Origin of the sequence: Sneathiella sp. P13V-1 (genome assembly GCF_015143595.1) — a bacterium.
In the GTDB taxonomy this organism is placed as follows: Bacteria; Pseudomonadota; Alphaproteobacteria; order Sneathiellales; family Sneathiellaceae; genus Sneathiella.
The window spans coordinates 115343-171318 of record NZ_WYEU01000001.1; the positions used below are offsets into that span (position 1 = coordinate 115343).

Sequence of the window (55976 nt, forward strand, 5' to 3'; positions counted from 1 at the left end):
GCCAATAATCATCACCAAACTGCTGGCAGAGTTTCAGAACATTTTCCCTGATCTGCTCCTGCTCCGGCGTAAGTACTACACTCATTTATCCCTCCCTGTGCGGAAAGGGCGCCCCACCGGGGCGCCTCAAATTAAACGCCGATTGTGTAACCACCATTTACAGAAAGATGCTGACCCGTGATGTAACTGGAAGCCTCAGACAACAGGAAACAAACAGGTTGGGAAACTTCGTCAGGATTGGAGAAACGCTTCATTGGAACTTGCGCCATAACGCCGTCACGGAACTTGTCAGATCGAATAGTTTCCGTCATCTCTGTTTCGACCACACCGAAACAAATTGAATTCACACGAATTTGACGCTGCGCCCATTCACGTGCAGAACTCATTGTCAGTCCCATGACACCGGATTTTGCGGCACCATAGTTTATCTGACCAATTGTCCCGCGGCGCCCTGCATCAGATGAAATATTGACGATAGATGCTGGGCCCGTATCTCCATCGGCATTGCGCTCCCACATGTGACGACCTACGGCCTGCAAGCAGTAGAAAACACCAGACAAATTGACATCGATAACTTCCTGCCACGTTTTGACAGGCATTTTGACCGCCATGGCTGCACGAACGATACCTGCGTTATTCACCAGACCATGAATGACTGAGTTTTTGGAAACAGCATTGTCCACCATAGTTTGCACAAATGCAGGATCGGCAACGGAACCAACATGCATTTCTGCCTTGTCAGACCCAATCTCGTCAACAAGTTGCTCAAGCTTCTCACCTTGCATATCTACCATGATGGCGCGACCACCAAGGTCAGCAATCAGCCGTGAAACCCCCTCACCAATACCCTGCGCCGCACCTGTAACGATGATATTATGTCCACTAAGATCCATTGGATTTTTCATTTTTTCCCCTTCGCGTTTTATTATTTACCGTTATCGGCGATTTTTCGTATATGCGAAACTAATTCGCTTATTAAAATTTACAAATAAAAAAAGATCAAGCCTTTTCACACGACAGGACAAAATCATTGGTTAGAAACACTTTATTTAGGTTCTGCATCTACCGTATATTCGAATTAACCATTGGAACTGGTTAGGAGTGGCTCAAACTTGGGTATTATGTGTTGATGTCAGATAAAGCCGCTGAAAATCAAAATAACGGATTGCAGATCGACTCTTCAACCCGCGCCATTTTGGATGCCAGTCCTATTGGCGTGACCATTATTGATCGCAACACAACTGAATTGCTTTTTGCAAACCCGGTTGTCCAGCAACATTATTCCAAAAACAATTTTGACGAACTTTCTGAAATTGACCCGTCGAAAACATGGGTAGATCACGATCAGTTCGACTTTATAGTGGACTGTCTGAAAAACGCGTCCTCTTTCACCAACCTCGAGGCGGAACGGGTTCTCCCGGATGGCCAGAAATGGTGGTCACTTCTCAACGCCCAGCCAATTATTTTTGAGGGGCGAGAGGCAAGTATCTTCTGGCAAATCGATATCACTGCAAGAAAAGAAATCGAAAGCCAACTCTTGAAAAGTGAGAACTTGCTTCATCGTATGTTTGAAGCAAGTCCTGTCGCCATCGGCATTACAAGACAAGCGGACTCAACCATCATTTTTGCAAACACCACATATGCGACCATGTTTGGATATGATCCAGAGGAAATCATCGGGCATCAAGCATCCGACATGTGGGCAGACAAGTCAGATCGCATTAAGTTTCTAGAGATTTTCCAGAAGGACGGCCAGATCATTCACAAAGAAGCCCGCGGCCTTCGAAAAGATGGCTCCGAGCAGTGGGTTTCCTTAAGCTGGAAACCTTTCGAATATAATGATGAACCTTGCCATATCTTCTGGTTCACTGATATTTCGCAACAAAAAGAAACTGAATTCGCAATTGAAAAAGCCAAAAAGCAGGCGGAAGAAGCCACTAAAGCTAAATCACGTTTTCTGGCAACAATGAGCCACGAAATCAGAACTCCATTAAATGGGGTTCTCGGTATCGCTGAGCTACTTGGCAATTCTGAACTTGATGACATTCAAACCAAACGCGTGAACTCCATTATTTCTTCTGGAGAAACCCTTCTTGCCATCCTCAATGATGTGCTTGACATGAGTAAAATCGAAGCTGGCAGCATGGAACTTGAAGAGAAAAACTTCCCGCTTCGAAGCCTCCTGGACAGCCTGACACTTCCTTTCGATGAAGAAGCCAGAATGAAAGGCTTTCCTCTTAAAAGCCAATTCGACATTGAAAGCGATCTACATCTCTTTGGGGATCCAACTCGCCTACAGCAGATTCTGTGGAACTTGCTTGGGAACGCAGTAAAATTTACTGATCAGGGGAAAGTAACTTTCTCTGTCACGCTAGTTTCAGACAAACAAACTGAGGACCAAAGCCTTGTCCGGTTTGTCATAGAAGATACAGGTTGCGGAATCCCAGAAGATAGATTGGACACCATATTTGAACCTTTTGCCCAAAGTGACAACTCAATATCCAGAAAGTTTGGAGGATCCGGACTGGGCCTTTCAATTGTCAAAAATCTGATTGAGTTGATGGGCGGCACTGTAGCCGTAAAGAGCGGGCCCTTTGGGTCAGAATTTACTGTAGAAATCCCATTTTCAGTCATCACAAAAAACGAAAATGGACATCCCGCCGATGGCTCCCCGTCTTCAAATGCAACACCGCTTAATGTCATTCTGGCGGAAGATAATGCCGTGAATGCCATGATCGCAAGAGCTTTTCTGGAAGAAGCGGGGCATACGGTGAAACACGCCAAAAACGGCTTGGAGGCTGTTGAATTGGCCAAAGAACATTGGGCGGATGTCATTTTAATGGATATACGAATGCCGAAAATGGATGGCATCGAAGCGACACAAACAATTCGCAAATTTTTGACTGACACCGACTTGCCCATTGTTGCCGTCACTGCTGAAGTCTTTAAGGAAAAACATGATGAGTTTTCCAGCGCAGGAATTCAACAAGTTATCACAAAACCATACACAGTGGCGCAACTCAACGACGTCCTGTCAAAATTCCAGTAATTTTCTTGTAAAATAAAATAATCAACATGTGATCAATGATATTTTTTTGTCATTCTTCGTTGAGAAAATTTGAAAACTGGTAAAAAGTACAAACATCTGAAACGGGCGCGCCAAATTACGGAGATAACAATGAGCGAAACCGACTCATATACCCCACCTAAAGTTTGGAAATGGGAAGAGGAAAACGGCGGCAAATTTGCAAATATTAACCGCCCTATCGCAGGCGCAACTCACGAGAAAGAACTGCAGCGCGGCAAGCACCCTCTGCAGCTTTACTCTCTCGCCACACCAAATGGTGTGAAAGTGACAATCCTGTTGGAAGAACTTCTGGCAAAAGGCCATACAGGTGCCGAATATGATGCATGGCTCATCAATATCGGGGAAGGTGAACAGTTCGGCAGCGGTTTTGTTGGGGTTAATCCAAACTCCAAGATTCCAGCATTGATGGATTACAGCACGAAAGAGCCAACCCGCATCTTTGAATCTGGTGCTATTCTTCTGTATCTCGCTGAGAAATTTGGCGAATTTCTTCCGGAAGACCCCGCAAAGCGCCCTGAACTTCTGTCATGGCTGTTCTGGCAGATCGGGAGCACACCATATCTTGGTGGCGGCTTCGGTCATTTTTATGCATATGCACCATATAAAATTAAATACTGCATCGACCGTTTTGCCATGGAAGTTAAACGTCAGCTTGATGTTCTTGATCGTCATTTAGCCGATAACGAATATATGTGCGGCGACGAATACACCATCGCAGATATGGCCATCTGGCCGTGGTATGGTGCTCTTGTTGAAAACAAAGTGTATGACGCAGGTGAATTTCTCGACACGCGCTCCTACAAAAACATGGTCCGGTGGACAGAACAGCTTGGTAAGCGCGAAGCTGTCAAACGCGGTCGCATGGTCAATCGCGCCTTCGGAGAACTTAGCGAACAACTAAGAGAACGCCATGACGCGAGCGATTTTGATCTTCGTACACAGGATAAGCTGGAAGCAGCTGAATAATCCCTACCAACTTTTCGTAAAAATGCCGCCGTCATTGGCGGCATTTTTTTTGCTTAAGATGCCACTTTGAGCATTCCCATAAACTCTTTTAACGACCGACTTGGCTCTCCCCTCCACACAAGGTGGGTTTTATTTCTGCTAAACCCTGCTGGCATGGGAAACCGTTCAATCAATGTCGAGGAGACAGCATTATCCAACACTCCTTTAGGTACGATAGAAATTCCCGTCCCAGCCGTCACACAGGCGACAATCGCGTGATAGGAGCCAAGCTCCATAAAGCGCTCCGGGATTACCTGTAACTCCTGCAACCAGGAAATCAGACGCTTGCGGTAAGAACAACCTTGAGGAAAGGCAACGACTGTTTTTCTTCCAAGCGCAGCAACATCCGCCAAATTCAAAACCCCTTTTGGTGCGATCAGTTCCAGCTCCTCTTCAAACACTTCACGGCTATTCACGTTTTCAGCTTGGAAAGGTTCAGAAATAAAGGCAGCTTCGATACTATTGTTGTCAATTAACCGCAGCAACGCATCCGTCGTACCTGTTTGCAACTCTATTGTGGCTCCTGGAAATCTGGTATGAAATTCTGACAAATAAGGGGGAAGTTTAACACTTGCCGCACTTTCCAAGGCACCTAATCGCAAAATCCGTCCGGTGATCTCCTGACGAAATTCATGTTCAATTTCGTCTGCCAAATGAAGGATTTGGCCAGCATATTTTAACAGGGCCCGCCCTTCTTCGGTAAGTTCAATCCCCCGTCCCTGCCGTCTGAACAATTTCACGCCCAGGTGATCTTCCAACTGCTTTACGCGTTTGGTGACATTTGAAGGAACACGCCCCAACTTCTCGGAAGCTCTCAAAATCCCACCTTCAATGGCAACGGTTTGAAATATGCTCAGCTCATCCAGACTTATTTTTCTCATATCAAGAACAATTATGACTATTTATTCACTTTTTGATCATAACAGATCTGATCCATAATGGGTAAGATAATCGGAGGCACATCAAAGACATGGCTGGAGAAACCTGATGACCAACATATGTGACTTATTCGGGATTAACCTTCCCCTCATTCAGGCGCCAATGGCAGGAGTTCAAAAACATGAGCTGGCAGCTGCCGTGAGCAATGCAGGCGGACTTGGTTCCCTCCCGTGCGCCATGTTGTCCTCTACAGCAATTAAAGAAGAGACCTATGCTTTCAGAGAGAAATCCAAAGGGCCACTTAACCTCAACTTCTTCAGTCACAAAAATCCGGTTTTGAAAGCAGGCGAACTGGAAAAATGGAACGAAGCCCTAAGCGATTACTATTCTGAATTTGATCTGAAATTAACTGACCCAGATCCAACACCTGCAAGACAACCTTTCAACAACGAATTGGTCCAGCTTGTTGAAGAACTGAAACCGGAAGTGATCAGTTTTCACTTTGGCCTCCCGGACGAAGATCTTTTAAATCGAGCGCGAGGTACAGGGGCCAAAATCATTTCCTCCGCCACAACCGTCGAGGAGGCGATCTGGCTGGAAAGTAAAGGCGTGGATGCCATTATCGCGCAAGGATTGGAAGCCGGTGGTCACCGAGGTATTTTCCTTTCCGATGACATAAACACACAAGTTGGAACGATGTCTCTGCTTCCGCAAATCCTTGCGAATGTCAGAACGCCTGTGATTGCGTCGGGTGGTATCGCTGATGCGAAATCCGTGAAAGCGGCAATGGACCTGGGAGCTGCGGGTGTTCAGTTGGGAACCGTGTTCCTTTTATGCCCGGAAAGTCAGACAAGTGACATCCACCGAGAAGCTCTCAAAAATACGGATTCCCGTGTCACGGCTCTCACCAATGTATTTACAGGACGCCCAGCGCGCGGAATAGTTAATCGCATTATAAGGGAACAAGGCCCCATCAGTCCCAACGCTCCGCAATTCCCAATGGCGACCGCTGCGATGGCTCCCCTTAGGAGCAAGGCAGAGAGTATGGGAAGTGGGGATTTCAGCCCGCTATGGTCTGGTCAAAATACAAGCGGCTGTAAAGAAATCTCCGCAGCCGAACTCGCAAGTGAACTTATGTCACTGCTGCGTTAATCCTCTGAAAACTCTTCAAATGCACGAAGTGCTTGGGCGGCATACATTAAAGATGGGCCGCCGCCCATATAAATACACATCGCCAGAGTTTCAGTAATTTCCTCAGTGGTAGCGCCCATTTCAGCCAGCTTTTTGGAATGGAACCCAATACACCCATCACAATGCACGGCAACCCCAATAGCCAAAGCGACAAATTCCTTGGTTTTAGGATCCAGCGCCCCATCAGCACCAGCGGCTTGAGCCATTTTTGCAAAACCAGCCATGGCTTCCGGCTGTGCTTTTCGCAACTTACCCATATATTTTGAAATATCTTTGGTCAGTTCTTTGTAGCTATCGGCCATTCTTATTCTCTCCAGATTAATCTCACCTAACGGGTGTTTGATCTGAAAATTAAAAGACCTAAGAACGCTGAAAACATTGATCTGCCGCAAGCTGTATGGATTTTATGCGGGAATGATCCCCAAGGCTTCAGCCGCCACTTCAAATGATCTGAGCCTCGCTGAATGATCATAAATCTGGGCCGTGAAGATAATTTCATCTGCGCCTGTTTTTTGCTGGAATGCCTCGATCGCGGCCTTCACATCATCATGGTTACCTTGCGCAATGCAGGTCGTGAAACGCGAAATAATCATACGCTCCTGCGCGGAAAGGGTATCGGCAAACCCTTCCACTGGGGCTGGCAATTGAACGGGTTCACCGCGCGCCATTGCCAATACACCTTGCATCTGAGAGGTCGCAATCAAATCGGCCTGCTCTTTGGTGTCAGCCCCCATCAAATTCATCGCAACCATCACATATGGTTTGTCAAGTTGTTCTGACGGTTGAAAGCGATCTCTATAGATCTGAATGGCCTGCATTAGATCAGTTGGGGCAAAATGAGAGGCGAAAGCATATGGTAGTCCAAGATGAGCTGCCAATTGCGCCCCGTAGAGGCTGGACCCCAGTATCCAAAGCGGGATATTGAGTCCCGCCCCCGGCACCGCTCTCACCTTTTGGTCAGGTAAGGCAGGTTTGAAGTATGTTTGCAGCTCCAAAACATCATTGGGAAACGTATCAACACCAGAGGTCAGATATCGCCTTAGCGCTTGCGCGGTTACGCCATCTGTTCCAGGCGCACGGCCGAGCCCCAAATCAATCCGGTCTCCGTATAGAGACGCCAACGTCCCAAACTGTTCAGCGATCACCAATGGCGCGTGATTGGGAAGCATCACACCGCCAGATCCAATACGGATTGTGCTTGTGTTAGCCCCAATGTGCCCTAGGAGAACAGACGTGGCGGCACTTCCAATCCCCGGCATATTATGGTGCTCTGCCATCCAGAACCGGTGAAAGCCTAGCTCTTCCGCCCGTTTGGCAATATCAGCAGAATTTGCAAATGACTGCGAAGCTGTACTGCCATTTGGAATTGGGGAAAGGTCGAGAACGGAGTATTTTGTCATTGTTGTTTTACCTCTGCTCAGGAAAGAAAGCTCAGTTTGATACCGTCAATAATATACTGAACCGCCAGCGCCCCCAATATGACACCGAGCACACGAGTGACAATTTGCGTGAAAGTGGGCCCAACCAGTTTCTCAAGTTTTGGAGCCAAGAGAAACAGGACATATACAATCAGCAGAACGGCGCCAAGAACCACCAGGACTGTCGCCATATGAACAGGATTGTCCCTGTTAGAGCTCATCAGCAGCATAATTGAAGCGATTGCCCCCGGCCCCGAAATTAACGGGATAGAGATTGGGAAAACCGAAATATCATCAAACCCCCCATCATGCGATATTTCATCCTTCATCTTCTCTGCCTGACTTTCGCGGCGTTGAGTACGCTTTTCAAACACCATTTCAAGTGCCGTCAAGAAAAGCATCGCCCCACCTGCAATTCTGAAAGAGGCGATATTCACCCCGAGGAGTGATAAGAACCGATCGCCGAAAAAAGCAAAAAACAGTAAAGTCGCCCCGCCGATCAGAACACCCTTTAAGGCCATTTTGCGTTTATGCGAAATCGGTGCGCCTTGTGTCAGTCCAATAAAAATCGGCAAAAGGCCGAGGGGATCAATAATCACAAACATAGTGACAAAGGCGGTAAGTGCCACATCCATGACAGCAGGGGTAAACATATCTGGCTATGCCCATTGGTTAGTAACTGGTCTCATATAAGGTCAACGAAGGAAGAATGGCAAATTCAAACTTCCGCCGCGGCGGCCTCCCGTTTATGATACACAAAACAGAAAAGCCGTGAGAAGCGAATGAAACAAATTCCTGCCCCCCAATCAGATCTGCACCAAATGGTAAAGGATTTTGCCAAAGATCATATTTATCCAGTTCGGGAGAAACTGATCAAATCGAAGGAATTTCCGAGCGAAATCTGGAACCATGCCGCAAAATCTGGTTTGTTGGGTTTAGCTGTCTCTCCTGAGTTTTCGGGTAGCGGGGCGACATATGCCAATATTGCTGAATTTGGATATCTGCTAAACAGATATGGTGGTGTTCCTGGACTCACTATGAGTTTTACAACTCATTGGCTTTTTCCAAAGCTCCATATTGAAAGACTTGCATCGGCGGAGCAAAAAACCGACCTGCTTCCGCTTGTTGCTGAAGGGAAAGCGTCTCTTTCCGTCGCCATTTCTGAACCCAAATTTGGCGCTCATCCAAAACATCTGAAAAGTTCTCTGGTCGAAGAAGATGGAGTCTTCAACCTAACTGGTGAGAAAACTTTTCTGACAAATGGCCCTCTCGCCAGCCATTTCCTGACCCTTGTTGTTTCTGGAGAGGAAAATGGCATAAAAGAATTTAGTGCTATTTTACTCCCTGCGGATACGGAAGGTGTTCAAAAGACAGAAGGTGTTACTCTCAGTTTTCTTCAGCCATGCCCTCATGGCGGCATAAAGTTTCAAAACGCTAAAGTACCTACGTCATCCCTCATCGGGACAAAAGGATTGGCCTTTCAGGAAATATCTCATCCAACCCGCGTGATCGAAGATGCCATAGGTGCCTTTGGCCTTATTGGCTCACTTCATTCTCTATTTGATGATCTGGCCCGGCAAAACCCATATGAAAAACTAGATCTATTGGGCGCGGCCTTGTCAAAACTTGACGCACTCCTGCCTATTGCCCAACATCTCGCAAACAATGCGACACCTGAGAACCAGAATGCAGATGCGCTTTCGCATGTGTATCTAGGGTTCCGGTCTATCGTGGAGTATATTTTGGAGGAGCTCGAAAGTATCGTCAAAGCCAACGGCATTAGCCAATCTCCCTACGCGGAACTGTTACAGCGGGACATTCAAAAAACCTTGGGAATTGCGCGGTCTGCACAGGCTGTGAAACTCACAAAAAAAGGGGCCACGTACATTCAAGAACGGGCCCCAAGTGTTTAAATCAACACGACACACATCTTATTTTCTTCGGGTATCCGGGTGCAAACTGCGCCCTAGGATATGTTCGTTATTGCCAATCACGTGATGCCCGCTACCAATGATAAGTGGATCTGGTTGCCCCACCACTTCATGATCTTTTCCTGGGTAGTTCAAGGATGCGAGGAAATGACGCATACACTCAAGCCTCGCGCGTTTTTTGTCGCTAGATTTAACAATAATCCACGGGGCATCTGCCGTATCCGTGTAGAAGAACATTGCTTCTTTTGCTTCGGTATAATCATCCCATTTATCCAAAGACTGGCGATCAATCGGAGACAGTTTCCACTTCTTGAGTGGCTCTACCTCTCGTGATTTAAAACGGCTATGCTGCTCTTCCTGTGTGACGGAGAACCAGTATTTGTATAGTCGAATACCGCTTCGGACCATCATGCGCTCCAAATCGGGCGTCTGACGCATAAATTCAAGATACTCTTGTGCGGTACAGAACCCCATAACGCGTTCCACACCAGCACGGTTATACCAGGAACGATCGTAAAAGGTCATTTCACCACCTGCGGGGAAATGATGGATATACCGTTGAAAAAACCACTGTGTCTTCTCTCTTTCAGTAGGCTTATCCAGAGCGATAACACGCGCACCACGCGGGTTTAGATGTTCAGTAAACCGCTTGATTGCTCCCCCTTTACCGGCCGCATCACGGCCCTCGAACAAAAGAACAATTTTCTCGTTACTCTCTTTTACCCATTCCTGAACTTTCAATAGTTCAATTTGAAGAAGCTCTTTTTCTTTTTCATATTCTTTGCGGGGAATTTTTTCCTTATAAGGATACTCTCCAGTTTCGAAAATACGCCTGATCTCATCTTGCGACCATGAAGCCTCTTTTTTAGGTTGATCTGGACTGCTATCGACAGAAGCCTCCTCACCAATCGGTGCAACCAATGCCGGTTTTGACTCAGCAGTCTCTGCTACTGTCTTTTTCGCTGGCGTTTTACGTGAAGCTGGCATCTCCATTCCTTCCCCAATTAATACCATCAAGCTAAGTTGGTATTGTAGCAAAAAAGGTCAATCAGCACCTTGACACCAATCAAGTTTTTGCTTCCCCTAACAGCAGAAATGCCGTCTACTGACTCAATTGCCAAAAATAATTAAAAAGAGGCTATATGGGGAAATTTGTTCGTGCGGATGGTTCAGTGCCATATGGCCACTTTCAACAGGAAATTGGCGAGATTAATTTCGAAGAGTTTGCGCTGCGAGATCCTTTTCGTCGCAAGCTCCCCGCTTCTGAAAAAGAAAGACGTTTCGTCCACTTCCATTTCATGGGATTTACCTCAGACCGTTTTATCGCAGGTTGTTCGCTCAGTTATACCTCCGTCCAGAAAACAGTCTTCTTCTATCTGTTCGATCGAGAAACAGGAAAAATGATCAAAAATGGATGCCGCATAGGACAGAATGACCTTTGCGAAATCTCCCTCAACCCGGATAATGGAACATCCCAAATTTCCGGAAATGGAATGGATGTAGCGTTTAAAATCATCCCCGAAATCAACACACGCAGCCTTGAGGTCATCATTGAAAACGGCCCAACCCTTTCTTTCGATATTCAAAACAAATCTGCGCAGCCAAACACCTTAAGAGTTTGCACGCCAACCGGGCCTAACGGCTGGACTTATTGCCAGAAAATAGCAGGCGCTGAGCCTACCGGCACCCTTCAAATGGATGGAGTTTCCTACAATCTGTCATCTTTGAACGCATCAGCGCACTATGATTTTACCGCTGGGTTTCTGCGTCAGGATACATTTTGGAATTGGGCCTGCATCACCGGTTTTGATGAAGGGGGAAACCATATCGGTTTGAACCTTTCAAACGGCGTTAACGAAACCGGGCACTCTGAAAATGTACTTTGGATAAATGGGGAAATGATCCCATTGGGACAGGCAGAGTTTTCCTACAATTTAGACAATCTGAAAGAAAACTGGAAAATTTCAACAAATGACAATCGGGTAAATCTTAACTTTGCCTGTGAGGGGCTGTATACTGCCTATGCTACGGAAGGAAGCGCACCTTGCGATTTCAGTCAGCTTTTCGGTATTTTTAGCGGCGAAATAAGCCTTCCAAACAACAAAATTACACTCACAGCCATACCCGGCTTTTGTGAACGCCAATACGCATTGTGGTGGTCATAACAATAAGTTAGGCAGACACCTCTTCAGGTTTCCGCTCAATAAAAAGAATAAAAGGAAACTCTGTGCCAATCATTCAATCAATACGCGGGAACCAAGCCTTGCAAGGGGTTCTCTGGATGGTCATATCGACCTTCATGTTTGCCCTAATGACGGGCATTGTCCGGTATATTGGCTCCTCACTTCCTTCAATTGAAGCTGCGTTTATTCGCTATTTGTTTGGAGTGCTGCTTATCCTGCCCAGTATGATCAAATTCTGGCAAGGCCCCCTCATTCCGGTGAAATACAAAACCTATGCTCTAAGAGGTTTCCTACACGGCGTAGGTGTTCTTTTATGGTTTTACGCGATGGCACGTATTCCCATGGCCGAAGTAACAGCAATTGGATATGTGTCACCCATTTTTGTCACCCTTGGAGCAGCTTTATTTTTGGGTGAGAAGTTACGTATTCGACGGGTAATGGGCGTTTTAGTGGGCCTCCTGGGGACTTTCCTTATTCTGCGTCCAGGTTTTCAGGAGATTAATCTGGGTCAACTGGCGCAGTTGTGTGCAGCCCCCTTATTTGCCACTTCTTTCCTGATCGCCAAGCGTCTGACAGATACAGATAATTCGACGATGATTGTTGGTATGTTGTCTTTAGGATGCACGGTTACTCTGCTCCCTGGTGCCATTTACCAATGGCAAACACCAACAGTTTCTGAACTGGGGTGGCTCGCCTTAACTGCAGTATTTGCAACAATTGGACATTATACTGTCACCAAGGCATTCCAGGCTGCACCCATCACATTGACCCAGCCGATAGGCTTCCTGCAATTGGTGTGGGCAGCCAGTATTGGCTATATTGTCTTTACAGAAGTTCCAGACCAATTTGTTATGCTGGGGGGGGCCATAATTGTAGCTGCCACCACATATATTTCTCACAGGGAACTTAAACTAAGCCGGCAACAAAAAAGCGAATTGTGACGGTAAATTACCTGAGCGAAAAAAATTCAATTTTCTGACTTTTTTATTGCCTCTTTGCGGCAAGTCAATGAACCCCTATCGCACCAACGTCAAAATCCGTCTGTAACGACAACTAATGGATGGAACCATGTCACACGTACCACATGAATTACACGAAGAATTTCCTGAAGCTGCAGATAAAATCAGGGAGTTAAATCTGAATGATGCCCACTTTGCCAAACTGACTGAAGAGTATCACACCCTAAACCGTCAAATTCATAGAATTGAGACAAATGTGGAGCCCGCAGATGAAGGGTTCGAAAAACAGCTTCGTCGTCAGCGTATGGCACTTAAAGATCAGATAGCAACATACATCTGACAGGCTAAGCCGTTAGCCTTTTCACTCCCGCCTTACCCGGGTGAGGCGGGATCCCATAGGCCTCCTGCCCTTTCCTGAGTGGCAAGGCTTTTTCATTTATATTCCAGGCAAGAGTAATCCTTGGGCGATCCCCCATATAAGGGGTGACCATATGAACAATAGATGCCGGAAATACAATCATTGATCCTTCTTTCAGATCCGGCATGTAATTGTTACTCATATATTTGCCATCATCCTGACAGCATAACTGCAAGCGTGGATCTGAGATCATAAATTTACCAGACATAGGATCATCATCACTATCGTCGCCCAATGAAACCATATAGACAACAGAACCTTGAGACCGCGAATGAGCGTGAGGAAGGATGTAATCCCCGTTGAAATAAACGCTCGCCCAACTTAGATCCACAACAGCGTTTTTAAATCCCGAAATCTCCTTAAACATGGCCTTGGCACGTTTATCAATAAATCTTGCCGCCGGAATATCCCAAGCATCAACGTGATGAATTTTGACACTTTTGGAGGCGGATTGTTTACCCAACTCCTCCAACCTTGCTTTTGCGAGTGGCACAAGGAATTCTTCCAATTCCTTATTCATCTCAGCCATGTCCGGAAATGTCGTTTCGGCAATCCCACGTTCCGGTGTTAATACGAACTGCCCTTTCGGAAGAAGCTCTGGTGTTTTCACCTTTGATACTTTACGGCTTTTGCCCATGTCCCACCCGGTTGAGAAAATTTTATAAACACATCCGCAGTAAACAGAAAACCCATCACAAAATCAATTGATCAAAACCACTGTAATATAAATGCAATAAATGGAGTGTTTTTGCGCCAGCGAGAAAATTTATCTCGACCTATGCATACCTCGATTGTATTAGAGGATGAAATTATCATTTATTTTTGTCACCATTATTATTCAAAAATTTATGGGTTAAGCGGAGTCGAGGCATCTCATGGATATACCAGTCATTGGATTTACAGGCCGCAAACTTCCATCACAGACCAGATCCCGCGAGAGAGTTGAAAAAATTCTCAGCGCAACGGCAGGACTTCTGATTGAGGTCGACATCAACGAAATCACAACTAGTACGATTGCTAAACAAGCGGACATTCCGGTTGGTTCTGTATATCAGTATTTCAGTGAAAGAGACTCCGTTCTTCTGGCACTCGGTCAGCGTGTCATTGAGAATATGATACAAAAACTGCAATCTGTTTTTTCAGAAGTGAGCGAAACAGCCCATTGGCGCCATGTGGTTCGCGAAATGCTAAAGGTCTATCTTGAAATTCACATGCAAGATGACCTTTATCACCGTTTGGCCAAAGCCTTACATAACAATGACGAGTGGCATCGGTACAACATCACCATTGAACAAAAGATGGTTGAGTTCCTATCGCAATATGGATTGCTGGAAGAACGTGGATACAACGAGCAACAAATCGACGACACTGTTCGATTACTTGTCATGATGTGTTCCGCAGTTGTTCAACGGATCAAGGACTTGCCATCAAAAAACAAGGCGGACCGTATGCTCGTAGAATTACAGGATGCGGTCATCGCTTACCTTGCCACCAAGCTTGGGGATTAATTACCCTCTCCCAATATAAGGCATATTTGTTGCCATCACGGTCATGAACTGAACATTGGCCTCGAGCGCCAGACTGTCCATATAAAGAACTGCAGAAGCCACATTTTCAACGGGCATAACGGGCTCTGCCTTTACTTCCAGATTTGCTTGCGGCACACCCTGCTGCATCACAACCGTCATATCCGTCGCCGCATTTCCTATATCAATCTGGCCACATGCAATGTTGTAGGGACGTCCATCCAAGGATAGTGACTTTGTCAAACCTGTGATCGCATGTTTCGTTGACGTATAAGGAGCACTAAAGGGGCGCGGGACATGTGCTGAGATGGACCCGTTATTGATAATGCGCCCCCCCATCGGTGATTGAGTTCTCATCAATCCAAATGCTTCGCGTGCACAATAAAATGAACCATTTAGGTTAATTGCTACCACCTGATCCCACTGGTCAGTTTCCAGATCATCCACCAAGACTGGCGGCGCACCAATGCCGGCATTATTAAACAACAGATCTAATCGCCCTTGCTCTTCTTTTATCTGGCGAAACAAGCTCGCAACACTTGATGCAATTGCTACGTCCGTTTCGACAGCAACCGCGTTGATCTGCTTTTCACCGGCTAAAGCCTTCGTTTCTTTCAGTTTTGAAAGAGTTCGACCTGCAAGATATACAACATAGTTATTTTCAAGAAGTTTGAGCGCTACAGCGCGACCTACTCCGCCTCCGGCGCCAGTTACCACAGCCACTTTTGACATGTTCTTTTGATACCTTTCAACTCTTCATTAGGGCTCGTTTTTCGGCTTGCCCAGCCACCAATCTCTTACTGCGCGGTGATGCTTTCCAGACAGCAACAACAGAAATCATACAAACCACGATCGCTACATAAAAGCCCGCCTGATAACTCCCGGTGATATCGTACAAATACCCCGTAAACCATGGGCCGATTCCGCCACCAATCAACGACAACATACTAAAGACGCCAAAAATTTCGCCATAGCGTTTGCACTGAAACATATCTGCCGGCATTGCCCCAAAAACAGACGCGGTTGCATAGCCAAGCCCCCCCTGCATGATGACCATTGCATATAGAAGAATATTGCTGGGTAAATGCTCCATAACAAGTAGGAGAGCATAACAGATGGCAAACCCCATCACAGCCACGGTCCAAATCTTCTCACGCCCAATCCGATCTGACAGATGCCCCAAGAAGATTTGCCCGGCGATACCTGCAAATCCGACCAGACCCAATGCAAAAGAAGCCGTAATGTTTGATATACCGATTTCCAGGAGATACTTGGTTTGATGCACTTGGATTGCATACCAAACATACAAAGCCGCGCAGCAACTTAAACTCATCCACCAGAACTCGGGAGTCTTCATCGCCTTCTTAAGTGTCCAGTCCGTCTCCACCCACTCTTTATCAACAATATTATCGACTTGTTTTGAAGTCCTCAGCTCCCCTTCAGGTGTGTTCTTATCTCCATCAGGTGAAAGCCCCAACTCCCCTGGTGCTTGCCTTTGAAACAGGAAATTTAGAGGAAAAACAATAAAGACAAGCAAGCCCGCCATAAACCAGCAGGCTTCTCGCCAGTTTGTTTCAAGGATTTGCGCCTGTAGCAGAGGCATCAAAATTACGGATCCAATACCAACACCGGAAAAAGCAACACCAATCGCAAGTCCCCGTTGCCTCTCAAACCATGCCGGTAAAAAAAGGGAATGTCCTACATAGGTGATCGCAACGCCAAAGCCGATAACGATAATCCCGAGGCAGACATAGATATGCCAAATCTCGGAACTAAAGGTCGATAACACCAGTCCACCTGCGACCAGCAAAGAAGTTAAAGAAAGCAAATATCTGGGAGAAATGTAATCGGAGAGTTTTCCAATAACAGGTGACAATGCCCCTGCACATATAAAACCTACTGTAAATGTAGCTGCTGTATCCGCACGAGACCAGCCAAACTCCTCAAGTATTGCAGGATACAATAGGGAAAAGGCGGTTCGAACATTGACGCCGATACCCATCGTGACAAATACGATGGCCACGACAACCCAACCGTAATACACGGGACTTAAAGCGAGAAAGCGATCTATTCCAGTAATCTTTTTTTCTTTGGAATAATCCATTTCGCCCCCACTATCTGTGCAAACGCACTTTTCTTTCAGCTTAAACCGCTTCAGTGGTGATTGGAAACAACAATATGGAATCTAAGGGATAGAAATGGCTTCACCTTCGGCATGTAACCCGAGGTAAAATGAAGACGGCAGTTCAAGATCCGGGCAGGTATGGAAATGGGTCATGGCAACTTCGGCATTACCCTCATTATCTGTCCGATGGCGAGCAAATCCTAAGCAGAAACGAATATGCGGATATTTAGTCGCGACAGAGGAAAATAGCTGAACCCACCAATCCGCAGACTTTTTGGTAATGCGGGCATTTTCACCATTTGGCAAATAGGCGTTGGCAGGGTGTTCAGACATATTGGCATAAACGAATTTTTCAGCCTTCTCGAAAAGAAGGTCAACTATCCACGGCAAGTCTTCTTCTGGCAAATGATCAAGAACATTGGTCGCAATAACACCATCATATTGTGCTTCAAGCGGTGTTTGATCCTCATTTACAGCCGGGTCGTAACAAGTAATTGCCCCTACGCCCCAATACGCATGGAGCGAGTCCGCGATAATATCACCCGATTTTGTTCTGAGATCTTCAATATACTGCTCGCCTTTGCCACTTCCAAAATCAAGGATTGAAGCAGCGCCTGTGACGTTTGCCAGTTTTTGAATTGACGAAACATGTCTGATAATTCCGCGGCCTGAGAAGGTGTCCCTCGCTGAAAATTCAACAACCCCGTTTTTCGTCCGGCGCATGGTGCCGTTCTGGTGAAGCAACTTGTACTGATCTAACAAATGCCAATAACGGGGGCTGGGACTGGTACGCGAAAACATAGGTTTATGTAAAACTAATTTCCCTTTTTGTCAATCAGCAGGAGCTTCAAATTTCCGTGCTAGACAAGCTGGCTGCGGTTTTGGCACAATGGGAAGGTTATTCGCATAGAGCTTGCGTTTAAGCGTTCCTACCTTCGGAGTATCGTTTTGTCCCAACAGAATTCTACGCCCCGCATGGGCCGCGTCGAACAGGTCATTTTGCTGGCGCTGCTCAGCTCACTTATTGCCCTGTCTATTGACAGTATGTTGCCGGCATTGGCACACATCGTGATGGACCTGAATGTGGTGGATCCAAATGGTCGCCAATATGTTGTTGGGGCAACATTCGTTGGCATGGCCTTTGGCATGTTCATTTATGGACCAATATCCGACAGTTTGGGGCGTAAAAGGCCTATCTATGCAGGGATTCTGATCTTTTTGACAGGCTGCTTGCTTTCTATCTTTGCTGAGAACTACACTCTCATGCTGTTAGGACGCTTCCTGCAAGGCCTAGGAGCAGCCAGCCCCCGGGTCGTGTCAATTGCCTTGATACGTGACCAGTATTCTGGCCGGGAAATGGCGCGCTTTACGTCGCTGGTCATGACGGTTTTTATTCTTGTCCCTGTATTGGCCCCGGCCCTAGGGCAGATCATTCTGCTTTTCGCTTCGTGGAGATATATCTTTGTCGCGATGTTCACCTTAGGCGTCATTGCGCTTTTCTGGCTGGCACTAAGACAGAAAGAAACACTGGTTCATGAAAAGCGCGTTCCATTCACAGTAAACCGACTGCTGGAAGCCGTCATTGAAGTTCTGAAAACACCTATCTCATTTGGCTATACGATACTGTCCGGCTTTGTCTTTGCCGCTTTTTTGAGTTTTCTGACGCAATCGCAGCAGATTTTCCAAGAACAGTATGGTGTAGGTGAATTATTCCCTATTTATTTTGGATCCCTTGCTCTTGCCTTCGGGGGTGCTTCTTTTACAAACTCCAGCCTTGTGATGAAGTTGGGAATGATGAACCTGATCAAAAAAGCCTTGTGGGTGTTTACAATTCTGTCAGTCCTGTTTCTTGGCTATGCCTTCGCGACGGAAGGGCAACCCAGCCTGTGGCTCTTGATGGCTTTTCTTCTTCTGATATTCTTTTGCGTTGGCATCCTGTTTGGCAATATCAATGCCCAAGCCATGGAACCGCTTGGTCACATAGCCGGCGTAGCGTCGGCGGTAATCACATCGGGTTCAACCTTTATGTCCGTCATTCTGGGAACGATAGTCGCACAATCCTATGATGGAACCGTGTTGCCGTTGGTTATCGGATTTTCGTCCTTTGGACTATTGTCACTTATGGTCTTGTATTTCACCAATTCACGTCACGTAGAAGTTCAGAACGCATCATAGAATATAACCAGTTGTAGGACATGATTAACTAAGTTAGCGTGCTGTCCTGAAAGTCAATTTTAGAGGATTTATCGATGAGTGTTCGCACAGGTCGTCAGTTTCTGAGTATTCCAGGTCCAACCAATGTGCCCGAGCCTGTGCTCAATGCCATGCACCAGCCAGCAATTGACCTGTATCAGGATGATTTTCCGCCGCTTACCGATAACCTTTTGGAAAACCTTCAAAAGTGGTTTTCAACCAAAGGCCGCACCTTCATCTACATCGCCAATGGGCATGGCGCGTGGGAGGCGGCGCTTACTAACACCATGAACCGCGGGGAGAAAGTTCTCGTGCTGGAAAGCGGCTTGTTTGCAACGGGCTGGGGTGAATACGGCAGCGACCTGGGTCTGGAGATTGAACATCTTCCCGGTAGCTACAACAAAGCTGTTGATCCAGCCGCCGTTCAAAAACGTCTTGAGGCAGATACCGATGGAGAGATCAAAGCCGTTCTTATGGTCCAGGTAGACACCGCATCAAGCGTGAAAAACGATGTGAAAGCTGTCGGTGAAGCCATCCGCGCATCTGGACATGATGCGCTGTTCATGGTGGATACAATCGCATCTCTTGGAACCATGGAGTTTGAAATGGATGAATGGGGCGTTGATCTGGCGGTCAGCGCTTCACAAAAGGGGCTGATGTCTTCTCCTGGTCTCGCCTTCAATGCAGCGGGTCCCCGCGCGTGGGAGCGCCATCAAACGGCAAACCTTAAAACCGGATATTGGGATTGGACATTCCGCACAGGCGAAATCCACTATCAGAAATATGCAGGAACGCCTCCCGAACATCTTGTTTTCGCCTTGGGCGCGTCTTTCGAACTTCTGAATAAAGAAGGTAAAGATGCTGCGTTTGAAAGGCACCGTCTTCTTGCTGGCGCAACTTGGGCTTGCGTTGAAAAATGGGCTGATGGCGGGGCTTTATCTTTCAATGTTGAAAATCCTGAGGAGCGTTCACCTGCGGTCACAACCGTTTTGTTCAATGCCCCTTACAGCCCGGAAGATCTGCTGAACTACTGTAAAGACAAATGCAATGTGATTGTTGGTATTACCATTGGCGACCTACTCGGCAAGGGGATACGAATTGCTCATATGGGATACGCAAACGCCCCGATGCTGTTTGGCACATTGGGAGCAATTGAAATGGCACTCCAGGCATTAAACATCCCTCATGGTAAAGGTGGAACAGAGGCTGCCATCCGGTATTTGGCAGAAAATGTCCCCGCAACGTGATGGGGGACACAGGTCCCACTTCCGACACGTGATTGCGAACACATAATTTTGGCGAGAATTATCATAAAACATAATCCTCTAATATATTGAGGGTGAAAAAATGAATGACCATGTTGATGGTTCTCTGCCAGACCATGCAGATGTGAAAATTCCCCCGCCACTTGCCTTCGGAGGAACACTCGTGCTGAGCATCTGGTTTCAATCCTATTGGCGACATGGGGATATTGGGCCCATGGAGGTCGTGATACCTTGTGCGTTGATCTTTCTTGTCAGCCTGATCGCTATTGCAATTGAGGCACGAAGACATGGAAAGTCAGGCTCTGACGTAAAACCCTGGAAACCTACCACCGTTATTCTTGACAGCGGCCTTTATGCCTATTCTAGAAATCCAATCTATGTGGGTATGACAATATGCTATATCGCCATAGCAGTGGCGGCAGGAAGCTATGTGGCAATTATCGCATTGCCATTTGTTTTGTTAGTCATTCGATATCATGTAATCGCGCGGGAAGAAGCCTATCTTGAACGTAAATTTGGTGACATTTATCTGGAATATAAAAGCCGGGTTGGGCGTTGGTTCTAAAAAGACGAGGAATTGAGAGTGAAAGAGCATTTCGCAATATTGGCAGCATACAACAAATGGGCAAACAATTTGCTTTTCGAAGTTGTTCTGAAATTAAACGAAGAAGAATTTCATCGTGATATCAAAGGTTTCTTCAAATCAGTTTGCGGCACACTCAATCATATCATGGTGGGAGATTTATTATGGATGGAACGCTTGCAGGGAGGCGGCCCTAAGCCAGCAACACTTGACACGGTCCTCCATACAAACGCTGTTGATCTTTGGAAAGCAAGACAGGAAACAGATGAACGGCTTATTCGCCTTGTGGATACACTCGATCCCGCAAAATATGGTGATATTCTGAACTACAAAAATTCAAGGGGCGAGGTGCAGAACACTCAGATTTCTCACATCCTCACCCATATTATCAATCATCAAACCCATCATCGGGGACAATGCCATCAGTCTCTCACTCAACTTGGCAAAGAGGCCCCTTCGATTGATTTGATTTATTATCTTAAAAGTATAGGCAAGACCTAAATCACGCTTTTGCGCTTGGTCGTTCAGATACTTCTGCGTGCCAACGGAGCAGATTTTTGCAGGTTTCTGGCACTTCTTTTTTGACCATACCTGCAAAATCGACAACAACCATGGCATTGATGTCAGCGACCGTAAAATTATCACCGGTAACGTATTTCTTGCCTTCAAGTTGTGCATCAAGATCTTCGAAGAAAAAGTCAATGCGCTTCATTCCGCGCTCAGACAACGCTGGGATCTGCTCCACATCGCGGGAGCCGGTGATCGCACGGTTCTCAAAATATGGGATGCTATTTCGAATAGCTTCTGCAACAGCCATGAACCCGTCATTTTCAATAATACGAAGCCAGTTATTTACAACGGCACGTTCTTCAATATCGCGCCCGAAAAGTGGGGGTTCTGGGTATCTTTCTTCAATGTAACGCATGATGGCGTCACCTTCGGTTAGAACAACACCACTATCCAATTCGAGAGCCGGAATGGTACGACGATTGTTAATCGCAGTGAACTCATCCTTGTGATGTTCGCCTTCGCGGATATTGACCGTTACAGTTTCAATATCAACACCTTTTTCTGCTAGGAAAATGCGAACGCGGCGCGGGCTTGGAGGCCCTGCAAGATCATAAAGTTTCATTTATCAATTCCCTTAATTCCATACTGGAATCACAACGCCCTGACACCCACTTAGCATAATTCTCACCAAAAAACAGTGTCCACGTTGGATTTTGCAATGAACTAACTGTGAAAGACCTCTAAGCGATAACTTCCATCTGCTTCTTTTTTCACATGACCTGCAGAAGGTGTCGCAAAATGAGTGCCGATCACAAGAACATCTGTATCGGCAACGCTTTCAAAAACAGTTCTGCGCGTTAATTTTGCCAGCGCCTTATCATGGTCAGGAGCAGACGCCCAATCGAGCCGCGCCATCTGGCAAGGGTGATGCAGCATATCGCCTGTAATCAGCGCTTTTTGACCATTTGATGAGATATCTACACTGACATGCCCCGGTGTATGACCTGGCGTAGGTAAAAGTTTCAATTCCGGGCAAAGTTGTGCATCACATGGGACAAATTCTGCGAGTCCTGCATCCACAATCGGCTGCACAGAGTCTTCAATAACGGCTCCGAATTCTTCCTGAGAAGCGGCCTGCCAATGCTCCCACTCCTTATCCGCAAACAGATATTTCGCATTTGGGAAAGTAGGTACCCATTCCCCATCTACCAGCATCGTATTCCAGCCCACATGATCCACATGCATATGGGTACAGAAAACCATATCGATACTTTCACGGGGATATCCGGCTTCTTCCAGATCTTCCAGAAATCGAGTCTGCATCTTATTCCAGCTTGGGATGACCCGTTCTTTGTCATTTCCAACACACGTATCGATAATGATGCGTTTGTCCCCCGTATCCACAACAAGCGCATGAATACTCATGATCAGTTTCCCCTCTTCCGTCATAAAGTGAGGGGCTAGCCATTTAATGGGGAGGACGGCTTCGGGGGTCGCATCAGGCAGGACAAACCGAGTTCCCCCTGCCATCTCAATTTCAACAATACGGGTAATTTTGACGTTTCCCACGTTCCATGTGTTCATGTCTTTTCCTTCTTCTTTTATAGAAAAGACTAAACCCGGCGCGGGCCAATGACAATAAATTAAAGCCGTTCCGGCAAACCACCCGTTTTGATGATGAAATCCGCGACTTCTTTCACACCATCACCCGATTTGATGTTGGTGAAGATAAAAGGGCGATCCCCCCGCATCTTCTTGGAATCCCGATCCATTACACCAAGGTCAGCACCCACCAGCGGTGCAAGGTCAATTTTGTTGATAACCAGAAGATCGGATCTCGTAATCCCCGGGCCACCTTTACGCGGGATTTTGTCACCAGCAGAAACATCAATGACATAGATTGTGATGTCCGCAAGTTCAGGGGAGAAAGTCGCTGCCAGATTATCACCACCGCTTTCAATGATGATCATTTCAAGATCATCAAACTTCTCATTGAGGTCCGCAACCGCGGCCAAGTTAATGGAGGCGTCTTCGCGAATAGCCGTGTGCGGGCACCCACCCGTTTCCACACCCATAATACGTTCCGTTGGCAAAGCCCCAGAGCGGTTCAGAAATTCGGCGTCCTCGCGGGTATAGATATCATTGGTGATAACAGCAATGTTGTAATGATCGCGTAAATACTTACAAAGCGCATCAGTGGTAGCCGTTTTACCCGATCCAACCGGTCCACCAATCCCAACGCGCAAAGGTCCGTGTGCTGTTACTGTCATGATCTAAATAACCTCGTATACTGTGTTTCATGTTGGCAGGAACACCAATCCACCATCATGGCGCTACTGCCTAAATCTTCAATTGTAAATTCCAATGTGCGCTGAACCTGCACTGCGACATCTCCTGACAACGCGGCAATGGCGCGCTGCCCATCTGTCTGCCCCAAAGGGATAATGCGAACCGCTGCCGATACCAGATTTGATACAATGCCGTGCAAATAGGCTGTAAGCCCTGCTTCCAAGGAAACACCCTTGTCCGCCGTTGCCGCCCCGACCACAACAGGATAAACCAGCGGAATATCCTTCAGGTTTTTCAAAAACTCCAGTGACGGGCTTGGAAAAACATCGTTGGTTACGGTCAGAAATGCCCGTCCCTGCGCAGATGTTTCCAGATCAAGTTCCTTTGTGGGACGAAGAGCAAAGCCAATCTCAGCCACCCTCTTCACCTTTTCCAAATCTCCGGCCCGAACCGCACGATAACTTTCCGCATAAAGGATGGCATCATTTCGCCCGCCGCCAATTTCCAGGATATCCCTTAGCCACGGAATAAGCGTTGAGATGTCTTTCACAAACCCTGCTTCCACAGCATACTCAACCCCGTGACTATAGGTATAAGCGCCAATTGGGTAAGATGGGGACATCCAGCTAAAAAGCTCATAAAGCCCCGCGACAGACCCTGAATTATCCTGCACATCAGTCATGGCTGTGTCCGTGACTGTGTGAATGATTATGACCATGTGAATGGTCATGCCCATGATCGTGCCCCATGGTCTCACCATGACCATAAGCACCCCCTTCTGGATTAAAGGGCGCTAGAACTCTCTTTGGTGTTGCTCCTAAAAGGGTCAGCATTTCCTCAATAACATGATCCTGACGGATACGGATAACATCCCCCATCAATTGGGTTGGCAGGTGCCGATTTCCCAAATGCCATGCCACACGGACAAGCTCGGCTGTATTTTTGCACGTCACATCCACGACAGGCTCTTGCGCCGCCACGACCCGAATAGCTTCCACTTCATCCAGCAGCAGAAAATCCCCATCGCGTAACGTGGCGACCTCTTCCAAATTCAGAAGAAAATCAATTCCTTCGTCACTGGTAAGGCGAATGCGGCGGCGGCGGCGGTTATCGAAATCGAGCGTAATTCGGCCCACGATCTCACCGCCGAAGCCGTCGCTCGCGGATACATGTTTTAAAACTGTCTTCATCAGATCAATACATAAAATACCGTTGAGCCATGGGAAGTTCAGTCGCTGGCTCGCATGTCAAAACTTCACCATTAGCCGTCACCACATAAGTTTCCGGATCAACCTGCAAATCAGGTGTCGCGTCATTATGGATCATGGATGATTTACCGATACCGCCACGCGTATTTTTCACAGGCAACAAATCCCGGTCCAATCCAAGCTGGCCCTTCAAATCCTGATCCATAGCAGCCCCTGAGACAAAACTCACAGAGCTTGCGGTCAGGCTTTTCCCGAAGGAGCCAAACATGGGGCGATAATGTACAGGTTGCGGCGTTGGAATGGAGGCGTTTGGATCCCCCATTGGGGCCATTACGATTGTCCCGCTTTTAAGGACAAGATCCGGCTTCACCCCAAAAAAGGCGGGTGACCACAACACCAGATCAGCAAGTTTACCGACTTCGATTGACCCGACATATTCATCAATGCCCTGCGCAATCGCCGGGTTGATCGTATATTTCGATACGTAGCGTTTGGCACGGAAGTTATCATTGTCACCGGTCTCTTCTACTAGGCGACCACGTTGTTTCTTCATCTTATCTGCGGTTTGCCAGGTGCGAATAACCACTTCGCCCACACGGCCCATTGCCTGACTATCAGATGAAATAATGGAAAACGCGCCCATATCATGAAGGATATCTTCTGCGGCAATGGTTTCTTTACGAATACGGCTTTCAGCAAAGGCCACATCTTCTGGAATGTTTGGATCCAGATGGTGACAGACCATCAGCATATCCAGATGTTCATCAATGGTGTTTACCGTGAAAGGACGTGTCGGGTTAGTAGAGGATGGGATCACATTTTCTTCACCCGCAAGCCGGATAATATCCGGCGCATGACCACCGCCAGCTCCTTCAGTATGAAATGCGTGGATAGTCCGGCCTTTGAAAGCCGCAATAGTATCTTCTACAAAACCGCTTTCATTGAGGGTATCGGTGTGGATAAGCACCTGAACATCCATGTCATCGGCAACCCCGAGGCAACAATCAATGGCAGCAGGTGTCGTGCCCCAGTCTTCGTGTAGTTTAAGGCCGCATGCACCGGCATTGACCTGCTCCTCCAATCCAGCAGGAAGGCTGGCATTACCCTTACCAAAGAAACCCAAATTCATTGGAAAGGCTTCTGCCGCTTGCAACATCCGCCCGATATGAAACGCACCGGGTGTACAGGTTGTGGCATTTGTGCCTGTAGCTGGCCCTGTACCGCCACCCATCATGGTGGTGACACCACTTGCCAGAGCTTCTTCAATTTGCTGCGGGCAAATAAAATGGATATGCGCATCCACACCACCTGCGGTCAGGATTTTACCTTCACCAGCGATCACCTCGGTGGAAGGGCCGACAATGATATCAACATTGTCCTGAATGTCAGGATTACCCGCCTTACCTACAGCGGCGACCTTACCATCTTTCAAAGCCACATCAGCCTTAACAATGCCCCAGTGGTCAATGATTAGCGCATTGGTGATGACCGTATCCACAGCACCAGCAGCGCGCGTCACCTGTGACTGCCCCATGCCATCACGGATCACTTTACCACCACCAAATTTTACTTCCTCACCGTAAGTGGTGAAATCTTTTTCGACCTCAACAATGATATCTGTGTCAGCGAGACGAATTTTGTCCCCAGTGGTTGGTCCGAACATGCCCGCATAGGCGCGTCTTGTCATATTTGCAGCCATGATTATTCCCCCTCAAGCGCGCCCATGACGTCGCCTCTAAACCCGTAAATCACACGATTACCGCCGATAGCGACCAAGTCCACATCCCGTTTTTGGCCAGGCTCGAACCGAATGGCGGTTCCGGATGGAATATCAAGGCGAAAACCTTTTGCCGCCTCCCGATCAAATTCCAACCCCGCATTTACTTCGGCAAAATGATAGTGGCTTCCCACTTGCACAGGACGATCCCCTGTATTTGCAATCGTAAGCGTAGTTGTCTCTCGTCCTTCGTTTAAGGTAATTTCTCCCTCAGCAGGGATAAGCTCTCCTGGTTTCATGATGTGCCTCCCTAGCGAATTGGATTGTGAACAGTGACGAGTTTAGTCCCATCGGGAAAGGTCGCTTCGATCTGCACTTCATGCAGCATGTCTGCAATGCCCTCCATTACCTGATCTTTGGAGATCACTTCACCGCCTTCGCTCATCAATGTGGCAACGGACTTTCCATCCCGCGCCCCTTCGATCACAAAATCACTGATCAAGGCTACCGCTTCGGGGTAATTGAGCTTCACGCCACGATCAAGTCTGCCTCTTGCAACCATAGCCGCAAGGGAGACAAGAAGTTTGTCTTTTTCTCTTGGTGAAAATTGCATATTCGTCCCTTTATACCTTCCAGACCGTGGGCAATGGCACCTCAGCCCCTGTTTTTAATTCTCTCACCTTTTGCAACAATCTAATCAGGTTGTTCCTGAAAATCGCTGCATCTTTATTCATTACTCGAGCAATAACCAAGTTACTTTCAAGCGCCGTAACACCGATCCGACTGTCCATCTCCAACGACAGATCTCTTAGTGTTTCTATGTAACTCTCTACATCAGTTCCGTAGATAATGACCGTCCCTGCAGCAATCGCGCCATCAAGCAAAGTAGGTTTTTTGAACAATGCTTCCGCATCACCATCCACTTTGAACCGATCAAACCAGATCAACCGGCCTTGCTCATATATTTCCCAGCCATCTGACAGGGTAATGTCCCGTACAACTTCACCATAAGCTGTACGACCAAAAACATTTGCTTCCAAGCCTAAGAAGAAGGCATCCGGGTGCAAATGAACTTTATTTCGCCGTATCAGATGGCTTTGGTTAAAAAGGATAGTCTCCTGCGGCATCCATTCAAGGAAGCCTCCGGCGAGAACTTCTAAATCCGCGGTTACCAGCACTTCATCTCCCAAAGATTTATAAATCTTCTCGGCAGCTTGCCCTGTCACGGTAAGTCGCGCACCTTCTTCAACGGTTGCGGCATAAGACATCACATCCCCGCCGGTCAGCCCACCAGAGGTGTTGATCAGTACAGCTTCTGGATATAAGCGGTTCTCCACCTCCGGGAACCGAACCCGTCCACATCCGGATTGATATAATTTTTGTAAAGAGCTTTTCTCATTTTTAGAAACAAAGGAAACCTCGACCCGCCCCTCCGACCGGGCCAGTCGAGGCTTCTCCCCTTGTTTAAACGGTAAGGTAGCGGCGCACATCGCTTTCCTGCATTTCCTTTTTCAAGCCCTGCATCACAACTTCGCCGCGGTCCATAACTGCAAAGCGATCCGCCAAATCGCGAGCAAATTCAAAATATTGCTCAACCAACAAAATGGCCATATCACCTCTATCGCGAAGCCGCGCAATCACGCGGGCTATATCTTTTATTATTGACGGTTGAATGCCCTCTGTCGGTTCATCAAGTACAAGCAGTCTTGGTTTGGTAACCAAGGCCCGACCAATAGCCAGTTGCTGCTGCTGACCTCCGGAAAGATCACCGCCTCTTCTGCCCATCATATCTTTAAGAACCGGAAAAAGCTCGAAAATCTCGTTGTCAATTTTGCGCTCCCCCCGAGGAAGGCAGGCAAACCCTGTTTTCAGATTTTCCTCAACAGTCAGTAGAGGGAAGATATCTCGGCCCTGTGGGATCACGGCTATCCCTTTGCGTGCACGGTTTGCCGCGCCCATAGACGAGATATCTTCTCCCTCCCAGATGATCGTACCTGATGAAATTGGATGCTGACCTACGACTCCCCTTAAAGTACTGGTTTTGCCAACTCCATTGCGTCCCATCAGAGACGTCACCTCCCCTTTTTTAACGGTCAATGACACGCCCTTCAGCGCCTGACTGGCGCCATAAAATAAATCGATATTCTTCACTTCCAACATGATCAGCGCCCCAAATAAACTTCAATAACTTCAGGATTTTCTGAAACCGTCTGAAGCGGTCCTTCCGCAAGAACGCTGCCCTCATGCAAGACTGTTACTTTGCAGTCCAGCGCCCGCACAAATTCCATGTCATGCTCAACCACAACAACAGATCTTGTTTTGGAAATCAGTCTGAGTAGATCTGCTGTCTGCTCAGTTTCCGCATCGGTCATCCCGGCAACGGGTTCATCCACAAGAAGAAGATCCGGATCCTGCATCAACAGCATTCCGATTTCCAACCACTGCTTTTGACCGTGAGAGAGGTTACCCGCCAGCCAATCGCATTTTTCGGTTAGGCGAATTGTCGCCAATACTTCCTGAATACGATCCTGTTCTTCATCCGACAATTTGTAGAACATGGATTTCAGCGGTGATTTATCGCATTTCAAAGCCAGTTCCAGATTGTCGAACACCGTATGACTTTCAAAAACCGTAGGCTTTTGAAACTTACGGCCGATACCAAGATTGGCGATGCGTGCCTCATCCAATCGTGTCAGATCCGTCTCATCCCGGAAATACACTTCCCCTGCGTCAGGGCGGGTTTTGCCAGTGATAATATCCATCATTGTTGTTTTGCCGGCGCCGTTAGGGCCGATAATGGCACGCATTTCACCGGGCTCTATAACAAAACTAAGGTTATTGATCGCCTTGAATCCATCGAAACTGACACTCACCCCATCAAGATATAGAATGGAGGAGGATTTATCGGCCTGTTCTTTAATGACTGACATTTCCATTATGCGCCTCCTTCTTGAATTTGCGGGGATCGCCCTAATTTTCGAACCACCCAATCTTTAAATTTCGGGGCTGTGCCCACAATTCCCTTCGGCAGAACAAGTGTAGAGAACACAAACAGCCCCCCCAACATGTAAAGCCACATATCTGGCAAAGCCCCAGTGAAATAGCTTTTGCCCCAATTGACGAGAATGGCCCCAAGGATGGCACCCCATAGGGTCCCGCGTCCCCCAATTGCCACCCAGATAACAACCTCAATGGAGTTTGCGGGTGAAAATTCAGAAGGATTGATGATACCCACTTGCGGCACATACAGGGCACCCGCGATGCCAGCCAAAATGGCTGAGATCACAAAAACGGTGAGCTTGTAATATTCCACTCGATACCCTGTAAATCGTGTCCTGCTTTCCGCATCACGAATGGCGACGAGGATACGTCCGAACTTTGAACGGGTAATAAAGGCACATAACAAATACCCCGCCCCCAAGGCAATGGCTGAGGCTGTGAATAGGGCAATACGCGTGCTATCGGCGCGAAGATCAAACCCAAGGATATCTTTGAAGTCAGTCAACCCGTTGTTACCACCAAAGCCCATATCGTTTCTGAAAAAAGCAAGGAGCAGCGCATAGGTCATTGCCTGAGTGATGATGGAGAAATAAACACCTGTCACGCGGGATCTGAAGGCAAACCAGCCAAAGACGAAAGCTAGCAACCCTGGTACCAGCAAGACCATCAGCGCCGCCATGGCGAAACTGTCAAACCCATACCAATACCAAGGGAGTTCCTGCCAGTTGAGAAACACCATAAAATCAGGTAATTCTGGATTTCCGTAGACACCACGATCCCCAATCTGACGCATCAGATACATACCCATGGCATAACCGCCGAGCGCAAAAAAAGCGCCATGCCCAAGGCTTAGGATACCGCAATATCCCCAGATCAGATCGACACTCAGCGCGAGCAACGCATAGCAAAGATATTTGCCCATGAGGCTCACCATGTAGGTTGGCACATGGAAAAAACTTTCTTCTGGAACAAACTGATTGCCAACAATGATAAAGACGGTGGCGGCAAGGAGTATCCCCATAAACACCTTACCGCCACCAGGAAGGCCCACCAACAACGAGAAAAATGGGCCTTTAGCGAGAATATTTTGATTAGTCATGATCAGCCCTCCACCGAGCGGCCTTTGAGGGCAAATAACCCGCGAGGTCTTTTTTGGATGAAGAGAATAATGGCAACGAGAACGAAAATTTTGGCAAGAACGGCGCCTGAATATGGCTCCAGGAATTTGTTCACAATGCCCAGGCTACCAGCGCCGACCAATGTCCCCCATAGATTACCAACGCCACCAAAGACAACCACCATAAAGCTATCGATGATATAGGCTTGACCTAGGTTAGGGCTGACATTGTCAATCTGACTGAGGGCCACACCGGCCATGCCTGCTATTCCGGATCCAAGACCGAATGTCAGGCTGTCTACAGTGGCGCTTTGAACCCCCATAGAGCGGGCCATCTGGCGATTTTGTGTGACCGCCCGCATTTGAAGCCCAAACAACGTCTTTTTCAAGACAACCATCAAGGCAAACAGGACAACAAGCGCAAACAGAATGATGGCGATGCGATTGAACGTGAAAGAGAGACCACTTGCCACTTCCCACGTACCGCTCAGCCAACTAGGTGCGCTCACCTCTTTATTGGTGGGACCGAAGATTGTCCGAACGAACTGTTGCAGAATGAGGCTCACCCCCCATGTGGCAAGCAATGTTTCAAGCGGCCTCCCATACAGGAAGCGGATAACTGTCTTTTCAAGAACAATTCCAAACATGCCGGCAACGATAAAGGCAGATGGAATGGCAATGATCAGAGAGTATTCGAGCCCTGCTGGCATGAATGAGCGGCAAATCTCTTGAATGACATAGGTTGTGTAAGCACCAATCATAACCATTTCGCCGTGGGCCATATTAATAACGCCCATCACACCAAAAGTAATGGCAAGACCAATTGCAGCTAGAAGCAGAACAGATCCAAGCGACAAACCCTGAAACAGATTTTCGATCAATGCGTAGTTGTCGAGAGTACGGCTAACGGATTTTAAACTATCCTCAATGGCGCCTCTAAATTCCTTGTTCTCCTCTGTATCAGGAACCTTTGACAGAAGTTTTGCAAGAAGAACTTTCGCTTCTGGGCCACCAGCGTCCTTCACAGTCTCAAGCGCACCAGACCAGATGTCTTTATCTTTCGTTTCCAGAAGCTCCAGCGCCGCAATACTCAAAGCAAAGGCTTCCTGAACCTCTACATTCTTTTCACTGGCATTTACCCTTAACAGTATGGGCAGCATTGAGCTGTCCAGAGACTTAAAAATCGCTTTGGCAGCGGCAATCCTTCTGGACGGCTCTCGGTGATTAAGGTCCAAGCCGCCTAGGGCCGCTTTAATTGTTTGTCGAACCTTATTGTTGATTTTGATCTTTTTTATTTCTGTCTTTTTTGCAGTTCCCATCACCTCAGAAGTGATGGGGTTCGTCAAGTTATACTCACTCCCACTTTTGACAGCCCGCACAACTTTCTTGTCTGACGCAGTGTAATAAAGCTCACCTTCCAGTAAGGCGGTTAAGATAGGTCCCGCCTCTGCATTTCCTGTCAATGCAATGGCTTCTACGATCTCGGCTTTTTTATTGTAACTTTTTGCTGTCAGTTGCTGGACCACCTGATCCAATGTTTCTGCACTCGCCATCAAAGGAGAGGCCACTCCGAGGGCGCAAACAAGACACAATAAGCCTATTGTTTTTCTTAATATTGTCATGGGGATCGACCAGTAATTTTGGAAAACAGGAGGGCGTTGACCGCCCTCCTTTAGGCTATAGAATTAGAACATTGGCTTTTCGCAGCCACCGCATACGAACGGATATGTCCAGTCAGATGTCAGTTTTGCACTTTCAGGAATGAAGTCACTCCATGCATCACCTTTAACAACGCCCTCTGTGTTCCAAACAGTTTCAATCTGGCCGTCTTCCTGGATTTCACCGATCAGAACTGGTTTGGAGAGGTGGTGGTTAGTGTTCATAACCGCAGTACCACCTGTCAGGTTCTTAACTTCCTGACCGTACATGGCCTGACGAACAGCATCCACATCAGTTGTACCAGCCTGCTTCACAGCCTGTGTCCACATTTTGAAGCCGATGTAAGTTGCTTCCATTGGGTCGTTAGTGACACGCTTTTCATCACCAATGAAGGCTTTCCACTTTTTAATGAAAGCAGCGTTCTCTTCAGTTTCGACACTCATGAAATAGTTCCAGGCAGCGAGGTGACCAACAAGTGGTTTTGTATCCAGACCTGCAAGTTCTTCTTCACCAACGGAGAAAGCGACAACTGGAATGTCCTCGGCTTTAATGCCCTGGTTACCCAGTTCTTTGTAGAAAGGAACGTTTGCATCGCCATTGATTGTGGACACAACCGCAGTTTTCTTGCCAGCGGAGCCAAATTTCTTGATATCAGATACAATTGTCTGCCAATCGGAGTGACCGAAAGGTGTATAATTGATCATGATATCTTCATCCTTAACGCCTTTGGATTTTAGGAAGGATTCAAGGATTTTGTTAGTTGTACGCGGGTAAACATAGTCTGTACCAGCAAGTACCCAGCGCTCGACAGAACCACCATCTTCACTCATCAGATATTCAACAGCTGGAATAGCTTGCTGGTTAGGTGCCGCGCCTGTGTAAAACACATTGCGGGAGCTTTCTTCACCTTCATATTGCACAGGATAGAAGAGCATACTGTTCAGCTCTTCGAAAACTGGCAGAACTGATTTACGAGACACTGAAGTCCAGCAACCAAAGACCACATCCACTTTTTCGACTTCGATCAATTCACGTGCTTTTTCAGCAAATAGTGGCCAGTTGGATGCAGGATCCACAACAACGGCTTCCACCTTTTTGCCCAGAAGACCACCCTGTTTATTCAGGTCATCTACCAGCATCAAAACACTATCTTTCAATGTTGTTTCAGAGATGGCCATTGTTCCGGAAAGAGAGTGCAGTACACCCACCTTAATGACATCTTCTGCACTCATTGCCGGGCTGCTCATTCCAAACGCACCTGCCACCAATGCAGCAGTCGCGGAAAATTTACCCAGCGCTTTCATTAACTTTTTCATTTGCACCTCCGTGTGTGTTTTTGCAGCGCAACACAAGTAGAGCAAGCACCGTGCCAGTTCGAAAACTCTATCCTTCAATACACTTATACCATTGTTTTTATTAGAAATATTTTCACACACTTCGAAAGTGCTGAATTTTTGGACAAATTATTTTTATGTTCATTTTTTAGGCAAATGATCAGATTCAGTACCGCCCAGTGGGCAGATGCACAAAAATGAGGCTTAACCATTTTTTAAGAATTTAGTATCGTCAACATTTGAAAAATCGGTTAAAAGAAAGACGGTGAAGATGGAAAGAGTACCGTCCCGTTCTGAACTTTTAGAATAAAGACAATTTTCTGCAAAATAGCAGTGTGGAAGGGCAACACCTTTCGAGGGGAAATCGGCGTCACATGAATTTCGCTGGAAGAAAGCTGAAATACAAAGACGACATCGCGGAGGATCTCACTCCACGCGAGAAGCGATTGCTTGCGGAAAATCAAAAACTTAAAAAGAAGAACAAACGATTGAGTTCGGCCATGCTGTTTCTGGTCGATCATATCGAAGCAAAACTACCATTCCTGAATCGCGCAACACCTGCGCCTACAACTGTTGCGGTTAAAGAACCCGCGATAAAAGAGGCAAAGGTTACTCCGTTACCCCCCAAGAAAGTGCCCTTGGCAGAACGGGTCGAAAAGGCACAGCCGAAACAGTTTAAAAAAGTGCCTCCGCCACCACCAAAGAAACCAAAGATTGTTGGCAAGGCATGGCAACCCGAGCGGTTGGACGAACCTGCACAACCTGTAAAAATGAAAAAACCGACACGGCCGCTCAGCATGCACCAAATTTTCGAGGAGAAGAAAAAGGAACGCGAGGAATCTGTGGCTGCTAAAGAAGCTATAAAACCACAAGAAACAGTTCAGCCAACGGAAATTTCAGAAGATCTCAAGCCTGCCACTCAAACCAGTACAGCACCTGAGACAAAAGAAGTAATTGCTTCCACAGAAGTTGAAGTTGTCTCTCACACGCCTGAACTTGAGCCAGATGAGATGGATATTCTTGCTGCTCCTCGAGACAAGAAATCAGAACGTTCCCTTGCCTCATCGGAATATCTTCCAGAACGTAAAGAAAAGAAAACCAGTGCGGAAGAAGCATCCCTTGCTTATCTGGCTGTATCTTCTGTTTCCAAACCTGTTCCAGAACTTACCCGCCTTAGTGACGAAGATAGCGATGATCTCATCATCGATCATGATGAACAAAACAATATCGCTGTCGCACAAGCAGCACAGCAAAATAGCATGATACGCGAAGCCATGCTCCGCCGGGTAAACCGTTTGCGGTGGTGACTTGAGCTATAAGCTCATTTGCGGTATCTCAATGTCATGAGTAATTTTCCAGTGATCTATAGTTTCCGTCGTTGCCCTTACGCCATGAGGGCGCGAATGGCAGTTTTGTCCAGCAAACAAAAGGTTGAGTTGAGAGACATCCTTTTAAAAGACAAACCCGCATCTATGATCGACGCGAGTCCCAAGGCAACTGTTCCTGTTCTGGTTCTGGCAGATGGAACTGTCATTGACGAAAGTCTCGACGTTGTCCACTGGGCCCTTCAAAAGAACGATCCAAGTAACTGGTATCCTCAAGACGACCAAGGTCGCGCAGCTATGGAAGCGCTCATTGCCGAAAATGATGGCCCCTTCAAATCCGCTTTGGATAAATACAAATATCACGTTCGTTTTCCCGAAATGGAAAAAGAGGAATATCGCAAAGAAGGCGAGAAGTTTCTTCTGAAACTGGATTCAATGCTAAAGGATCAGCCCTACTTGTTTGGCCAAGCCCCCACCTACGCTGACATTTGCATTTTTCCTTTCGTCAGACAGTTCGCCAATAGTGATCTCGCCTGGTTCGAAAGCGCTCCCTATCCACACCTTCAGAAATGGCTCAACCACTGGGTGGAAAGCGACCTATTTAAAACGATAATGAAGAAGCAACCAATCTGGCAAAAAGACGCCCCTCCCCTATTTTTTACCTCATTAAATGGGAACGGCTAAGAATGCACCCAGACTTATTTGGTGAAAGCGGGGCGGAGTTTAGCGACTGCGGCGACTACCGTTATCGCCTTTGGCGTAAATGGGGGGACGGTAAATCCGTTGCCTTTTTAATGCTTAATCCATCCACCGCAGATGCCACGAAAAACGACCCAACCGTGGAACGCTGTCACCGGCGCGCTTTTGATATGGGATTTGAAGCGTTAGAGGTCATAAATTTATTTGCCTTTCGCGCGACCGACCCTGCTGATCTAAAAAAAGCCAGGAAGCCTATCGGACCTGACAATGATAGAGTTCTGGTAGAGACCTGCAAGAGAGTGGATATGGCGATATGCGCCTGGGGCGCACACGGCACCCATTTGGATCGGGACAAGCAGGTTCGAGACTTACTTCGTAACAAAGGTATCGAAGTACATATCCTTGCCATGACAAAGTTTGACCAACCGCGGCACCCATTGTATCTGTCATACAAAGAACAACCCGTCCCCTGGACAGAAATATAAGACCGGACAATGGCCAAACTCTATTTCTACTACTCGACGATGAATGCAGGAAAGTCGACCACCCTTCTGCAATCCAGCTTCAACTACGAAGAACGGGGCATGAAAACCCTTCTACTGACAGCTGCGTTTGATGACAGGTATGGGGTTGGGAAAATTGCCTCTCGCATCGGGTTGGAAGCGGACGCATTTCTTTTTTCAGAAGATACCGATGTCCTGAAACTCATCAGTAACGAAAAAGAAAACCGGCGTGTAGATTGTGTTTTGGTGGATGAAAGCCAATTCCTGTCTCGCGATCAGGTTTTTCAACTTTCCGAAGTGGCCGATAAACTGAAAATCCCTGTTCTATGTTACGGCCTTCGCACTGATTTCCAAGGCAATCTATTTGAAGGTAGTCAACATTTGTTGGCGTGGGCAGACGAGCTAAAAGAGCTTAAAACCATTTGCCATTGCGGCCGCAAAGCCACCATGGTGATCCGTGTTGATGAAAGTGGGGAGCCTATTCGGCAAGGTGCACAGAAGGAAATTGGTGGGAATGACAGATATGTGGCCCTCTGCCGTCAACATTTCAAAGAAGCCAGTTACGAGTAGTTCAATTACTGCTTCTGCACGCAAAAAAACCGGCGACAACTAAGAAAAACCAACCACCAATCATGATCACGCCTCCTGTTGGCGTCACCAAGGGGATCAACACCTCACCTGTCCAGGACAGATAATAAAGAGATCCTGAGAAAAGCAGTGTACCCAAGCTCAACGCGAGCCCTGCAAGTTTCGCAAAAAACAAACTGTATTTCTGTGCAACAAAGCACCCAATCAAACCTGCGATACTATAAAACTGATACGATACTGCCATCTCATGACGGGCAATATCCCCTCCGTTCGCCGCTACGATATGGGAACCAACGGCCCCTAAAATCACACCTGCAGCTCCAAATAAAGCAGCGATCAACAGCCAAGGATTTCGCATTAGAAACTCCATAAAAAAAGCCGGAGAAAATCTCCGGCTTTTAGGTAATTCAAACCAGTTACTTATGACAAGGCTGAAAAACGATTGAGATGGTAGTCTGTGTTACCAAACAGCATTTCGATTGTGGACAGGCGCTTGAAATAGTGGCCGATGGAATATTCATCTGTCATACCCATACCACCATGCAACTGCACAGATTGTTGGCCTACAAATTTACAGGCTTTACCGATCTGTGATTTCGCCGCAGAAACCGCACGTTTGGTATCGTTTTCGTATCCCAGATCCAGTTTCATCGCCGCCATATCAGACATGGATTTGGACTGCTCCGCTTCCATATACATGTCCACCATACGGTGTTGCAGAACCTGGAATTTACCGATCGGAATACCGAACTGCTTACGTGTTTTCAAATATTCATTTGTGATGTCGTTGGCTGCAGCCATTGCACCAACGGCTTCGGCACAAAGAGCCCCAATAGCGCGGTCCGTAATCTTTTCGATCACTGGCGCGGCAGCACCTTCGGCACCGAGCAGCGCATCCGCACCCACAGAAACATTTTCAAGACGGATATCAGCTGCACGCTGCCCATCAACCGTACGATAGGCGCGTACATCCATACCTGCGGCTTCACGGTCGACAACAAACAGGGAAATACCGTCTGCATCGCGGCTTTCACCAGAAGTGCGTGCTGAGATAACAATCTTGTCTGCTGTGCCACCGTGATAGACAACTGATTTTGTTCCGTTCAGAACATAACCGTCACCAGATTTGGAGGCAGTTGTTTCAACGTCGTTCAGGTTGAAACGGGATTGTGGTTCCGCGTAAGCGAAAGCCAGCATTGTTTGGCCTTCGATAACAGAAGGAATGATGCTTTCGATTTGCTCTTCTGAGCCCGCTTCCGCGATCAACGCTCCGCCGAGAAGAACGGTGGATACAAATGGCTCCAGCACCAGACCACGGCCCATACTTTCCATCATGATCATTGTTTCAACGGCACCGCCGCCAAAACCACCAACTTCCTCAGGGAAAGCCATTCCGAGCCAACCAAGCTCTGCCATTGTTTTCCAATGGTCACGGCTAAAACCTAATTCCGTCTGGGACAACTTCAGGCGATCATCAGGGCTGTAGTTGTCCTGTACGAAACGATCCACACTGTCTTTCAGCAGGACCTGCTCTTCAGAGAGTTCAAAATCCATTTTTATTATTCCTTATAATCCCAGAACCATCTTGGAGATGATATTTCGTTGAATTTCGTTACTGCCACCATAAATCGAAGCGGCGCGCAGGTACAGATGTTCTGCCATTGGGCCGTTCGCATAATCAGGGGCAAAGTTCTGATCATTTCGCCCTTCGCGAATTTCCTGCGATTCATAAGCTGCGCCATAGAGGCCCAGCGCTTCCACAGAAAGTTCTGTCAGAGCCTGTTGAATATCTGATCCCTTAATTTTCAGCATGGAAGGCTCTGCGGTTAGAGGCTCCCCTTTTTGGATGCGGGACAGCATACGAAGTTCCGTATATTCCAGCGCCATCAGATCTACATCAATCTGGTTGAGCTTGCGCATGAAATCTGCGTCATCCTGAAGCAGGCCACCACTCACCCGCTGGGACGCTGCGATATCACGTAGCTTTTTCACTTTCAGTTTAGACTGCGAAATACGGGCAATACTTGTCCGCTCATTGCCAAGCAGGAACTTAGCGTATGTCCAACCCTTGTTTTCTTCTCCGATACGGTTCTTAACTGGGACACGCACATCATCAAAGAACACTTCGTTCAAAGTATGCTCTGTATCCAGACCAATAATTGGTTTAAGCGTGATCCCCGGCGTCTTCATATCGATCAGCAAGAAGGAAATTCCTTCCTGTTGCTTCACGTTTGAATCAGTTCTGACAAGACAGAAGATCATATCCGCGTGCTGGGCATGGGAAGTCCAGATTTTCTGCCCATTGACGATATAGTCATCCCCATCGCGAACGGCTTTGGTCTGCAAGGAGGCAAGGTCTGATCCGGAACCTGGCTCTGAATAGCCCTGACACCACCAGTCGTCTGAATTCAGAATACGTGGTAGATACAGGTCTTTTTGCTCCTGATTACCAAAGGTGTAGATAACAGGGCCCACCATATTGATGCCAAACGGGATCGGAGGTGGCGCGGATGCACGGCCAAGCTCCTGCGAGAAGATATACTTCTGCGTTGCGGTCCAGCCGGTTCCGCCATACTCAACAGGCCAGCCTGGTGCCAGCCATCCTTTTTCATTTAGAATTCTCTGCCAACGAACCTGGCCTTCTTTTGTGAAATGCAAGCCGCGCTCATAGCGGTCTTTCACATCTGCTGGCAGGTTCTTTTCAAGGAAGTCCCTGACCTCCGCCTGAAAGGCCAGTTCTTCGTCAGTAAATGACAAGTCCATTTGGGGTTTCTCCATTATTTTTCAGGACATCTTACGCGTCCATTCCAACATATGCTAGGCTCTGTCAAATTAATTTGCAAGCTCAGCTTTTTCACATAAAGCCCACAAAACTGCCTAAGCCGCAAAATCGGCAATAACGCTACGTCTATTTGGAATTTCCCGTATATACCTGATAACTTGCTGTTCCATCACGCTTGATTTGCGGAATAAGGGCCGTCTCCCAATCCAGATATTCCTGCATTCGCTCACGAATCTTGTCCCGGTTGTCGTAGGGCTTATACCAGATATCTTCTGCCTCACTTAGCATATGGCCATCCCCCTCTTCCATACGATATCCAGCTTCCTCCCACGCACTATTACCCCCTTGCAGAACTCTTACGATGAGTTGCGGATTGTATGAGGCAAGTTCCGGGGCAGCCAAATGTGCGAGCCTCTCATCATCGGCCGTTAAGATAATCATACCTACAGGCGGCAAGAAACGGATAGCATTTTCAAGCCGGGAGCGAATGGCCCAGCTAGCCCCGGGGATATGTTCTTTTCGATAGGAGAGTGATGTGGAAAGATCAATCAAGGCGACAGGTTGACCTGAGCTTAGGACTGCATCCAATTCGGGCGCCGTGACTTCATGATATATCGGCGCTTCAAATCCACTTTCCTTACCATGTGATGCTGGATTTCCAACAGATGGTTTTAAAAGATAAACATCCTTCCACCCCATCTGCTTTAGCCATGAGGCTGTCATGATCGCGCGAACCTTTTGATCATCGTATAAAATGATCCGCGCATTTTTCACTCCCACATATTCATCTGTGGCCTGAACAAGTTGCCCCCCCGGCGCATGTGCCCCGCCTTTAGGATGTGAAGTCAGATATTCCTCTTCCGTCCTAACGTCTAAAAGAAATATGGATTTAGTATTTTCCCCGCGCATTTTCACATACTGATCGTAATCCACCCACTGCAATGCAAGTTGCTCTGCCAGTTTCAAAACCCCTTCCATAGATTTTGCTACCGCAGGAGCAGAAGGAGCAGCAGCAACGCGCTCTGCGCCACGTTCCGTTTTATTCCCTGCCAAATACCACCCCATTGTGCCATCTTTCAGCGCCATAACAGGATTTTTCACCCCGGCATTTATGAGTGACTGTGCCCCAATGATACTGCGTGTTCGGCCTGCGCAGTTCACGACGATGGGTGTTGTTTCATCTGTGACATGTTCATGGATACGATAAGCGAGCTCCGCCCCTGGCATATCCACACCACCAGGGATTGCCATTCGGTGATATTCTCCATAAGGGCGGCTATCAAAAATCTTGATCTCTTCCCCTGCATCCAATCTGGATTTCAGCTCTTCAGCAGTAATATGTGGGGTTCCACATTCATGCTCCACCACTTCACCAAAGGCTTTGCTCGGCACATTTACGCCAGAGAAAATCTCAAGCCCCGCGGCGTGCCACCCCATCACTCCGCCTTCAAGAATGCGGATATTTTCATATCCAAATTCTAGCAATTTTGAAGAGGCTCTCTCAGCCAATCTCTCCCCATCTCCTTGATCCTGAAGCACGATCTGAACCGATTTTCGTGGCAATAATCTTTCCACATCCAATTCCAACCCGCTTAAAGGGAGGGGCGTTGCAAACAAAGGATGTCCTTGCGCATGGATGCCATGCTCCCGAACATCAAGAAATGCAATTTCCTCTTCCGATGTGAGAAGAGAATAAAGATCTTGGGGAGTAATTGTTGAAACCATCAAAAGCGACCTTCACGAATATCAGTATGCGCAGGGAATGTACGCCATTCTTTATTGGGCTCACTCCAATAGTTCCTACCGGGTACCTGTTCCAGCGCACGACCATACATATGGAAATTTAGAACGGGTCCACCCTCTTTAATATGAATGCTATGAAGATCATTTGGAAGTAGCGCAACACCGGTTCCGTCTTCAACAACTGCTCCGCCCGTTTGAGCAACACCATCCTCCGTCTTTTTGTAGAAGCGATTTTCTTCTTCTCCAATTAGTCCAACGATAACGGCCCAGGTGGTATGATCGTGAGGCGGAGCGTCCACTTTCCCGTTGGCAACATTGGCATAAAGCGCAAAGCCATAATTATCATCCTCTGAAAGCCGATAAAGACAACTACGCCTCTTGCTGTCTGCTGCAGGCGGCGGGAAATCATCCAGCGAAAACAGATCCTTGTGGGCCGCCAGCTTGACAAGAAGGTCTTTCACTTGCTCCAACATTGAGAGATCCGGCGTACTGTTTCCTACCAGATCTCTAATCCTATCCACATGCTCTTTGATAACTTCTTGTCTTTTTGCAACCACGTCCATGGCAGCCTCCCGGATGAGTTGTTTTTCTACAGTTTACCGCCCAAAAACACAGGGGCAACCTGTAAAATCATACTTTACATAGCCTTGTCGAATAAGGTAGAGCCGTCACAACACATATGAATTAAAAAGATAGAGGTGTACGCCCCATGTTTATTAATGGTCAATGGTGTGAAGCAAAAGACGGCTCTCGTTTCGATGTAACAAACCCTGCAAATGGGGATGTGATCGGCAATGTTCCAAACGGCGGAAAAGCGGAAGTCCAGGAAGCGATTGATGCGGCGGCTGAAGCCTTTAAAACATGGTCCAAAACCACAGCGTATCAGCGTTCTGCATTCCTTTATCGGGCTTATAACCTGATGATCGAAAAGAAAGAACATCTGGCGGTCACCATGACAACTGAACAGGGCAAACCGCTAAAAGCAGCCCGCAATGAAGTTCAGTATGGTGCAGACTTCCTTCTTTGGTACGCAGAAGAAGCAAAACGCATCTATGGGGAAACACTCCCTGCCCCGCGCGGTGATCAGCGATTTATGGTGCAGCAGCACCCTGTTGGTGTTGTTGGTGCCATCACCCCATGGAACTATCCAATTTCAATGATCACCCGCAAAATCGGCCCGGCATTGGCCGCCGGCTGTACTGTGGTGATGAAACCGGCCGAATCCACCCCGCTTTGTGCCGTGGAAATGTTCAAGATCTTTGAAGAAGCTGGTCTTCCGGCAGGTGTCGTCAATCTGGTAACCGCAGAAAAGCCAGCTGCAATTGGTGAAGAATTCACCAGCAATCCAAAGATTGCTAAACTGACATTCACAGGCTCCACAGGTGTTGGCAAGATGCTAAACCAGGCCGCAGCTGCCAACATGAAACGCGTTTCCATGGAACTTGGTGGTCACGCGCCCTTCATCGTCTTCGAAGATGCAGATCCAGAACATGCAGCCAAAGGTGTGTCACTGGTGAAATTCCTGAACACAGGTCAGGCTTGCATTAGCCCGAACCGCATCTTCGTTCATAAATCCATTGCTGAGCCATTCATCGAGACACTGGAAGCGCGCGTTCGCAAAATGCGCGGCGGCAATGGCATGGAAGACGGCATCAGCATTGGCCCACTTGTGGGACCGGGCGCTGTTGACAAGGTCGAACGTCAAGTAAATGACGCCGTTGAAAAAGGTGCGCGCCTGATTTGTGGTGGTCACCGTATGCTTGATAACGGCCTTGATAAAGGTCACTTCTACGCACCGACAGTTCTTGCGGATGTCACAGAAGATATGCTGATTTACCGTGAAGAAACCTTTGGTCCAGTGGCTCCGGTTCTCACTTTCGAAAGCGAAGACGAAGTACTGGAGAAAGCCAACGACACGAATTACGGTTTGGCAGCTTATATCTACACACCAAATATCGGCCGCGCCTTCCGTATGTTCGAAGGCCTGAAGTTCGGTATTATTGGTATCAATGACATCAACCCAACGGCCGCAGCTGCCCCATTTGGTGGCATGAAAGAAAGCGGTCTTGGGCGTGAGGGCGGTCACGAAGGTATCGCTGAATATCTCGAAACCAAATTGGGTGGTTTCTCTATCTGATAAAGCAGTTTACACTACCTCCAAAAGAAAACTGGGGGCTAAATTGCTAAAAAAAATCGGATTACTACTATTTCTGGTGATCGTGGCGCTTGTCGGCACGGTCGCCTTTAAAACCTTCACAAATAACCCTGAAGAAAAAACCAACACGGCGATCACAAAAGCTGTGATCGACAAACAAGGTGCCGCGGAGCGCTTGAGCGAAGCTGTCACTTACAAAACAATTTCCTGGTCGCGAGAAGCCCCTGTTGAGGTGGCCGAATTTGAAAAACTCCACGCGCTAATCGACAGATCATATCCAAACGTCGCCTCAAAATTGGAAAAGCAGATCATTGGTGGTCACAGCCTTCTTTATAAATGGGAAGGAACGGATCCAAGCCTGCCTGCGGCCATCCTGATGGGCCATATGGATGTTGTTCCTGTTGAAGAAGGAACCGAGCAAAACTGGACCCATCCCCCCTTCTCAGGAAAAATTGCCAATGGTGCTATTTGGGGACGCGGGACATTGGACGACAAACTCTCTGTCCTTGCAACGTTGGAAGCTGCCGAATATCAACTGTCCAAAGGGTATCAGCCAAAGCGTACCTTCTATTTTGCCTTTGGACATGATGAAGAAGTTGGTGGTGAAAATGGCGCTGGCAATATTGCCAAGCTCCTGACCGAACAAGGTGTCAAAGTTGCTTTCACACTGGACGAAGGCATGGTTGTTGTTCAAGGCATCATGCCGGGTGTAGAAGAGCCCATTGCCTTTATCGCCCTCGCGGAAAAAGGCTACCTGACACTGGAACTTACCGCAAAGGCGGAAGGTGGGCATTCATCAATTCCACCAAAACAAACCGCTGTGGGGAAAATCTCCCGTGCGATCGCGAGGCTGGAAGAAAATCGTCTTCCCGCGGCACTTCGCCGACCTGTTTCAGATATGTTTGATGCCTTGGCCCCTTATATGCCAACCAGCCTGAAAGCAGTGATTTCAAATCGATGGTTACTGGAACCTGTATTGGTTGGACAGTTGGGTAAGGGCGGCGCAACGAATGCCATGGTCCGCACCACAACAGCGGCCACAATTATTGAAGGCGGCACGAAAGATAACGTCTTGCCTTCAACCGCGAAGGCCACCGTTAATTTCCGTATTTTGCCTGGAACAACAATTCAAGGCGTCATTGATCATGTGACGTCGGTTGTAGATGATGAAGACATTTCTGTCGCTGTGAAGCAAGGAAACGAGCCTTCCAAAGTATCCGCCCATGACCATGAAAGTTACCACCATATCAGCAAAACTATCGGCGAAGTGTTGCCTGACGTACTGGTCTCTCCCGGTTTGATGCTGGCGGGTTCAGACAGTAAACACTACGAAGAACTGGCGGAAAACAACTATCGCTTCATTCCGATGCGCTTCGGTCCGGACGATCTGGGCCGCATCCACGGCACGAACGAGCGGATCATGATCGACAACTATGAAGAAATCATTCAGTTCTATATCCGCCTGATGGAAAATGTAGGCGGATAAGCCTCATTCACCCATAAAATTAAGGGCCAGTTTGCGAATATGCGGACTGGCCCTGTGTTCAAAGACATAAACTCCCTGCCAAGTTCCAAGCCGCATACGCCCATCTAACACCGGAATGGTCAGAGACACATCGGTTAGCGAGCTTCTGATATGTGCCGGCATATCGTCCAACCCTTCACTGTTGTGGCGGTACAATTCCCAACTTTCGGGCGCGATGCGTTCAAAATAATCAGCCAAATCAAGCTGCACATCCGGGTCAGCATTTTCCTGAATTGTGAGGGATGCGGAACTGTGCCGGATAAACACCGTTAGAACGCCTTCTTGCACCTTCTTTTCGTTGAGCCACGCATGAAGGGGCCTTGTGACGTCAATCAGCCCTTTTCCATGTGTTGAAATCTGTATTTCACCGCTCGCTTGCCGCATATCCCAATCCTCTCACAAGTGTCGATCGCACTCGTCTTGAGATTACCTTTAATCACCGGAGTTTGAAAATGGATACAGAAGGCAAAAACGATAAATGGGAATTTTATCAGGACGAGCATGAGCCGCCAAAGTGGCGCTGGCGTAGAACAGCCCGAAACGGTCGGATCGTGGGTGCGTCCACTCAGGGTTACGTACATCTTGACGATTGCATCGAAAATGCCGAACGAAACGGATATGAGAAATAGGCATCACTAAACAGTCGGTTGCCTTCTAGGCGGATTTCATTCTATCTTCTTGGAAAAAAGAGAATATGAATGACATCATCCAATATCCCAGAAGGCTACCGCCCTTACCAAGCACCGGACATGTATCCTGAGAAAATTGGCCCTCTTTATTTTAAACGAGAGGGTGAAGAATACAGTTTTGGTTTTCTTGTTGAAAAAGGACACACAAACTTCAATGGCGTCCTGCATGGCGGCATGATGATGAGTTTTGTGGACGAGATGCTAGGTCACAAAGTGTGGCATGCCATCGGTAAAAAAATGTGCGCCACTATCTCGCTCAACTTCGACTTTATTGCATCGGCAAAGCAAGGCGATTGGGTGGATTTAAACTGTAAGATCACCCGTAAAGGCATGTCCGTTGTTTTTATTCGCGGTGAATTGGTGGTCGACGATCAGATCATTCTAACCGTCGACGGCATTTGGAAGGTTTTCAACAAACCCGCCACACTTAAGGAGAGCGCCGCGCCAGCTTCTTAGGTGGCAAAAGGTTATCAAAATTAGGGGTTTTCTTCGCCTGATTGGCAGCCGCAGCTTCCATCAGATCTTTTGAGAAGAACATCCCTGATTGCCAAACCGCCATATATTTAAGCGCGTCATCTACGGAATGATCGCGGGTATAGTTGATCATTTCCTTGGTACCATAAACGGCAAGGGGCGATTTGCTGGCGATCTCAGAGGCAATTTCCATCACTTTTTCAAGCATGGCTTCTTGGCTTTTAAACACTTCGTTCACAAGACCACTTGTTTTGGCCTCAGCAGCCATCATGCGGCGACCTGTATAAGCCAGCTCACGAACCAAACCGGATGGTATCAAATGCGGAAGACGCTGCAACGTGCCCACATCCGCAGTCATGCCGATGTTAATCTCCTGAATGCAGTAGAAGGCATCTTCTGTGCAGTAACGCATGTCGCAGGCACTGATCATGTCAACACCACCGCCGATGCAAGCCCCTTGAATACAGGCGAGAACCGGAAGACGGCATCGTTCAATAACATTGAAACTTTCCTGCAATTCCAGAACTGTTGTTTTCATCCGTTCGCGAAGACGAGCCCCATCAATATCACTTGTCATTTCCTGTGCGATACCCGCAAAGGCAGCAAGATCAAGACCTGCGGTAAAATGCTTTCCTTCAGAAGATATGACAACAACGCGCGCTTCTGGTGTCATCTCAATTTCAGCGAAGACATCAATCATCTCCTGCCAAAATTCAATAATCATGGAATTATAGGCTTTTGGACGGTTTAGCCGGATATGGGCAATATGATTTTCGACCTTAAGGTCCAGTGTCTGATAACTCATTCTTGTCCCCTGGTATCTTTTCTGTTTTTGTTTATCTATATTGGATACCCCACTATAACGCCCTCAATTGTCTTTTGTCATTTTTCAGGTCTTTAAAATGCTCTCACTTTCACTTGGTGATTTCAAAAACGCAGCGGAACGCTTGGCTCCTTACATTCGCAAAACACCTCTGCTGGATCTTGAAATTGCAAAGGGGCAAACTGTTAGCTGTAAGTTAGAGAATCTGCAGGTTTCTGGATCATTTAAAGTGCGCGGTGCCTTAAACACTGTTCTTACCTTGTCAGAAGAACAACTGAAACGTGGCCTAGTGACCGCGTCTGGAGGCAACCACGGCATGGGTGTCGCTTATGCAGGCGCGCTGACCAACACCCCAACAACCATTTATCTACCTGAAAACACACCGGCATCGAAAGTTGCAAAACTGAAGAAACTAACGCCTGACGTCATTGTATCAGGCCCTGTCTGGGATGATGCGAACGCACTTGCCTTAAAAGATCGGGATGCAAACGGCAAAACCTATATTCACCCTTTCGCAGATGAAACTGTCATTCAAGGACAGGGAACGATTGCACTTGAGGTTCTAGAAGCTGCACCGCATCTTGATACCCTACTTGTTGCCATTGGCGGCGGAGGGTTAATTTCTGGCGTCGCTTACGCCGCCAAACTCATCAACCCGAACATTCGAATCATTGGGATCGAAGCCACAGGCGCCCCAACACTGCATGACAGCTTGAAAGCCGGCGAACTTGTTACCCTGGATGCCATCAACACGCGTGCAGGTACGCTTGCACCTCGCAGATCAGAAACACCAAATTTCGAAATCATTTCAAAAAATGTAGATCAGATTGTTCTGGTCGAAGACGACATGATGGAAGATGCCGCAAAGTGGCTTTGGGAAAGCGCAGGTATCGCTGTCGAGCTGTCAGCCGCCGCAGCAATCGCAGCCCTGCAACACAATCTCATCCCGTCAGATACCGGCAATACAGGTGTCATCATCTGCGGTGCCGGAACTGATGGAATCCCTAAATAGAAGTGGATTACGTAGCGTCCCTCAAGGCCGCATAAACGTATACTCCTGATCTTCATCCAGATTTTCGGCGAGGAATTCTAACTCTGATGCGATATCACTCACTGAACGGGTTCGTCTCGCAACCCCTATGGCTTCATTAATAAGGGCGCGTGCAAAGGCGTCCTCAGACAGTCCGGCATCTCCAATCTGCTGCAGTCCGTTCGAGATAACCTGTTTTGCGATTTCTGCGGGTGTGCTCATTTTTCTTTCCTTTTCTTTTAAGCATCCAATCATAGCAATAATGGGGCATTGATTCTGAACAATACAATGCCAGCTTGCAGCTTTTGCATATTTGTTTTTACTTAACTTAACCCTAGGTAAAGCACTTTTTCCTTTGACCGTTATGACTTCACTGCTTAACTTTAACAAAAAAGAAAATCAGGGAATAAACATAAGGGATTGGAGATGTCAGATTTTTCGTGGGAGAAGTCTTATCCGAAAGGGGTAAGCTGGGAAATCGAGATCGATAAAAAGCCGGTTTTTGCCATTCTAGACGATGCTGTCAAGAAATGGCCAAATAACTACGCTATCGATTTTCTCGATAAAAAATACACTTATAGCGAGTTGGACGATCTTGTCAGCCGAGCCGCGAAGGGGTTTCAGGCGCTAGGTGTTGGCAAAGGCGTCCATGTAGGACTATTCCTGCCAAACTGTCCGCAATATATCATCAGCTTTTTTGGTATCCTTAAGGCAGGTGGTACAGTGGTGAACTATTCACCATTGGATGCGGAACGTGAGCTTATTCACAAGATTGAGGATAGCCAGACAGATTTCATGATCACACTCGATCTTGAAGTCCTATATCCAAATATCGGTAAGCTACTTGAGAAAACACGTCTCAAGAAAATCATTGTCGGTAATTTGAAAGAAGTTCTGCCATTTCCAAAGAACTTCCTCTACCCGATCGTAAAGTCCAAGGAAATTGCGTCTATTCCAAAGAACGACAAGCATATGTCATTTAAGTCATTGATTGCCAATGACGGGAAATATGAACCGGTTGAAGTAAAACACCCAGAAGAGCGAATTGCTGTTATTCAATACACGGGCGGTACTACAGGCCTTCCTAAAGGTGCCATGCTGACACACCGTAATCTGGTTGCTTCTACTCAACAACTTCGCGCCATGCAGCAAGGTGAAGATGCGACGCTGGTTGACGGTACTGAACGGGTTATGGCTGTCCTGCCGCTGTTCCATATCTATGCACTCACTGTGAATATGAACTTTGCCATTGATGGCGGTGCTGAAATTATCCTTCATCCTAAATTTGAGTTGGATGACGTGATGAAGGACTTGGTCAAAAAGAAACCAACGGTCTTCCCTGGTGTGCCAACAATGTATATGGCCATCGCCAACCATCCTGATATCCAGAAATACGATTTCAGCTTCCTGAAGATGTGTAACTCCGGTGGTGCGCCGCTCCCCGTAGACGTTCAAGATCAGTTCCAGAAACTAACAGGCTGCCGCCTTCTGGAAGGCTGGGGCATGACGGAAACATCCCCATCCGGTACGGCAACGCCTGATACAGGTAAACGTGTTGCCGGATCTGCAGGTGTACCCGTCCCAGGTATCGAAATCCGCATTTTCGATGTGGAAGATAAATCCAAGGTGATGCCAACCGGTGAAATCGGTGAAATCGGCATTAAAGGCCCAAATATTATGAAGGGTTATTGGAACAAACCTGAAGCAACGGCCGAAGCATTTGTTGGCGACTTCTTCCTGACCGGTGACACCGGTTACCTCAATGAAGATGGCTACATGTTCATTGTTGACCGGACGAAAGACATGATCACCTCCGGTGGTTTCAACGTTTATCCACGCATCATTGAAGAAGCTATTTTTGAGCATCCTTCCGTGGAAGAAGTGACCGTTGTTGGTATTCCGGATGATTACCGCGGTGAAGCCGCCAAGGCTTTCATTAAGAAAAGGCATGATGGCGTAGAAATGTCGTTGGAAGAATGGCGTGAGTTCTTGAAAGACAAACTCGGCAAGCACGAATTGCCGGGTGCCATCGAGTATCGCCCGGAACTTCCCAAAACACTGGTTGGTAAACTTTCCAAGAAAGAATTGGTGGAAGAAGAGAAGAAAAAATACGAAGAAAGAAAAGCGGCAGAAGCAAAAGCCGGTTGATTTCAAAAACTCCCGGGTGACCCCCCGGGAGTTTTTTTATATGCTGCCCTCATGAGTACTTTCCTAGCTATAGATTTTGAAACCGCCAACTATTCTGCAGACAGTGCATGTGCCATTGGTCTTGTCCGCGCAGAGAACGGCAAAATTACAGATGAGCGTTCCTATCTGATCCGTCCGCCAAGTCAGGATTTCTTCTTCACCCATATCCATGGAATTACCTGGCCAGATGTTATTATGGAGCCAACCTTTGGCGAACTATGGTCAGAGATCACGCCTTGGTTCGAAGGGGTAGATTTCTTCTCAGCCCATAATGCCGGATTTGACCGGAAGGTCTTAAAAAGCTGTTGTGACACTTACGAGTTGGAAAATCCGGAAACCGAATTTATCTGCACAGTGAAGCTCGCCCGCGATATGTGGAGCGTGCGTCCGACCAAACTTCCAAATGTGGCTGAGTATCTCGGTCTCTCTCTCAATCACCACGATGCGCTATCGGACAGCCGCGCTTGCGCCAACATAGTATTGGCAGCCGAACGTGACGGATGGGGGCATGACACAGGTATGGAATTTGTAGGGGAGCGCTACACAGCCCTTGAAGACTAGACACAAAAAAAGCCGCATCTGAACCGATGCAGCTTTTTTTAAAGAAACGATCTGCGATTAAGCAGCGGCGCGAGTTGCAGCCTGAACTTTCTTAAGCTGACGACGGGCAGCGTGACGTCCCATCTTCAGTGTGATTTTACGAGCAGCGCGTTGAGCGTTGGAACGAGTGTTTTTGATACCACCGTTACCGCGTCCACCGCCACCGCTTTTGCGGCTTTTGCCGCCCTGATTACGGCCGTGCCGTGCAGATCTCGCTGTCATGTGACAAGCTCCTGTCGGTTTGAATTAAATTCGAAGCGCCTTTCTTAATGCGTGATTTTCAAAAGGTACAGAGAAAACTTGAAAAAAAGCCGAATTTTTCCCTAGCATGTCAAAAATGCACCGCCAAAAGTCTCGAACTTATGCTTTTCAGCAAAAAACCGCCCAAATCGGGGCGGTTTTCTTTAATCAACTGAATCGGATTAACCGAAAACGCTCTGAAGTTTCATGGCAATGCCCATGTTACCTTCAATTTTCAGCTTACCCATCATAAAGGCAGTTGTCGGGTCCAGATCACCGCCTGCCAATGATTCGAAGTTGTCTTTGGTAATTTTGATTGTGCAATCTGCATCAGCATCTTCGTTGGAAACAACATTTGGAACGCTGTCTGCATCAACATGAACGATACCGTCATCGCCAAAATCAAATTTTAACGTAGCGCCAAGGCCACAATCTTCACCAATACGCTCACGCATACCTTCCGTAATTTCTTCTAAAGTTGCCATCTGAATGGTCCTCTTTCTGAACAAATAAACTCGCTCTAAATTTGATTTTCCATAGCAAATCTAAAGCCTCCCACTTACTTGACGTTAACGTAAACGTCACTTAGCATATTTGTCAATCAGGGATGCCAAACTTAGCAAAACAAGCAATAATCCGGTCATCCAATTAGAATTAAGTTTGTGGAGGCACAATTTCCCATGGGATATAAGTCCATTTTTCGCCCAGATCTCTTTGAAGGCCAATCAATCATCGTGACCGGGGGTGGCAGCGGTATTGGCCGTTGCACCGCGCATGAGTTGGTGTCCCTAGGTGCTAAAGTCGCACTGGTGGGAAGATCCATGGACAAACTGGAAACCGTGAAAGCGGAAATCGAACAATCTGGCGGTACGGCAACCTGTCATTCCTGCGACATTCGCGACGAAGAAAAAGTAAAAGAAACCGTTGCTGATATTTTGAAAGCCCATGGACGTATTGATGGTCTGGTCAACAATGCGGGTGGTCAGTTCCCTGCCCCACTTGAAAGCATCAGCCAAAATGGTTGGGATGCTGTTGTTCGCAACAACCTGACGGGCGGATTTCTTGTTGCCCGTGAATGCTTCACCCAGTGGATGAAAGAAAATGGCGGTTCGATTGTGAATATAGTAGCCGACATGTGGTCATCCATGCCGGGTATGGGCCATTCAGGCGCTGCCCGCAAAGGGATGCTGAGCTTCACGGAGACCGCTGCTGTTGAGTGGGCCTGCGCAGGTGTTCGCGTCAACGCCGTAGCCCCAGGCTGGATCATGTCCTCAGGTATGGATACTTATCCCGATTGGTTCCAAGTCAAACTTAAAGAGTTGGCTTCACACAACCCGGCAAAACGCATGGGTACAGAATCTGAGACTTCTGCAGCCATCGTGTTCCTACTTTCGGAAGCCGCTGCCTTTATTTCAGGCGACTGTATCCGTGTTGATGGCGCCGCACCTAATGCGCGCCTTCACTGGCCACTGCCTGACCATAATAACAACGAATCCTTTGACGGATTCCATCTGGCCGTCACTCCTAAAATCTTTCAGGACAACGAATAACAGGGAAGAAAACCATGCCCGTCATTCATTCCGATATCGACACCACAAGCGATAACTTCAAATCAAACCGCGAGACAATGCTGGAGCGGATTGAGGAGTTTCGAGCTTTAGAGCAAAAGGTGCGCGACACCTCTAACTCCAAAAAGGAGAAATTCGAAAAGCGGGGGCAGCTTCTGCCACGCGAACGAATTGCCCTTCTTCTGGACAAAGGGGCTCCGTTTCTGCAGCTCTCCACGCTCGCGGGACTTGGAATGCATGACGATGATGGAAAGAAAAATGTCCTGGGTGGCGGTCTTATTCTCGGCATCGGCTATGTTAACGGTGTCCGCTGTATGGTGAAGGCATCTGACAGTGCCATTAAAGGCGGCACCATCGCCCCTATGGGGTTAGAGAAAAACCTGCGCGCTCAGGAAGTTATCCTCAAAAACAAACTCCCTGTTATTAATCTGGTGGAATCAGGAGGGGCAAACCTTCTCTATCAGGCCGAGATCTTTATTAAGGGTGGTCAGGGATTTGCCAATCAGGCGCGCATGTCTGCTGCTGGCATTCCCCAGATCACTGTTGTTCATGGTTCCTCTACGGCTGGCGGCGCCTATCAGCCGGGCCTATCTGACTATGTGATTATGGTCAAAGGCGGAGCAAAGGTTTTCCTTGCTGGCCCACCTCTTCTAAAAGCCGCCACGGGTGAGATTGCGAAAGACGAAGATCTTGGTGGTGCAGAAATGCACTCAACCGTTTCAGGTGTGTCAGAATATATGGCAGAAAACGATGCGGACGGTATTCGCATTGCCCGCGAAATTGTAGGTAATTTGCCATGGAATGAAAATGGCCCGCAAATGCCAGATCGGGAATTTGAAGATCCAAAATATGACGCCGAAGAATTACTGGGTATTGTACCCGCCGATTACCGCAAACCATATGATGTTCGTGAAGTCATTGCCCGTATTGTAGACGCCTCTGATTTCCTCGATTTCAAAGAACTCTATGGCAGTCAAACCGTGTGTGGTCACGCCAAAATCGAAGGGCAAGCCGTTGGCATCATCGGTAATAATGGCCCGATCACAGCGGATGGCGCAACGAAAGCTGCTCAGTTTATCCAACTTTGTTGTCAGTCAGGCACGCCAATTGTGTTCTTGCAAAATACAACTGGCTTCATGGTGGGCACTGAAGCGGAACAATCAGGTATTGTGAAACACGGCTCCAAAATGATCCAGGCCGTTACCAACGCCACAGTTCCTAAAATCACAATTCACATCGGCGCGAGCTTTGGCGCAGGTAACTACGGCATGTGTGGACGTTCTTTCGATCCTCGTTTTATCTTCGCATGGCCAAATAACCGCGTTGCTGTGATGGGCGGGGAACAGGCAGCCAAGGTGATGTCCATTGTCACCGAAGAAAAGTTCAAACGCATGGGTCAGGAACCTGACCGCGATGCCTTGGGCCAGATGGAGCAAGGAATCATCAAACGCATGGACAAGGAAAGTACCGCGTTGTTTGCGACAGCCCGCCTTTGGGATGACGGCTTGATTGACCCGCGGGACACCAGAAAAGTCATAAGCTACTGCCTCTCCGTTTCCATGGAAGGCGACAAACGAGAAACAAATACAAACACCTTCGGCATTGGCCGCATGTAAAAGGGAGAGACATCATGATTTATGGACCAGAACATAAAGAGTTTATGAAAAACCTGAGCAAGTTCATTGATCAGGAAATCAACCCATATGTGGATGAGTGGGAAGCTGAAGGTATTTTCCCGGCTCATGAACTGTTCAAGAAAATGGGCGATCAAGGCTATCTGGGTGTTTGTAAACCTGAAGAATATGGTGGCATGGGCCTCGATTATTCTTACAGCCTTGCCATGTCAGAAACACTTGGCAAAATACGCTGCGGCGGTGTGCCAATGGCAATCGGTGTTCAGACCGATATGGCAACTCCGGCTCTTGCCCGTTTTGGATCAGATTATGTGAAGGAAAACTTCCTCCGCCAAGCGATCGCCGGTGACTATGTTGCCTGTATTGGTGTGTCTGAGCCGGGTGCAGGATCTGATGTTGCGGGGATCAAATCCAAAGCCGTAAAAGACGGTGATGATTACGTCATCAACGGCCAGAAAATGTGGATCACAAACGGCACTCAGGCGGATTTCATGTGTATGCTGGTCAACACAAGTGACGGACCAATCCACAGCAGTAAATCTCTTATTATTGTTCCAATGGACACACCGGGCATTACTGTTGAACGCAAGTTGGATAAGCTAGGCATGCGCTCCTCTGATACTGCGCAGCTTTATTTCGAAGATGTCCGCGTTCCACAAAAGAACATCATCGGGGAAGAAGGCATGGGCTTCACCTACCAGATGCTCCAGTTTCAGGAAGAGCGCCTATGGGCAGCCGGTGCGGCACTTGAAGCACTTGATATCATTGTGGATGATACGATCGAATATACACGTCAACGGGAAGCATTTGGCGCACCGCTTCTTAACAATCAGGTCATTCACTTCCGTATGGCAGAGCTTAAAACCGAGATCGAAGCCCTGCGTTCCATGACCTATCGTGCGGTTAAGGAATATGTGGATGGCGGTAACGTCACCATGCTTGCCTCCATGGCGAAACTGAAAGCTGGACGTCTGACCCGCGAGGTGAACGACGCGTGTCTGCAATATTACGGTGGTATGGGCTTCATGAATGAAACTCATGTCTCCCGCGCCTATCGCGATGGGCGTCTGACCTCTATTGGCGGCGGTGCTGACGAAGTGATGCTGGGCATCATATGTAAATTGATGAACACACTGCCATCAGGCCGCAGAGGGTAACCATGAGCCGCTTTTCAAAAATTCTGATAGCGAACCGCGGCGAGATTGCCTGCCGCGTCATTCGCACTGCCCATGAAATGGGATACAGCACCGTTGCAGTTTATTCCGAAGCAGATGCGGATGCCCTTCATGTCGCGATGGCAGACGAAGCTGTGCTGATTGGTCCCGCGCCGGTTGGTGAGAGCTATCTTGATATGGATCGCATTTTCAGCGCCGCCGAAGTAACGGGTGCCGATGCTATCCATCCGGGTTACGGCTTTTTGTCCGAAAATGCTGCTTTTGCGAAAGCCTGCGAAGAAAGAAACATCACTTTCATCGGCCCCTCAGAAGAAGCCATCGACGTTATGGGCAACAAGGCGGAAGCCAAGCGCCGAATGATTGACGCAGGGGTCCCTTGCGTTCCCGGTTATGAAGGCGAAGATCAATCTGACAGCCACTTCATTAAGGCGGCTGATGAAATTGGTTTCCCCGTAATGGTCAAAGCCGCCGCTGGCGGTGGTGGCCGCGGAATGCGGCTGGTGGCAAAACCAGAGAAGCTTGAAAAAGCACTGGCAACAGCCCGAAGTGAAGCTGAAAATGCCTTTGGATCGGGTGAGCTGATTTTGGAAAAGGCGGTTATCGAACCGCGCCATATTGAAATTCAGGTTTTTGCAGAT

Annotated in this window: 62 protein-coding genes (2 of these 62 running past the window's edge); 27 read left to right on the top strand and 35 right to left on the bottom strand. The window is 47.7% G+C overall.

Translation table 11 applies throughout. The annotated features are described in order from the left end of the window. Positions 1–85: the 5' end (the start) of an acyl-CoA dehydrogenase family protein gene (locus GUA87_RS00535; RefSeq protein ID WP_193714584.1), read on the bottom strand. 1082 nt of this gene lie to the left of the window's left edge; 85 of the gene's 1167 nt are visible here — the first part of the coding sequence; its start codon is at positions 83–85; its stop codon lies beyond the left edge, outside the window. 46 nt (positions 86–131) lie between these two features. Further along, positions 132–905: an SDR family NAD(P)-dependent oxidoreductase gene (locus GUA87_RS00540; RefSeq protein ID WP_193714585.1), complete on the bottom strand. Its 774-nt coding sequence runs from the start codon at positions 903–905 to the stop codon at positions 132–134. A gap of 224 nt (positions 906–1129) precedes the next feature. On the opposite strand from GUA87_RS00540, the gene GUA87_RS00545 reads away from it, so the two are divergent. Together GUA87_RS00545 and yghU are read left to right on the top strand one after the other, a co-directional pair. After that, entirely contained in the window at positions 1130–3049 is a 1920-nt protein-coding gene (locus GUA87_RS00545) for a PAS domain-containing hybrid sensor histidine kinase/response regulator (protein ID WP_193714586.1), read from the top strand. Positions 3050–3178: 129 nt separating this feature from the next. Next, positions 3179–4054 carry a glutathione-dependent disulfide-bond oxidoreductase gene (yghU, locus tag GUA87_RS00550; RefSeq protein ID WP_193714587.1) on the top strand — a complete coding sequence of 292 codons (876 nt, stop codon included), beginning with the start codon at positions 3179–3181 and terminating at the stop codon, positions 4052–4054. Between the two features lie 53 nt (positions 4055–4107). Here the strand turns inward: yghU and GUA87_RS00555 are convergent, their stop codons facing one another. Continuing rightward, a complete protein-coding gene (locus GUA87_RS00555) occupies positions 4108–4974 on the bottom strand; it encodes a LysR family transcriptional regulator (RefSeq protein ID WP_227711633.1) in 867 nt (288 codons plus the stop codon). 106 nt (positions 4975–5080) lie between these two features. On the opposite strand from GUA87_RS00555, the gene GUA87_RS00560 reads away from it, so the two are divergent. After that, a complete protein-coding gene (locus tag GUA87_RS00560) occupies positions 5081–6124 on the top strand; it encodes an NAD(P)H-dependent flavin oxidoreductase (RefSeq protein WP_193714588.1) in 1044 nt (347 codons plus the stop codon). Here the strand turns inward: GUA87_RS00560 and GUA87_RS00565 are convergent. The 3 genes from GUA87_RS00565 to GUA87_RS00575 all read right to left on the bottom strand — a co-directional run bounded on the left by GUA87_RS00565 (position 6121) and on the right by GUA87_RS00575 (position 8234). Then, positions 6121–6465, bottom strand: a complete 345-nt coding sequence (locus tag GUA87_RS00565; RefSeq protein ID WP_193714589.1) for a carboxymuconolactone decarboxylase family protein — start codon at positions 6463–6465, stop codon at positions 6121–6123. The two genes, GUA87_RS00560 and GUA87_RS00565, sit on opposite strands and share 4 nt — an antisense overlap. Positions 6466–6567: 102 nt before the next feature. Continuing rightward, complete coding sequence (locus GUA87_RS00570; protein WP_193714590.1) at positions 6568–7563, bottom strand: LLM class flavin-dependent oxidoreductase; 996 nt, start codon at positions 7561–7563, stop codon at positions 6568–6570. A gap of 17 nt (positions 7564–7580) precedes the next feature. Continuing rightward, positions 7581–8234 carry a MarC family protein gene (locus tag GUA87_RS00575; protein ID WP_227711634.1) on the bottom strand — a complete coding sequence of 218 codons (654 nt, stop codon included), beginning with the start codon at positions 8232–8234 and terminating at the stop codon, positions 7581–7583. 129 nt (positions 8235–8363) lie between these two features. Here GUA87_RS00575 and GUA87_RS00580 point away from each other — a divergent pair, with 129 nt between their 5' ends. Next, complete coding sequence (locus GUA87_RS00580; protein ID WP_193714591.1) at positions 8364–9494, top strand: acyl-CoA dehydrogenase family protein; 1131 nt, start codon at positions 8364–8366, stop codon at positions 9492–9494. 18 nt (positions 9495–9512) lie between these two features. Here the strand turns inward: GUA87_RS00580 and ppk2 are convergent, their stop codons facing one another. Continuing rightward, positions 9513–10499, bottom strand: a complete 987-nt coding sequence (gene ppk2 / locus GUA87_RS00585) for a polyphosphate kinase 2 (RefSeq protein ID WP_193714592.1) — start codon at positions 10497–10499, stop codon at positions 9513–9515. A 155-nt stretch (positions 10500–10654) separates the two neighbouring features. Between ppk2 and GUA87_RS00590 the strand changes: the two genes are divergently transcribed. The 3 genes from GUA87_RS00590 to GUA87_RS00600 all read left to right on the top strand — a co-directional run bounded on the left by GUA87_RS00590 (position 10655) and on the right by GUA87_RS00600 (position 12994). Then, positions 10655–11677: a DUF2804 domain-containing protein gene (locus GUA87_RS00590; RefSeq protein ID WP_193714593.1), complete on the top strand. Its 1023-nt coding sequence runs from the start codon at positions 10655–10657 to the stop codon at positions 11675–11677. Positions 11678–11739: 62 nt separating this feature from the next. Then, the gene (locus GUA87_RS00595) at positions 11740–12636 is read left to right on the top strand and encodes a DMT family transporter (RefSeq protein ID WP_321575852.1); all 897 of its coding nucleotides are present in this window, start codon (positions 11740–11742) and stop codon (positions 12634–12636) included. Positions 12637–12763: 127 nt separating this feature from the next. Further along, positions 12764–12994, top strand: a complete 231-nt coding sequence (locus tag GUA87_RS00600) for a YdcH family protein (RefSeq protein WP_193714594.1) — start codon at positions 12764–12766, stop codon at positions 12992–12994. A gap of 4 nt (positions 12995–12998) precedes the next feature. On the opposite strand, the gene GUA87_RS00605 is transcribed toward GUA87_RS00600, so the two are convergent. Further along, positions 12999–13709: a putative 2OG-Fe(II) oxygenase gene (locus GUA87_RS00605; RefSeq protein WP_193714595.1), complete on the bottom strand. Its 711-nt coding sequence runs from the start codon at positions 13707–13709 to the stop codon at positions 12999–13001. A 238-nt stretch (positions 13710–13947) separates the two neighbouring features. Between GUA87_RS00605 and GUA87_RS00610 the strand changes: the two genes are divergently transcribed. Then, positions 13948–14580: a TetR/AcrR family transcriptional regulator gene (locus GUA87_RS00610; RefSeq protein ID WP_193714596.1), complete on the top strand. Its 633-nt coding sequence runs from the start codon at positions 13948–13950 to the stop codon at positions 14578–14580. On the opposite strand, the gene GUA87_RS00615 is transcribed toward GUA87_RS00610, so the two are convergent. The 3 genes from GUA87_RS00615 to GUA87_RS00625 form a co-directional block, all read right to left on the bottom strand. Then, entirely contained in the window at positions 14581–15330 is a 750-nt protein-coding gene (locus GUA87_RS00615) for an SDR family oxidoreductase (RefSeq protein WP_193714597.1), read from the bottom strand. Positions 15331–15346: 16 nt separating this feature from the next. Then, positions 15347–16702: an MFS transporter gene (locus GUA87_RS00620; RefSeq protein WP_193714598.1), complete on the bottom strand. Its 1356-nt coding sequence runs from the start codon at positions 16700–16702 to the stop codon at positions 15347–15349. An 81-nt stretch (positions 16703–16783) separates the two neighbouring features. Further along, the gene (locus tag GUA87_RS00625) at positions 16784–17446 is read right to left on the bottom strand and encodes a class I SAM-dependent methyltransferase (RefSeq protein WP_193714599.1); all 663 of its coding nucleotides are present in this window, start codon (positions 17444–17446) and stop codon (positions 16784–16786) included. 225 nt (positions 17447–17671) lie between these two features. Here GUA87_RS00625 and GUA87_RS00630 point away from each other — a divergent pair, with 225 nt between their 5' ends. From GUA87_RS00630 to GUA87_RS00645, 4 genes are all read left to right on the top strand, one after another. Beyond that, positions 17672–18898 (top strand): multidrug effflux MFS transporter, encoded by a 1227-nt coding sequence (locus tag GUA87_RS00630; protein WP_227711635.1) that lies wholly within the window; start codon positions 17672–17674, stop codon positions 18896–18898. A 74-nt stretch (positions 18899–18972) separates the two neighbouring features. Next, the gene (locus tag GUA87_RS00635) at positions 18973–20163 is read left to right on the top strand and encodes a pyridoxal-phosphate-dependent aminotransferase family protein (RefSeq protein ID WP_193714600.1); all 1191 of its coding nucleotides are present in this window, start codon (positions 18973–18975) and stop codon (positions 20161–20163) included. A 100-nt stretch (positions 20164–20263) separates the two neighbouring features. Then, positions 20264–20746 carry a methyltransferase family protein gene (locus GUA87_RS00640; RefSeq protein ID WP_193714601.1) on the top strand — a complete coding sequence of 161 codons (483 nt, stop codon included), beginning with the start codon at positions 20264–20266 and terminating at the stop codon, positions 20744–20746. A gap of 18 nt (positions 20747–20764) precedes the next feature. Beyond that, on the top strand, positions 20765–21265 hold the full coding sequence (locus tag GUA87_RS00645; protein ID WP_193714602.1) for a DinB family protein: 501 nt from the start codon (positions 20765–20767) through the stop codon (positions 21263–21265). 1 nt (position 21266) lies between these two features. Here the strand turns inward: GUA87_RS00645 and GUA87_RS00650 are convergent, their stop codons facing one another. From GUA87_RS00650 to urtA, 14 genes are all read right to left on the bottom strand, one after another. Further along, complete coding sequence (locus GUA87_RS00650; RefSeq protein ID WP_193714603.1) at positions 21267–21896, bottom strand: glutathione S-transferase family protein; 630 nt, start codon at positions 21894–21896, stop codon at positions 21267–21269. A gap of 101 nt (positions 21897–21997) precedes the next feature. Further along, positions 21998–22858: an MBL fold metallo-hydrolase gene (locus tag GUA87_RS00655; RefSeq protein ID WP_193714604.1), complete on the bottom strand. Its 861-nt coding sequence runs from the start codon at positions 22856–22858 to the stop codon at positions 21998–22000. A 59-nt stretch (positions 22859–22917) separates the two neighbouring features. Beyond that, the gene (gene ureG / locus GUA87_RS00660) at positions 22918–23544 is read right to left on the bottom strand and encodes an urease accessory protein UreG (protein WP_193714605.1); all 627 of its coding nucleotides are present in this window, start codon (positions 23542–23544) and stop codon (positions 22918–22920) included. Then, positions 23541–24323 carry an urease accessory protein UreF gene (locus GUA87_RS00665; RefSeq protein WP_227711636.1) on the bottom strand — a complete coding sequence of 261 codons (783 nt, stop codon included), beginning with the start codon at positions 24321–24323 and terminating at the stop codon, positions 23541–23543. The genes ureG and GUA87_RS00665 overlap by 4 nt, the downstream gene beginning before the upstream one ends. Beyond that, complete coding sequence (ureE, locus tag GUA87_RS00670; protein WP_193714606.1) at positions 24238–24753, bottom strand: urease accessory protein UreE; 516 nt, start codon at positions 24751–24753, stop codon at positions 24238–24240. The genes GUA87_RS00665 and ureE overlap by 86 nt, the downstream gene beginning before the upstream one ends. 4 nt (positions 24754–24757) lie before the next feature. Further along, a complete protein-coding gene (gene ureC / locus GUA87_RS00675; protein WP_193714607.1) occupies positions 24758–26470 on the bottom strand; it encodes an urease subunit alpha in 1713 nt (570 codons plus the stop codon). A gap of 2 nt (positions 26471–26472) precedes the next feature. Next, positions 26473–26787 (bottom strand): urease subunit beta, encoded by a 315-nt coding sequence (locus GUA87_RS00680; RefSeq protein ID WP_193714608.1) that lies wholly within the window; start codon positions 26785–26787, stop codon positions 26473–26475. Between the two features lie 11 nt (positions 26788–26798). Then, positions 26799–27101: an urease subunit gamma gene (locus GUA87_RS00685; protein WP_193714609.1), complete on the bottom strand. Its 303-nt coding sequence runs from the start codon at positions 27099–27101 to the stop codon at positions 26799–26801. A gap of 10 nt (positions 27102–27111) precedes the next feature. Further along, positions 27112–27825 (bottom strand): urease accessory protein UreD, encoded by a 714-nt coding sequence (locus tag GUA87_RS00690; RefSeq protein ID WP_193714610.1) that lies wholly within the window; start codon positions 27823–27825, stop codon positions 27112–27114. Between the two features lie 127 nt (positions 27826–27952). Further along, positions 27953–28648, bottom strand: coding sequence for an urea ABC transporter ATP-binding subunit UrtE (gene urtE, locus GUA87_RS00695; protein WP_193714611.1), 696 nt, complete (start codon positions 28646–28648; stop codon positions 27953–27955). 2 nt (positions 28649–28650) lie between these two features. Continuing rightward, positions 28651–29418 (bottom strand): urea ABC transporter ATP-binding protein UrtD, encoded by a 768-nt coding sequence (gene urtD / locus GUA87_RS00700; RefSeq protein WP_193715771.1) that lies wholly within the window; start codon positions 29416–29418, stop codon positions 28651–28653. Between the two features lie 5 nt (positions 29419–29423). Continuing rightward, entirely contained in the window at positions 29424–30587 is a 1164-nt protein-coding gene (gene urtC / locus GUA87_RS00705; RefSeq protein WP_193714612.1) for an urea ABC transporter permease subunit UrtC, read from the bottom strand. A gap of 2 nt (positions 30588–30589) precedes the next feature. After that, on the bottom strand, positions 30590–32227 hold the full coding sequence (urtB, locus tag GUA87_RS00710) for an urea ABC transporter permease subunit UrtB (RefSeq protein ID WP_193714613.1): 1638 nt from the start codon (positions 32225–32227) through the stop codon (positions 30590–30592). A 63-nt stretch (positions 32228–32290) separates the two neighbouring features. After that, on the bottom strand, positions 32291–33580 hold the full coding sequence (gene urtA, locus GUA87_RS00715) for an urea ABC transporter substrate-binding protein (protein WP_227711640.1): 1290 nt from the start codon (positions 33578–33580) through the stop codon (positions 32291–32293). Between the two features lie 392 nt (positions 33581–33972). Here urtA and GUA87_RS00720 point away from each other — a divergent pair, with 392 nt between their 5' ends. Genes GUA87_RS00720 through GUA87_RS00735 form a run of 4 tightly spaced genes read left to right on the top strand, consistent with a single transcriptional unit; the run spans position 33973 to position 36695 of the window. Next, entirely contained in the window at positions 33973–34905 is a 933-nt protein-coding gene (locus tag GUA87_RS00720) for a hypothetical protein (protein ID WP_193714614.1), read from the top strand. A 36-nt stretch (positions 34906–34941) separates the two neighbouring features. After that, the gene (locus GUA87_RS00725) at positions 34942–35607 is read left to right on the top strand and encodes a glutathione S-transferase (protein WP_193714615.1); all 666 of its coding nucleotides are present in this window, start codon (positions 34942–34944) and stop codon (positions 35605–35607) included. A 2-nt stretch (positions 35608–35609) separates the two neighbouring features. Next, complete coding sequence (locus tag GUA87_RS00730) at positions 35610–36107, top strand: DUF1643 domain-containing protein (RefSeq protein ID WP_193714616.1); 498 nt, start codon at positions 35610–35612, stop codon at positions 36105–36107. 9 nt (positions 36108–36116) lie between these two features. Beyond that, positions 36117–36695 (top strand): thymidine kinase, encoded by a 579-nt coding sequence (locus GUA87_RS00735; protein WP_193714617.1) that lies wholly within the window; start codon positions 36117–36119, stop codon positions 36693–36695. 1 nt (position 36696) lies between these two features. Here the strand turns inward: GUA87_RS00735 and GUA87_RS00740 are convergent, their stop codons facing one another. The 5 genes from GUA87_RS00740 to GUA87_RS00760 form a co-directional block, all read right to left on the bottom strand. After that, positions 36697–37071, bottom strand: coding sequence for a DUF423 domain-containing protein (locus tag GUA87_RS00740; RefSeq protein WP_193714618.1), 375 nt, complete (start codon positions 37069–37071; stop codon positions 36697–36699). A gap of 62 nt (positions 37072–37133) precedes the next feature. Next, positions 37134–38267 carry an acyl-CoA dehydrogenase family protein gene (locus GUA87_RS00745; RefSeq protein WP_193714619.1) on the bottom strand — a complete coding sequence of 378 codons (1134 nt, stop codon included), beginning with the start codon at positions 38265–38267 and terminating at the stop codon, positions 37134–37136. A gap of 12 nt (positions 38268–38279) precedes the next feature. Beyond that, a complete protein-coding gene (locus GUA87_RS00750; RefSeq protein ID WP_193714620.1) occupies positions 38280–39476 on the bottom strand; it encodes an acyl-CoA dehydrogenase family protein in 1197 nt (398 codons plus the stop codon). A 145-nt stretch (positions 39477–39621) separates the two neighbouring features. Further along, a complete protein-coding gene (locus GUA87_RS00755) occupies positions 39622–41220 on the bottom strand; it encodes a rhodanese-like domain-containing protein (protein ID WP_193714621.1) in 1599 nt (532 codons plus the stop codon). Further along, positions 41220–41801: a cysteine dioxygenase gene (locus GUA87_RS00760; protein WP_193714622.1), complete on the bottom strand. Its 582-nt coding sequence runs from the start codon at positions 41799–41801 to the stop codon at positions 41220–41222. Before GUA87_RS00760 ends, GUA87_RS00755 begins: the two co-directional genes overlap by 1 nt. 146 nt (positions 41802–41947) lie before the next feature. On the opposite strand from GUA87_RS00760, the gene GUA87_RS00765 reads away from it, so the two are divergent. Further along, the gene (locus GUA87_RS00765; protein WP_193714623.1) at positions 41948–43375 is read left to right on the top strand and encodes an NAD-dependent succinate-semialdehyde dehydrogenase; all 1428 of its coding nucleotides are present in this window, start codon (positions 41948–41950) and stop codon (positions 43373–43375) included. 43 nt (positions 43376–43418) lie between these two features. Continuing rightward, positions 43419–44879, top strand: a complete 1461-nt coding sequence (locus tag GUA87_RS00770) for a M20 family peptidase (RefSeq protein ID WP_193714624.1) — start codon at positions 43419–43421, stop codon at positions 44877–44879. Positions 44880–44882: 3 nt separating this feature from the next. Here the strand turns inward: GUA87_RS00770 and GUA87_RS00775 are convergent, their stop codons facing one another. Next, positions 44883–45302 carry a secondary thiamine-phosphate synthase enzyme YjbQ gene (locus GUA87_RS00775; RefSeq protein WP_193714625.1) on the bottom strand — a complete coding sequence of 140 codons (420 nt, stop codon included), beginning with the start codon at positions 45300–45302 and terminating at the stop codon, positions 44883–44885. 68 nt (positions 45303–45370) lie between these two features. Between GUA87_RS00775 and GUA87_RS00780 the strand changes: the two genes are divergently transcribed. Next, positions 45371–45547, top strand: coding sequence for a DUF1508 domain-containing protein (locus GUA87_RS00780; protein ID WP_193714626.1), 177 nt, complete (start codon positions 45371–45373; stop codon positions 45545–45547). Positions 45548–45616: 69 nt separating this feature from the next. Then, positions 45617–46063, top strand: a complete 447-nt coding sequence (locus tag GUA87_RS00785; protein WP_193714627.1) for a PaaI family thioesterase — start codon at positions 45617–45619, stop codon at positions 46061–46063. Here the strand turns inward: GUA87_RS00785 and GUA87_RS00790 are convergent. Then, entirely contained in the window at positions 46035–46886 is an 852-nt protein-coding gene (locus GUA87_RS00790) for a crotonase/enoyl-CoA hydratase family protein (RefSeq protein ID WP_193714628.1), read from the bottom strand. The two genes, GUA87_RS00785 and GUA87_RS00790, sit on opposite strands and share 29 nt — an antisense overlap. Before the next feature lie 97 nt (positions 46887–46983). Here GUA87_RS00790 and GUA87_RS00795 point away from each other — a divergent pair, with 97 nt between their 5' ends. Beyond that, positions 46984–47916 carry a threonine/serine dehydratase gene (locus GUA87_RS00795; RefSeq protein WP_193714629.1) on the top strand — a complete coding sequence of 311 codons (933 nt, stop codon included), beginning with the start codon at positions 46984–46986 and terminating at the stop codon, positions 47914–47916. 21 nt (positions 47917–47937) lie between these two features. Here the strand turns inward: GUA87_RS00795 and GUA87_RS00800 are convergent, their stop codons facing one another. After that, positions 47938–48156 carry a hypothetical protein gene (locus GUA87_RS00800; RefSeq protein WP_193714630.1) on the bottom strand — a complete coding sequence of 73 codons (219 nt, stop codon included), beginning with the start codon at positions 48154–48156 and terminating at the stop codon, positions 47938–47940. Between the two features lie 204 nt (positions 48157–48360). Between GUA87_RS00800 and GUA87_RS00805 the strand changes: the two genes are divergently transcribed. Together GUA87_RS00805 and GUA87_RS00810 are read left to right on the top strand one after the other, a co-directional pair. Continuing rightward, positions 48361–50082, top strand: a complete 1722-nt coding sequence (locus GUA87_RS00805; RefSeq protein WP_193714631.1) for a long-chain-fatty-acid--CoA ligase — start codon at positions 48361–48363, stop codon at positions 50080–50082. 51 nt (positions 50083–50133) lie between these two features. Further along, positions 50134–50682 carry a 3'-5' exonuclease gene (locus GUA87_RS00810; RefSeq protein WP_193714632.1) on the top strand — a complete coding sequence of 183 codons (549 nt, stop codon included), beginning with the start codon at positions 50134–50136 and terminating at the stop codon, positions 50680–50682. A 57-nt stretch (positions 50683–50739) separates the two neighbouring features. Here GUA87_RS00810 and GUA87_RS00815 read toward each other — a convergent pair whose 3' ends face one another. Then, entirely contained in the window at positions 50740–50943 is a 204-nt protein-coding gene (locus GUA87_RS00815) for a hypothetical protein (RefSeq protein ID WP_193714633.1), read from the bottom strand. A 200-nt stretch (positions 50944–51143) separates the two neighbouring features. Continuing rightward, positions 51144–51446 (bottom strand): SCP2 sterol-binding domain-containing protein, encoded by a 303-nt coding sequence (locus GUA87_RS00820; RefSeq protein WP_193714634.1) that lies wholly within the window; start codon positions 51444–51446, stop codon positions 51144–51146. A gap of 195 nt (positions 51447–51641) precedes the next feature. On the opposite strand from GUA87_RS00820, the gene GUA87_RS00825 reads away from it, so the two are divergent. The 4 genes in view from GUA87_RS00825 to GUA87_RS00840 are tightly spaced (at most 14 nt apart) and all read left to right on the top strand, a layout consistent with a single transcriptional unit that may run on beyond the window. Continuing rightward, positions 51642–52511, top strand: a complete 870-nt coding sequence (locus GUA87_RS00825; RefSeq protein WP_193714635.1) for an SDR family oxidoreductase — start codon at positions 51642–51644, stop codon at positions 52509–52511. A gap of 14 nt (positions 52512–52525) precedes the next feature. Beyond that, the gene (locus GUA87_RS00830; protein WP_193714636.1) at positions 52526–54145 is read left to right on the top strand and encodes an acyl-CoA carboxylase subunit beta; all 1620 of its coding nucleotides are present in this window, start codon (positions 52526–52528) and stop codon (positions 54143–54145) included. 14 nt (positions 54146–54159) lie between these two features. After that, positions 54160–55320 carry an acyl-CoA dehydrogenase family protein gene (locus tag GUA87_RS00835; RefSeq protein ID WP_193714637.1) on the top strand — a complete coding sequence of 387 codons (1161 nt, stop codon included), beginning with the start codon at positions 54160–54162 and terminating at the stop codon, positions 55318–55320. Positions 55321–55322: 2 nt separating this feature from the next. Further along, a protein-coding gene (locus GUA87_RS00840; RefSeq protein ID WP_193714638.1) for an acetyl/propionyl/methylcrotonyl-CoA carboxylase subunit alpha crosses the window boundary here: on the top strand, positions 55323–55976 show its 5' portion. The gene runs 1320 nt beyond the window's last position; only the first 654 of its 1974 coding nucleotides appear in the window; it begins with the start codon at positions 55323–55325; its stop codon lies beyond the right edge, outside the window.

What these genes read in the sequence shown, in the direction of transcription:
- GUA87_RS00540 (WP_193714585.1), bottom strand. Translation starts at nt 905, where the DNA reads ATGAAAAATCCAATGGATCTTAGTGGACATAATATCATCGTTACAGGT.
- GUA87_RS00545 (WP_193714586.1), top strand. Translation starts at nt 1,130, where the DNA reads ATGTCAGATAAAGCCGCTGAAAATCAAAATAACGGATTGCAGATCGAC.
- yghU (WP_193714587.1), top strand. Translation starts at nt 3,179, where the DNA reads ATGAGCGAAACCGACTCATATACCCCACCTAAAGTTTGGAAATGGGAA.
- GUA87_RS00555 (WP_227711633.1), bottom strand. Translation starts at nt 4,974, where the DNA reads ATGAGAAAAATAAGTCTGGATGAGCTGAGCATATTTCAAACCGTTGCC.
- GUA87_RS00560 (WP_193714588.1), top strand. Translation starts at nt 5,081, where the DNA reads ATGACCAACATATGTGACTTATTCGGGATTAACCTTCCCCTCATTCAG.
- GUA87_RS00565 (WP_193714589.1), bottom strand. Translation starts at nt 6,465, where the DNA reads ATGGCCGATAGCTACAAAGAACTGACCAAAGATATTTCAAAATATATG.
- GUA87_RS00570 (WP_193714590.1), bottom strand. Translation starts at nt 7,563, where the DNA reads ATGACAAAATACTCCGTTCTCGACCTTTCCCCAATTCCAAATGGCAGT.
- GUA87_RS00575 (WP_227711634.1), bottom strand. Translation starts at nt 8,234, where the DNA reads ATGTTTACCCCTGCTGTCATGGATGTGGCACTTACCGCCTTTGTCACT.
- GUA87_RS00580 (WP_193714591.1), top strand. Translation starts at nt 8,364, where the DNA reads ATGAAACAAATTCCTGCCCCCCAATCAGATCTGCACCAAATGGTAAAG.
- ppk2 (WP_193714592.1), bottom strand. Translation starts at nt 10,499, where the DNA reads ATGCCAGCTTCACGTAAAACGCCAGCGAAAAAGACAGTAGCAGAGACT.
- GUA87_RS00590 (WP_193714593.1), top strand. Translation starts at nt 10,655, where the DNA reads ATGGGGAAATTTGTTCGTGCGGATGGTTCAGTGCCATATGGCCACTTT.
- GUA87_RS00600 (WP_193714594.1), top strand. Translation starts at nt 12,764, where the DNA reads ATGTCACACGTACCACATGAATTACACGAAGAATTTCCTGAAGCTGCA.
- GUA87_RS00605 (WP_193714595.1), bottom strand. Translation starts at nt 13,709, where the DNA reads ATGGGCAAAAGCCGTAAAGTATCAAAGGTGAAAACACCAGAGCTTCTT.
- GUA87_RS00610 (WP_193714596.1), top strand. Translation starts at nt 13,948, where the DNA reads ATGGATATACCAGTCATTGGATTTACAGGCCGCAAACTTCCATCACAG.
- GUA87_RS00615 (WP_193714597.1), bottom strand. Translation starts at nt 15,330, where the DNA reads ATGTCAAAAGTGGCTGTGGTAACTGGCGCCGGAGGCGGAGTAGGTCGC.
- GUA87_RS00620 (WP_193714598.1), bottom strand. Translation starts at nt 16,702, where the DNA reads ATGGATTATTCCAAAGAAAAAAAGATTACTGGAATAGATCGCTTTCTC.
- GUA87_RS00625 (WP_193714599.1), bottom strand. Translation starts at nt 17,446, where the DNA reads ATGCGCCGGACGAAAAACGGGGTTGTTGAATTTTCAGCGAGGGACACC.
- GUA87_RS00635 (WP_193714600.1), top strand. Translation starts at nt 18,973, where the DNA reads ATGAGTGTTCGCACAGGTCGTCAGTTTCTGAGTATTCCAGGTCCAACC.
- GUA87_RS00640 (WP_193714601.1), top strand. Translation starts at nt 20,264, where the DNA reads ATGAATGACCATGTTGATGGTTCTCTGCCAGACCATGCAGATGTGAAA.
- GUA87_RS00650 (WP_193714603.1), bottom strand. Translation starts at nt 21,896, where the DNA reads ATGAAACTTTATGATCTTGCAGGGCCTCCAAGCCCGCGCCGCGTTCGC.
- GUA87_RS00655 (WP_193714604.1), bottom strand. Translation starts at nt 22,858, where the DNA reads ATGAACACATGGAACGTGGGAAACGTCAAAATTACCCGTATTGTTGAA.
- ureG (WP_193714605.1), bottom strand. Translation starts at nt 23,544, where the DNA reads ATGACAGTAACAGCACACGGACCTTTGCGCGTTGGGATTGGTGGACCG.
- GUA87_RS00665 (WP_227711636.1), bottom strand. Translation starts at nt 24,323, where the DNA reads ATGGTGAGACCATGGGGCACGATCATGGGCATGACCATTCACATGGTC.
- ureE (WP_193714606.1), bottom strand. Translation starts at nt 24,753, where the DNA reads ATGAAGACAGTTTTAAAACATGTATCCGCGAGCGACGGCTTCGGCGGT.
- ureC (WP_193714607.1), bottom strand. Translation starts at nt 26,470, where the DNA reads ATGGCTGCAAATATGACAAGACGCGCCTATGCGGGCATGTTCGGACCA.
- GUA87_RS00680 (WP_193714608.1), bottom strand. Translation starts at nt 26,787, where the DNA reads ATGAAACCAGGAGAGCTTATCCCTGCTGAGGGAGAAATTACCTTAAAC.
- GUA87_RS00685 (WP_193714609.1), bottom strand. Translation starts at nt 27,101, where the DNA reads ATGCAATTTTCACCAAGAGAAAAAGACAAACTTCTTGTCTCCCTTGCG.
- urtE (WP_193714611.1), bottom strand. Translation starts at nt 28,648, where the DNA reads ATGTTGGAAGTGAAGAATATCGATTTATTTTATGGCGCCAGTCAGGCG.
- urtD (WP_193715771.1), bottom strand. Translation starts at nt 29,418, where the DNA reads ATGTCAGTCATTAAAGAACAGGCCGATAAATCCTCCTCCATTCTATAT.
- urtC (WP_193714612.1), bottom strand. Translation starts at nt 30,587, where the DNA reads ATGACTAATCAAAATATTCTCGCTAAAGGCCCATTTTTCTCGTTGTTG.
- urtB (WP_193714613.1), bottom strand. Translation starts at nt 32,227, where the DNA reads ATGACAATATTAAGAAAAACAATAGGCTTATTGTGTCTTGTTTGCGCC.
- urtA (WP_227711640.1), bottom strand. Translation starts at nt 33,580, where the DNA reads ATGAAAAAGTTAATGAAAGCGCTGGGTAAATTTTCCGCGACTGCTGCA.
- GUA87_RS00720 (WP_193714614.1), top strand. Translation starts at nt 33,973, where the DNA reads ATGAATTTCGCTGGAAGAAAGCTGAAATACAAAGACGACATCGCGGAG.
- GUA87_RS00725 (WP_193714615.1), top strand. Translation starts at nt 34,942, where the DNA reads ATGAGTAATTTTCCAGTGATCTATAGTTTCCGTCGTTGCCCTTACGCC.
- GUA87_RS00730 (WP_193714616.1), top strand. Translation starts at nt 35,610, where the DNA reads ATGCACCCAGACTTATTTGGTGAAAGCGGGGCGGAGTTTAGCGACTGC.
- GUA87_RS00735 (WP_193714617.1), top strand. Translation starts at nt 36,117, where the DNA reads ATGGCCAAACTCTATTTCTACTACTCGACGATGAATGCAGGAAAGTCG.
- GUA87_RS00740 (WP_193714618.1), bottom strand. Translation starts at nt 37,071, where the DNA reads ATGCGAAATCCTTGGCTGTTGATCGCTGCTTTATTTGGAGCTGCAGGT.
- GUA87_RS00745 (WP_193714619.1), bottom strand. Translation starts at nt 38,267, where the DNA reads ATGGATTTTGAACTCTCTGAAGAGCAGGTCCTGCTGAAAGACAGTGTG.
- GUA87_RS00750 (WP_193714620.1), bottom strand. Translation starts at nt 39,476, where the DNA reads ATGGACTTGTCATTTACTGACGAAGAACTGGCCTTTCAGGCGGAGGTC.
- GUA87_RS00755 (WP_193714621.1), bottom strand. Translation starts at nt 41,220, where the DNA reads ATGGTTTCAACAATTACTCCCCAAGATCTTTATTCTCTTCTCACATCG.
- GUA87_RS00760 (WP_193714622.1), bottom strand. Translation starts at nt 41,801, where the DNA reads ATGGACGTGGTTGCAAAAAGACAAGAAGTTATCAAAGAGCATGTGGAT.
- GUA87_RS00765 (WP_193714623.1), top strand. Translation starts at nt 41,948, where the DNA reads ATGTTTATTAATGGTCAATGGTGTGAAGCAAAAGACGGCTCTCGTTTC.
- GUA87_RS00775 (WP_193714625.1), bottom strand. Translation starts at nt 45,302, where the DNA reads ATGCGGCAAGCGAGCGGTGAAATACAGATTTCAACACATGGAAAAGGG.
- GUA87_RS00780 (WP_193714626.1), top strand. Translation starts at nt 45,371, where the DNA reads ATGGATACAGAAGGCAAAAACGATAAATGGGAATTTTATCAGGACGAG.
- GUA87_RS00785 (WP_193714627.1), top strand. Translation starts at nt 45,617, where the DNA reads ATGACATCATCCAATATCCCAGAAGGCTACCGCCCTTACCAAGCACCG.
- GUA87_RS00790 (WP_193714628.1), bottom strand. Translation starts at nt 46,886, where the DNA reads ATGAGTTATCAGACACTGGACCTTAAGGTCGAAAATCATATTGCCCAT.
- GUA87_RS00795 (WP_193714629.1), top strand. Translation starts at nt 46,984, where the DNA reads ATGCTCTCACTTTCACTTGGTGATTTCAAAAACGCAGCGGAACGCTTG.
- GUA87_RS00800 (WP_193714630.1), bottom strand. Translation starts at nt 48,156, where the DNA reads ATGAGCACACCCGCAGAAATCGCAAAACAGGTTATCTCGAACGGACTG.
- GUA87_RS00805 (WP_193714631.1), top strand. Translation starts at nt 48,361, where the DNA reads ATGTCAGATTTTTCGTGGGAGAAGTCTTATCCGAAAGGGGTAAGCTGG.
- GUA87_RS00810 (WP_193714632.1), top strand. Translation starts at nt 50,134, where the DNA reads ATGAGTACTTTCCTAGCTATAGATTTTGAAACCGCCAACTATTCTGCA.
- GUA87_RS00815 (WP_193714633.1), bottom strand. Translation starts at nt 50,943, where the DNA reads ATGACAGCGAGATCTGCACGGCACGGCCGTAATCAGGGCGGCAAAAGC.
- GUA87_RS00820 (WP_193714634.1), bottom strand. Translation starts at nt 51,446, where the DNA reads ATGGCAACTTTAGAAGAAATTACGGAAGGTATGCGTGAGCGTATTGGT.
- GUA87_RS00825 (WP_193714635.1), top strand. Translation starts at nt 51,642, where the DNA reads ATGGGATATAAGTCCATTTTTCGCCCAGATCTCTTTGAAGGCCAATCA.
- GUA87_RS00830 (WP_193714636.1), top strand. Translation starts at nt 52,526, where the DNA reads ATGCCCGTCATTCATTCCGATATCGACACCACAAGCGATAACTTCAAA.
- GUA87_RS00835 (WP_193714637.1), top strand. Translation starts at nt 54,160, where the DNA reads ATGATTTATGGACCAGAACATAAAGAGTTTATGAAAAACCTGAGCAAG.